Below are 56,312 nucleotides of genomic sequence, written 5' to 3' on the forward strand. Positions count from 1 at the left end.
TGACGAATTCGAGGCGAAGTTGCATGGTGTTTTGCGGGTTCCAAGGCATGGTCAGTCCAGGCATTTCGATGCCCAAAGTGTCAACCATGTCCCCGCCAAATCTGTCAACTATGTCCCCGGTCTATACACAGCAGCAAAGAAAGTGACTGCCGCCCCGCATAGGGGCGAAGCTAATAAACCAATACGAAATCGGGATCCGGCGAAAAACCTCAAACCGCCACATTAAGCAACCGATCCCTCATGACCAAAGCATCGCCCTTATTAAAAACCTCAACAACATAATTCGCATCCCGCACATAAGCAGGAAACCGTCGATCCAAAACGCCCTTCGCTGCGAGCGACTCAACCGACGCATCCCCATCGACCTCACAAGACTTAACGATCATCAACCGCTCAGCATTGAGCGAAGACGAAAGCCACGCGGCAAGCGAATCCGAAGTGGTATCCCAGTTGGTCATCGAATCCGGCGTCGCACGCATCAAATCCGTCGGCACCCAAACCGCAACCCGCCCATCCCGCAACGCACGCCGAATGCGATTCTCATTCGACGCCAGCACGAGTTCCGGCACCACGCCCTGCATCAGAATCGCGTACTGCGCCATCGCGAGCAGACACATGTTGTGCGCGGCAAGATCGTCGAATTGCCATTCGCGCTGATACTGCCGCACCGCGTCCGCAAAATCGCCGCCGCCCGGCACGATCACGACGCGCCCTCCGCCCACTTCCCAAAGCCGCGTCAACCACTCGCGCAGCGCCGGGTCGTGACCGAGGCTACCCCCGATCTTCACCACCCACATGGTTCTTTTCCTCGTTCGATCATGCCGCCGGGCCACGCACCCGGTTCCATACCGCTCGCCGTACCTCACCCACCGTCACGCGGCACGCGGCGATGCTTCGTTGCCCGCCGCGCGATTCGTACCCACCATCGCCGCCAGCAACGCCACCGCCACGCTCGGCGCGCACGTCGATACCCATTCGGCACGCGCCGCATCATCGTCCGGCACGCCTGCGATCCGCGCAAAGTCGATATAGCCGCGCGCCTCCTGCCGCGCGAGCGCCGCCGCCAGAAAACGCCCGCATCCCGCGCCGACGATCGGTGCCGCCGCAAGCGCCGCGTCCTGCGCGGTCACGCGCGCCAGATTCGTCTCGAGCGTGCGCAACTGCTCGTGCCGCCAGGTCTGCGCGAAACGCCGCCATTCACCATCGCTCGCATCGGCGGCGTCGCGGCCGATCATCCGCGCAATCCGTGCGCGACTCGCGGCCTCGGTCTTCGGCCCGTTGTCGGCGCTCGGATGCTGGTCGTGTTCAGGCCACAATTCGCCCGTCAGACGATAGACGTCCGCGGTCGTCGCGAACCATTCGTTCATCACGCCGGCCGTCTCGCCGCGAAACGCGATGCGATGCGCCACCCCGCACAACGGCGTGCGCACGACGCCCTGATAGACCAGCTCGCCGGTGATGAGCCGCCCGGCATCGTTCGCACCGCGCGCAACGACGCGTCCGCCGACGATCGGAATGATGTCGGTCGTCGTGCTGCCGATATCGACGAGCACCGCATCGGGCACGCAGGTCGCGACCCATTGCGCCGTCGCGAGCCAGTTCGCCGATGCCACCTTGCGCCAGCCGTCCGCGCACGCCGAGCGCGCGAGCCAGCCGCCTTGTTCGTTCCCGCCCGCGAAGAACATCGTGCGCGGCCCGAGCCGTTGCGCGAGCACGCGCGTGAGCGTGCGGACGCCCTCTGCGCGATCGGCGAACAGATCGACCATCTCGCCGGTCATCGTGACGGCATGACGCGCGGTTGCATCGGCGGCGCCGGGCCAGCGTTCGAACACGGCGTCGATCACGCGCTCCAGATGCGCGATGCCCTGCCACAACGGACACGCCCATTGCGCGACGTCCGCGAGCGCACCCGCGCGCGTGGTCACCGATACCTTGACGTGCGCGCCGCCCACGTCCCAGCCGAACACCGGCGCATCATTCGAAGCCGACGATGACGTCATGACGACGCTCCGCCAACCGCGCGCAGCAATCCGGCATCGCCGTCGAAGCCGGGCACGCGATGCGCGGCGAGCAGCTCCGCCGCGAGATTTTTCCCGCCGCGCCGGCTGAGTTCCGCATACGCGACCGTCAGGCGCGGATTCACCTCGATCACGACCGGCCCGCGCTCGTGATGCCACACGACATCGATGCCGACGAAACCGCGCAAGCCCGGAAACGCCTCCGCGACGCGCAGCGCGAGCCGCTCGAGCGCGCGTCCTTGCGGGCCATGCCGGTCGATACGATCGACGTCGACGCCGTCGAACTGCACGATGCGCTCGCGCCGTCCGGAGCCCGCCGCATCCGACATGCCGATGCGCTGCCGGTTGATGCTGACGAGCCGCGCGAGCCGCTCGCGGCAGATGAGCGACAGACTCAGCGGCTCGCCATCGATCCATTCCTGCAGCACGGGATTGCGGCCCGCCGCCGCGCGCGTCTGGTACTCCGCGCGCGCGGCGGCGAGATCGTCGTAGACGTAGGTGTCGAGGCCACCGGCGCCGTCGTCGGGCTTGACGACCCAGCGGCGTCCGAGGCCGGCCGTCGCGTGATCCGGTTCGAGCGCGGGCGTCGCGGCAATGCTGCGCGCGGCGAGGCACGCGGCCGTCGCGCTCTTGCTCGATGCCGCGCGGATCGCTTCCTTCGCGCAGCCGAGCCAGCGCGCCTGGCCGACGGCATCGTGGAGCTTGAGCAGCAGGCCGTCGCATTCGGGCGCGACGATCCAGGCATAGTCATGTTCGCGCGCGATGCGGGCGACGAAGGCCGTGACCGGCTCGCCCGGCTGCGCACGCACGAAGCCGGCATCGTCGCCGGTCTGTTCGAAGCGCGAACTCGCGACGGTCACGCCGATGCCCGGCAGTGCGCGCAGATCGGCGGCGATGGCGTCGCGCATCACGCGGCCTTCGACGATCAGCGCGGAGAGGTCGGCGAGGCTGCCTTCGCCTGCCGCGTCCGGATCGATGCCGCCGCCGGTGAGATACTCGAATACGAAGATCTTGGTCAAAGGAAAGCCATCCATGCAGGTGATACCCGTTCTCGATCTGCTCGACGGTCACGCGGTGCGCGCGGTGCGCGGCGAGCGTTCGCGTTATCGGCCGATCCGGTCTTCGTTGTGCGCGACGAGCGATCCGGTTGCGATCGCCCGCGCGCTCGTCGATGCTACTGGCGCGCGCACGTTGTACGTCGCCGATCTCGGCGCGATCCTTTCGCGCGGCGCGCACGACCATGCGCTCGCCGCCCTCTGCGATGCCCTCGGCGACGGCTTTTGCATCTGGCTCGACGCGGGCTTCACCGCGTTTTCACCGATGCGCGCCTTGGTCGAACGCATCGTGCGCCTGACGCGATCGGCCACGCCTGCCGTGATCGTGCCCGTGTTCGGCACCGAGACGCTGCTCGACATGGGCGCGATCGCCGAGGCTGCGGCGAGCGGCTTCGAACCGATCCTGTCGCTCGACTATCGCGGCGGGCGCGCGCTCGGTTCCGCGCTTGACTCAGCGCATGTCGAGAGTGCGTGGTGGCCGTCGCGTGTGATCGTGATGACGCTCGATCACGTGGGCGCGAATGCCGGGCCCGATCTCTCTACCTTTGCTTCCGCCCAGGCGCTCGCCGGTGCTCGCTCGTTGATCGGCGCAGGAGGCGTCCGCTATGACGCCGATCTCGTTCGTTGCGCTCATGCCGGCGCGGCTGCGTGGCTCGTTGCTTCCGCTATTCACGATGGGACTTTGTTTCGTCACGATGTGTCGGGCGGGGCCTCGTCGGAGGCTTGAACTCAATATTTGTGCCAATGGTGTTGGGGACTAGGTTGCCGTGGGCTCGCTTGGGACGGACCTGTTGCATCCGGTGGTGCATGGGTGACAGTGTGTTGCAATGCGGAGCAGTTTTCTTCTTTGCCGGATCCCGTGTTCGTGTCGGTTTATTAGCTTCGCCCCTATGCGGGGCGGCAGTCACTTTCTTTGCTGCTGCAAAGAAAGTAACCAAAGAAAGCAGCTATCCCCAGCCTAAGCACTTCACGCCGGCCGCGGCACAGGCGATCGAACTAATGGCCCCCAGAGTAGCGAGTGTTCTCGAAGGTCTGTTGCGGCGTGGACCGCGCACGGTCTGACAAACCGTGACTTTGAGCGCGCTGGTTCAGCACGAAATAGCTTCGGCACAGCGCTGCGCGCTGCCGACGGGTCTGCAAGGGAAACCAACTGTGGGCGTAGCAAATGCGCGGGCTCACGCAAACCCGATTGACCGGTCAGCCGCGAAGCGGGCTGGAGCTAAATGGTGCTGAACCAGAAAGTCGTGCGGTGCGACGAGTCAGACCGTGCGCGATCCAAGCCCGGTGAGACCTCTGAGGGCACTCGCTACTCTGGGTTCCATTCAGCCAATCGCCTGTGCCGCGGCCGGTATGAAGTGCTTAGGCTGGGGATAGCTGTTTCTTTGGTTACTTTCTTTGCAGCAGCAAAGAAAGTGACTGCCGCCCCGCATAGGGGCAACGCTAATAAACCAACCTGAATTCGGGATCCGGCAAGAGAGCAAAAAAATCGGCATAAACCTTGCTCGCAGCCATAGCCATGCACGATTCCCTCACTAAAAAGAACCCACAGCCGTCAGCAGAACCACTTCCCTGGACCTGTCCGTTCTGCCCCTTGCTATGCGACGACATCACGCTCGCGCGTACCGACGACCAGCGCCTCGCAGCGCCCCACACCGCCTGCCCGCGCCTGACAGAATCACTTGCCCGCTTCGATCCGAAGCAAGCAAACACACCACCCGCAATCGACGGTCACGCCACCGATCTCGCGTCGGCGCTCTCGCAAGCCGGATCGATCCTGTCAGCCGCACGGCGGCCGCTTTTCGGCGGACTCGCGACCGACGTAGCCGGCGCACGCGCACTCTATGAACTGGCCGCGCATTGCGGCGCAATCCTCGATCATCTGCACGGCGACACGCTCGCCGACACCAACCGCGCCCTGCAAGACCGCGGCGTGTTCTTCACCACGCTCTCCGAAATCCGCTCGCGGGCCGATCTCATCGTCGTGTTCGCATGCGCGCCATCGCGGCGCTATCCACGCTTCTACGAGCGCGTCATCGCCCAAGAGCGCGATGTAAGCATCGTATTCGTCGGATGTGATGTCGATCCAGACAGCCCGCAAGCCGAATCGATCCTGCCCGGCACCGATCCCTTCGATACGCTCGCGCTCTGGTCCGCGCACATCAAAGGCGGACGCCCAATCGCTTCGACGGAACTCACCACACTCACCGAACGCATCAATAAAGCGCATTACACCGCCTTCATCTACGAGCCCTCGGCGCTGCCGACGCAACACGCCGCGCTCGCCATCGAAGCGCTGCAACGCATCGTCAAGGCGATCAACCGCACCGCGCGCGCAGGCGCACTCGCGCTGACCGGCGACGACGGCGCGCTGTCCGTCAATCAGGCGATCACATGGCTGTCCGGCTTCCCGCTGCGCACGCGCGTCGCGTATGGATTGCCACTCGATCACGATGCGCATCGCTATCGCACGGAAACCCTTTTGAAGCGCAATGAAATCGATGCGCTCGTCTGGATCTCGAGCTTCGCGCCCGAGCCACTGCCCGCATCGCTCAGTGACACCGTGCCCGCCATCATCCTCGGCCATCCGTCGACGACACTGCCCGCACGTCAGGCTCCGACCGTGTTCATTCCCGTGGCGACGCCGGGCATCGACAGCGGCGGACACCTCTTTCGTGTCGATACATCCGTGGTCGCGCCGCTCGCCGCCGCACGCGAAAGCGTGTTGCCGACGGTCGCATCGATCGCAACGCAGCTCGCGCAGGCAAGGAGGCCGCAATGAGCGTCACGCGCTTGCGAGGCGGCACGCTCTACGATCCGGCGAACGGCATCGACGGCGTGAAGCGCGACGTTTATATCCGCGATGGCCGCATCGTCGATGACGCTTCGAACGAAAGCATCGAACACGATTTCGACGCGAGCGGCATGATCGTCATGGCAGGCGGCATCGATCTGCATTCGCATATCGGCGGCGGCAAGACGAATCTGTCGCGCCTGCTCTTGCCCGAAGATCATCGCGACGATCCACGCGCCGTGCCCGATCGCCCCAACGAAGGCCGCTACATGCGCCTGCCTTCGTGCGGCGTCTGCGCGCCGGGCACGCTCGCGGCCGGTTATCGCTATGCGGAAATGGGCTATACGGCCGCGTTCGAGCCCGCGATGATCGCATCGAACGCGCGCCACGCGCATCTGGAAATGGGCGATACGCCGATCATCGATCACGGCGCCTACGTGATGATGGGTAACGACGAGCTCTTCCTGCAAATGCTCGCCGCGAAGGAAGACTTCGGGCGCCTGCGCGATTACGTCGGCTGGACGATCGATTCGAGCAAGGCGCTCGGCGTGAAAGTCGTGAATCCAGGCGGCATCTCGGCGTTCAAGTTCAATCAGCGTTCGCTCGATGTCGATGAACAACACACGCATTACGGCATCACGCCGCGCGACGTATTGAAGACGCTCACGCGCGCGCTCACCGATCTGCGCGTGCCGCATCCGCTGCATGTGCACGCGAGCAATCTGGGCGTGCCGGGCAATATCGATTCGACGATACGGACGATGGACACCGCAGAAGGCCTGCCCATTCATCTGACGCATATCCAGTTCCACAGCTACGGCACCGAAGGCCCGCGCAAATTCTCGTCGGGCGCGCGCGCGATCGCCGAAGCGGTGAACGCGCGGCCCAACGTGACCATCGATGTCGGTCAGATCATTTTCGGTCAGACCGTCACCGCGTCCGGCGACACGATGATGCAGTTCAAGAACGCGCCAATGGCCCGGCCGCGCAAATGGATTCTCGGCGATATCGAATGCGATGCAGGCTGCGGCATCGTGCCGTTCAAGTATCGCGAGCAAAGTTATGTGAATGCGCTGCAATGGATCATCGGGCTGGAGATCTTTCTGCTCGTTGACGATCCGTGGCGCGTGTCGATGACGACCGATCATCCGAACGGCGCGCCATTCACGAGCTATCCGCATCTGATCCGTCTGTTGATGGATAAATCGTTTCGCGATGAACAGCTCGACAAGCTTCACGCCGATGCCAAAACCGCGAGCGCCTTGAGCGAAATCACGCGCGAGTTCTCGCTGTACGACATCGCGATCATCACGCGCGCCGGTCCCGCGAAACTGCTGGGTTTGAAGGATCGCGGTCATCTCGGCGCGGGCGCGGCGGCGGATATCGCCGTGTATCGCGACGACGCCGATCGCGAGCGCATGTTCACGTCGCCCGCATTCGTGTTCAAAGATGGTGAACTGATCGCGCGCGACGGCACGCTGCTCGCGACGCCCACCGGCGGCATCCATTTCGTGCGGCCCGACTACGACCGCGCGATCGAAAAGCGCGTGCGCGACTATGCGCAGGCGAATCTCGCGACGCGCTTCGAGAACATCGCGATCGGCGACGACGAAATCTGCACATGCTGCAACGGCGGGCGGCTCTTGCCCGTCGCGTGCTTCGCGGCGAGCGGGAGTTGAGGCATGGTCATCAACGACACGCAGATCGACGACACCTTCGCCGAAGCCTTCCCGATGAAGGCGACGCGCCTCGTCATCACCGCGCATTCGCCGACATGGGCGCGGCACGCGGCCAATTCGCTGACGGGTTTCGCCACATCCGTCATCGATTGCGGCTGCGAGGCGGGCGTCGAACGCGATCTGTCCGGCGATGAAACGCCCGACGGAAGACCGGGCGTATCCGTGCTGATCTTCGCGATATCGTCGAAGGAACTCGCCAAGCAGATCGCGCGGCGCGTCGGGCAATGCGTGCTGACGTGCCCGACCACGGCCGTTTATGGCGGGATCGATCCGGCGAACACGCGCGCGCCGCTCTCCGACAACGCACCGCTCGGCGCGGGCCTGCGTTTTTTCGGCGACGGCTATCAAATATCGAAAGTACTGGACGGCACGCGTTACTGGCGCGTGCCCGTGATGGACGGCGAGTTCGTCTGCGAGGAATTCACCGCGACGGTGAAAGCGGTCGGCGGCGGCAATCTGCTCTTTCTCGCGCGCGATATCGACAGTGCGTTGCACGCCGCCGAATCCGCCGTCGCCGCGATGCATCGTCTGCCTAATGTCATCACGCCGTTTCCGGGCGGCGTCGTGCGCTCGGGCTCGAAGATCGGCTCGAAGTACGCGGGCGCGACGGCCTCCACGAACGATGCGTTCTGCCCGACGCTCGTCGGTTTGTCGAAGAAAAGCGAACTGACGCCGGATATCGCGTGCGTGCTCGAAATCGTGATCGACGGCCTCACCGATGCCGATGTCGGCGCTGCAATGACGGCGGGCATCGCGGCCGCGACGAAGATCGGCCGCGCGGGCGGCGTGCTGCGCATTTCCGCAGGCAATTACGGCGGCAAGCTCGGGCCCTATCACTTCAAGCTGCACGAGTTGTCGAAGGATATCGAGGGGAGCCGCGCATGAACGCCTTCGAATTGCGCGTAAAAAATGCGCCGGGCTTTCGCGTCGATGCGTCGAATTTACTGCCTGGGGTGCTTGCGTCGACTGCACCGCACGACGTACCGCGCATCGTGCTGCAAGGCGCGGGCGAAACGTGCGCGCTGGGCGATTGCTTCGATATCGCGTGGACGCAAAGCGATGCGCCATCGCTCACGATCGAAGGCGATGTGCGATGGCTCGATCGCATCGGCGCGAACATGACCGAAGGCACGCTGACGGTGCACGGCCACGCGGGCGATCATGCGGGCATGAAGATGTTCGGCGGCGAGTTGCACATTCATGGCGATGCCGGTGCATTCGCCGCGTGCGAGATGCAGGGCGGGCGGCTCGCGATTCACGGCAATGCGGGCGATTTCGCGGCAGGCGCACTGCCCGGCGACATGGAAGGCATGACGGGCGGCACGCTCACGATCCACGGCAACGCAGGCGCGCGGCTCGCGGACCGGATGCGGCGCGGCACAGTGCTCGTCGCGGGCGATGCGGGCGATTTCGCCGCGTCGCGGCTGGTCGCGGGCTCGGTCTGCATCGGCGGCAAAGTGGGCGCACACTTGGGATACGGTATGCGTCGCGGCACGGTGTTTCTGACGAACCCGCCATCTCGCCTTCCGCCGACCTTCACCGAAGGCGGCCACGGCTTCGACACGTTCTGGCTGCTCTTCACGCGCATGCTTGCAAAGGAGATCGCACCGTTTTCACAACTCGCGGGCAAGCTGTTGCCGCGACGCTACGCCGGCGATCTCGCCGTGGACGGACGCGGGGAATTGCTGATCGCCAATTCATAGCCCGGAGAGGAACAATGGACTGTTTGCTTCATACAGGAAAGATGCGATGAGCACTGCGCGGACACCCGCGACGTCGCGCGACGGCAGACCGAACGCCGCCAGCGCGCGTTATTCAGGCCCGATGATCGCGCTGCACTGGCTGATCGCCATCGCGATCATCGCGATGCTGTGCATCGGCTTCTATATGGTCGGTCTGCCGCGCGGGCTGCCGTTCAAGTCGGACCTCATCAACTTCCATAAATCGCTTGGAATCACGGTTTTCCTGCTTGTGCTGACGCGCATCCTGGTACGCCTGGCTCATGGCCGTCCGCCTCTGCCGCCGATGCCGACGTGGCAACGCGCCGCCGCGAGCATTACGCAGGCTCTTTTATACGTAGGGATGGTGGCGATGCCGCTCACCGGTTATCTCGGCTCGTCGTTCAACAAGTTCGGCACGAAGTTCTGGGGCCTCGCGCTGCCGCAATGGGGCTCGGACGACAAGCACATGCGAGAGATTTTCTTCGGCATCCACGGCTATCTCGCGTGGATCATGGCCGCGCTGGTCATCATTCATTTTCTCGGCGCGATGAAGCATCAACTGATCGATCGCGACGGTCTCCTGCGGAGGATGTGGCCTTGAAAATTCGCGTGCTCGGTTCATCGGCTGGCGGCGGCTTTCCGCAATGGAACTGCAACTGCCGCAACTGCGACGGCGTGCGGCGCGGCACCATTGCGGCGCGCGCGCGCACGCAATCGTCCATTGCTGTTACCGATAACGGCGAGGACTGGCTGCTCGTCAACGCATCGCCGGACATTCTCGCGCAGATCGCCGCGAACCCGGAATTGCAGCCCGCGCGCAAGGTGCGCGACACGGGCATCGCTGCTGTCGTCACGATGGATGCGCAGATCGATCACGTCACCGGTCTCATGATGCTGCGCGAGCGCGGCACGCCCTTGCCGCTCTATACGACCGACGCCGTGTGGCAGGACCTATCGACGGGATTTCCGATCACGTCGATTCTGTCGCATTACTGCGGCGTGGAGCACAGGCGCATCGCGCTCGATGGCGCCGCGTTCTCCGTGCCCGAGCTGCCGCGCGTGAACATCGATGCATTGCCGCTGTCGAGCAAGGCGCCGCCTTATTCGCCGCATCGCGACGCGCCGGAAACGGGCGACAACATCGGTCTCATTTTCACGAATACCGCTACGGCCAAGCGTGCGTTCTATGCACCGGGGCTGGGCGCGCTGGAGCCGCACGTGCTCGATGCGATGCGTGATGCGGACCTGTTGCTCGTCGACGGCACCGTGTGGACCGACGATGAAATGATCCGCCTCGGGCTCACGAAAAAGACGGGAAAAGACATGGGCCATCTCGCGCAGAGCGGCGCGGGCGGCATGATCGAAGTACTGGATTCGATCGATCGCAAAGGCTTGCGCAAGGTGCTGATCCATATCAACAACACGAATCCGGTCCTTATCGAAGATGGACCGGAAAGGCGCGTGTTGTCGGAGCACGGCATAGAAGTCGCGCACGACGGCATGACCTTCGAGTTATGACCTAACCATTGGAGATGCATTCGATGTTCGCACCGATGCTGAATCCCACCACAGGCCCGATCTTCACGAACGTGAGCGACGACGGCCCCGCGTGGACGCGCGATGAATTCGAGGCGCAATTGCGCGCGAAAGGCACGGCGTATCACATTCATCATCCGTTCAACGTGAAGATGAATAGCGGCGGCTGCACGAAAGAACAGATACGCGGCTGGGTCGCGAACCGCTTCTACTATCAGATCAATATTCCGCTGAAGGATGCGGCGGTGATGTCGAATTGCCCCGATCGCGAAACGCGCCGCCGCTGGGTGCTGCGCATTCTCGATCACGATGGTTATGACGATCAGCCCGGCGGCATCGAAGCATGGGCGCGGCTCGGCGATGCCGTCGGCCTCCCGCGCGACGATCTATGGTCGCTGAAACTCGTGACGCCGGGCGTGCGCTTTGCCGTCGACGCTTACGTGAACTTCGCTCGACGTGCGCCGTGGCAGGAATCCGTGTGCTCGTCGCTGACGGAAATGTTCGCGCCGCAGATTCACAAGGATCGTCTCGCGACGTGGCCTGAGCATTACAAGTGGATCGAGCCTGACGGACTCAATTATTTCCGCTCGCGCGTGTCGCTTGCACAGCGCGATGTCGAGCACGGCCTCGAAGTGACGCTCGCGCATTTCACGACGCGTCAGGAACAGCAGCGCGCGCTCGACATTCTGCAATTCAAGCTCGATATCCTCTGGACCATGCTCGATTCGATCGAAAAGGCCTTCCCGCAATGAGCGATAACCCTCCGACTCAACGAAAGCAGGAACCAGTCGAAGCGCCCGACGATTCGTTGCATCCGAAACTCAAACGCCTCTTTCGCCTGCAATGGGAACCGGCACAGGAAGCACATGTGCTGCTGTATCCCGAAGGCATGGTGAAGCTCAATCAAAGCGCCGCGCAGATTCTTCTGCGATGCGACGGCACGCGCGATATCCCCGCGCTCGTCGCGGACCTGGAAGCGGCGTTCAATGCAAGCGGCCTCGGCGACGACGTGCGGGCGTTCATCGCCGGTGCGCGTGCGCGGGGCTGGCTGGAGTAGTGTCATGACCGACTTGTCCGAACCCATCGCGAAGCCCGAACAGGAAGACGCGCCGATTGCGCCGCCCCTGTGGCTGCTCGCGGAACTGACGTATCGCTGTCCGCTGCATTGCGTGTTCTGCTACAACCCGGTGAACTACACCGATCACACGCGCGAACTCGATACCGCTCAATGGCTCGATGTCTTGCGTCAGGCGCGCGCGTTGGGTGCGGCGCAACTCGGCTTCTCCGGCGGCGAGCCGCTCTTGCGCGACGATCTCGAAACGCTCGTCGGCGAAGCGCGCAAGCTCGGCTTCTATACGAACCTCATCACGTCGGGCATCGGCCTGACGGAGAAGCGCATTGGCGCGTTGCACGATGCGGGCCTCGATCACATTCAGCTCTCGTTTCAGGACTCGTCGCAAGAACTCAACGATTTCTTGTCCAGCACGAAGACCTTCGACTACAAGAAACGCGTCGCGAATCTCATCAAGGCGCACGGCTTTCCGATGGTGCTCAACTGCGTGCTGCATCGCTATAACCTGCCGCATATCGGACGCATCATCGACATGGCGCTCGCGATGGGCGCCGAATATCTCGAGCTCGCGAACACGCAGTATTACGGCTGGGCGCATACGAATCGTGCGCAACTCATGCCGACCAAAGAACAACTCGACGAAGCGGAAGCGGTGGTCGAGCGTTATCGCAATGAAATCGGCGACAGGTGCAAGATTTTCTTCGTCGTGCCCGATTACTACGAGCGCAGGCCGAAGCGCTGCATGAACGGCTGGGGCTCGGTGTTTCTCGGCATCGCGCCCGATGGCGCCGCGCTGCCCTGTCATACCGCGCGCTCGCTGCCGGGCCTCACGTTTCCGAACGTCACCGAGATGCCGCTGAAGGACATCTGGTACGAGAGCGATGCGTTCAATCGCTTTCGCGGATTTGGCTGGATGAAGGAGCCGTGCCGCAGTTGCGATGAGAAAGCTATCGACATGGGCGGCTGCCGCTGTCAGGCGTATTTGCTCACGCAAGATCCCGCGAATGCGGACCCCGTGTGCGACAAGTCTCCGCATCACGAGCGCGTGATCGAAGTGGTGCGTGCGGCATCGATAAGACCGGAACCGCAGGAACAGCCCATCATCTTCCGCAACGATGCGAACTCGAAACGCATCGCGGCGCTCGATCGCGATAATGGTTCAGAAGAAGGAGAAGACACGCCATGATTGCCGACATCTCCGTGCTGCTCGTAGACGATCACGCCGTCGTGCGTGAGGGCTACAAGCGTCTGCTCGAACTGAGCCCCGACGTGAATGTTGCGGGCGAAGCGGCAAATGCGGCCGAGGCTTACCAGAAGTTTTGCGCGTTGCAGCCGGATGTCGTCGTGATGGATCTCGCCTTGCCCGGCGCGAGCGGCATCGAGGCGATGCGGCGCATGCTCGCGCGCGAGCCGCATGCGCATGTGCTGATCTTCAGCGTGCACGAGGAAGCGATCTTCGTGCGGCGGGCGCTCGATGCCGGTGCGCGCGGTTATGTCACGAAGGCGAGCGCGCCCGATGTGCTCGTCGAAGCGGTGCGCTCCGTCGCCCGGCGCGTGTCGTATCTGAGTCCGGATGTTTCGCAGGCGCTTGCGTTGCGCGCGAGCATTCAGGAAGGACGCCAGCTATCGGCGCGCGAGTTCGAAGTGCTGCGGCTGCTGGTGCAGGGTTATACGCTGCCGAGCATCGCGGAGAAACTCGGGTTGAGTCAGAAGACGGTGGCGAATCATCAATCCGTGATTCGTCAGAAGTTCGGTGCTGATAACGGCGTTCAACTCGCGCAGATCGCGAATCGCTTAGGGCTTCATTTCGCCGATTTCGCTTCGTCGGCGGCGGCTTCGTTCGGGCCTGAAGTCGGCAACGGCAGCCCCGCCTGAGCCGGCACGCGCGCGCAAAACAGAAAGCCCGAACCCGGCTCGCTTGCGATGTGAAACTCTCCGCCGAGCGCTTCGACCCGCTCGCGCATGCCGATCAATCCCAGTCCTTTGCGCGGCTTCGCGAGATCGACGCCGGGACCATCATCGGCCATTGTCACGACGATTTCTTCCGGCGCACGCGCCAGATAAATCTCGACGCGTGAAGTCCGCGCGAACTTCGACACGTTCGTCAGTCCTTCCTGCACGAGCCGGTACAACGTGATGTTGAGCGTATCGCTCAGATTGTCGAAATCGCCATCGACGGCCAGCGTGAACGTCGCATCCGGCAAGCGCTCGCGCCAGCCATCGACGCAATGTTCGAGCGCGGTCGGCAGGCCGAATTCATCGAGCCCGATGGGCCGCAGCTTGCGGATCATCCCGCCGATCTCGCGATACACATGCGTCGCGCTTTGCATCAGCGCAAGCGACAGCCGATGGATCTCCGCCTCGCGTTGCGCCGACAGATCGCGGATACGTCCCGCATCGAGCGACATCGCGTTGAGGTATTGGCCGAGCTCGTCGTGCAGTTCGCGCGCGAGATGGCGGCGCTCGGTTTCCTGCGCGGCGAGCGCCTGATTCGCGAGACGCCGGTTCTCGGCCAGCAGATGCTCGGCTTCTTCTTCGAGCGCACGGCGCCTCCGCACTTCCGATTGCGCCTCGCGATAACGCCGCCACGCGAACCACGCGAGGCCGAGCGCGAGCACGACGAGCGTCGGCGGCAATTCGTCGAGCTGAAAGCGCTCGGCGCTGCGCGTCCAGCGATACGCCAGCTCGCTGAAATCGAATCGTGCGAAGAGCGCGCCCGCCACGATCGTCGCGCCGAGCACGCATGAAAGATCACGCCACACAGGCGCGCGGCGCTCCGCGTCGTTCGCGTCTTTCGACTCTTTCGCGAGAGAGGGCAGGGATTCGGTCGGCATCACGGAATGCATTCTACGCACGGTGTCATCACGCGGAGCAGTAGCCGAAACGCGATTGGGAACGCTTCCCTGCGCGATCGGGAAAAGCTCCCGGTCCACGCGCCCGTTCTTATGCGACGCTTTCATTGAAAGAAACTTTCCTTTCGCGTGGATCAAAAATAGAAGAGGAGACGATGATGAAGAGCATGCCGCGCAAGCCCGCGCACGCGCATCCGTTCAAACCCCGAGCAGGGCTGCGGCTCGTGTTCGGCAGCGCGGTCGCGAGCATCACGGTGGCCGCGTGGGCGCAGACACCGCCGGCCGGCACCGCCGAAGCGCCCGCGCCGGCGTCGGCAACCGTCGCGCAGGCCGAGACGCCGCCGAATACGGAATTGCCTTCGATCATCGTCGTCGGGACCACGCCGCTCGTCGGCGTCGGCACGCCGCTCGAAAAAGTGCCCGCCAACGTGCAGACGATCAAGGGCGCGGATATCGAAGCGCAGCATACGCCGACCATTACGAACTATCTGGAGAAGAACGTCGTCAGCGTCGATACCAACGACGCGCAAGGCAACCCGTGGCAGACCGACATCAACTATCGCGGCTTCACGGCGTCGCCGCTGCTCGGCACGCCGCAAGGCTTGTCGGTGTTCATGGACGGCGTGCGCATCAACGAGCCCTTCGGCGATGTCGTCAACTGGGATCTGATTCCGCAGGCCGCGATCCAGACGATGCAGATCATTCCCGGCTCGAATCCGACCTTCGGCCTCAACACGCTCGGCGGCGCGGTCGCGGTGCAGACCAAGAACGGCCGCAGCAATCCCGGCGGCAACGTGGACCTGAGCTTCGGCTCGTGGGGACGCAAGTCCGCGCAGATCGAGCAAGGCGGCGTGATAGGCGATCACCTCGATTACTACTTCACCGCGAACATCCTGAATGACAACGGCTGGGCCGATCACAATTCGAGCAAGCTGCGGCAGGCATTCGGCAAGATTCGCTACACCGACGCCGATACGACCGTCTCCGTTTCGATGGGCGGCGCCGACAACACGCTGAACGGCTCGCAGACGATTCCGCGCTCGTTCATGGATAACTTCAGGCAGGCCTACACGTTCCCCGACACGAACGAAAACCAGGTCGGCTATATCACGATCAACGCCGAGCATTACATCACGCCGAATGTGCAGTTGAGCGGCAACGTGTACTACCGGCACTATCGCAACAAGAACGTGAGCTCGAACGTCAACGATGATTTCGACCCGGATGGCGACGATGCCGACGAACTCACGCAGGCCTTCAACGATCAGTCGGTGATCGTGACCGACAGCTACGGCGCGAGCCTGCAGCTCACGCTGCTCAACAAGCTGTTCGGCAAGGACAATCAGCTCATCATCGGGACGTCGGGCGACTTCGCGAATTCGCACTTCACGCAGGCATCGCAGCCGGCGGAGTTCACCGACTCTCGCGCGACCATCGGCACGGGTCCGTTCGCGCCGACGACGGACGCGAAGACGCGCAATCAGAACTGGGGCATCTACTTCGAGAACACGTTCTCCTTCAACGAGCAATGGTCGATGACGCTCGCCGGCCGCTACAACTGGGCGAAGGCCGTGATCGGCGATGAAAGCGGCGTGCAGCCGCAACTCGACGGCAATCACACGTTTTCGCGCTTCAATCCGGCGATCGGTTTCAACTGGAATCCGACGCCTTCCTTCACCGCTTATGCCACGTATAACGAAGGCATGCGCTCGCCGACGGCCATCGAACTCGCATGCGCGGACCCGGCCGCGCCCTGCTCGCTGCCAAACGATTTCATCGCCGATCCGGATCTGAAGCCGGTGATCTCGAAGACCTTCGAAATTGGCGCACGCGGGCGTATCGGCAGCCATACGACGTGGAGCGCGGCCGCCTACAGCACGACGCTCACCGACGACATCCAGTTCATCAGCGCCCAGGGCGCGGGAAGCAATCTCGGCTATTTTCAGAACGTCGGCAAGACGCGGCGGCAAGGCTTCGAGCTCGCGGGCCGTACGCAATGGGGACCCGTGGGCGTCGCTGCAAGCTACAGCTATGTGAACGCGACGTATCGCTCGACGTGGAGCGAAAGCAGCGCAAGCAATTCGAGCGCGGACGATGACGGCAACATCACCGTCCATTCCGGCGATCGCATTCCGGGGATTCCGGCCAACACCGTGAAAGTACGCCTCGACTACAACCCGATCTCGAGCTGGAATATCGGCACGAATCTCACGTATCGCAGCAATATCTTCGCGCGCGGCGACGAGAACAATCAGGACGTGAACGGGAGCGTGGCGGGTTATTTCATCATCGATCTCGACACGACCTACAACGTGACCAAGCAGTTGCAGGTCTACGCGACGGTGAAGAACCTGCTGAACAAGCGCTACGCGAACTTCGCGATTCTCGGCGAAAACTTCTTCGACGGGCCGAACCATACGTTCAACAACGGCGCGACGGTCAACGAGCAGTTTCTCGGCGTGGGCGCGCCGCGCGGCGTGTGGGTGGGGATGCGGTATGCGTGGAAGTGAGGCGGCTTAAAGGCACGCCGTTTATTCCTGATACGACTTCCACGGAATGCCGCGGGCGTTGATCCCTTCCCACATCGCGACGTTGCATTGGTGCTTGTCCTCGTCGCTGCGCGGATGTATTTGATCCAGTTGCCCCGACGCTTGATGAAGCAAGCCGAGAAGTCCGCCTTCGAGCTGCGCCGGATTCGCGCCCCAGCGCAAATCGATCTCCGATATGGCAACCCCGACGGAGCGATGCAGCGCCAGAGCGCCGTTCATGTCCAGGCCGGACTCGAGCGGATGCGCGTGAAGCATGCACAAGTTGGCGACATCATGCCCCGTCACCCGCGGGAAGAACGCTGGCAGGATGCGCGCATACAGGCGAATCTTGGCCTTGTACAACGCCAGCCGGTCCAGATTGAGCGACGTCATGCCGCGATGAATCCGATAGCGGGTGAGCGCTTCCGGCAGATTCGCGAAGCGTGCGCCGCACAGCATGCAATCGAACCAGAAGCCGAGATCGTCGACGATATCGAGATTCGGATCGTAGCGAATGCCGTGTCGCTGGACAAACTCGCGACGGAACATGGTGCTCGGATTGGCGATATAAGCGCAGGCAATCACGAAGCGCGCCTTGATGCTCGCGTCGTCGAGCGGGAACTCACTCAGGAAATCGTCCTCGTCGAAATGCCGGATCTGCGTGCCGATGACCGTGACATCCGGATGTGCATCGAGAAAACCTGCCTGCTTGCTCAGACGGCCCGGCTCTGCGATGTCGTCATGATCGATACGCGCGATGTATTCACCGCGGCACAAGTCGAAGGCCCGGTTCGCGTTGGCCGGACGCCCCTGATTCTGTTCGAGCGGAAAGATGCGGATGCGCGGATCGCTCAGGCTCCGCACGAGATCGAGAGTCGAGTCGGTGCTGGCGTCGTCGAGAACGAGAATCTCGAAGTCCGCGTCCTGACGCAGAAGCGACTGCAAGGTTTCGACTATGTGCTCCTGCGCATTGAATGTCGGGACGACTACAGATACTTTCGGCATGGTTCGGTCGGGCGTGAGCGGATCAGGTCACTGATTATGCGCGCGCCGTGGATGCGAGTTGTGAAATAAGGTTCACAGCACCGATACTATCAGCCGACGCAAAACGCGCTCCATCGCGCTTTGCGAAACAACGCGCGGCTTAAAAAGAAATGGCCGCGCGAGGCGGCCATCGTTGGAACCGAAAATCGCGCGCCTCAACGCCCCTCGATCGACCCCGCACTCGCCGGATATGTGACGATGCCCCACGCGAGCGGCAGGTCGCCGATCTGCTTGACCTCTTTATAGTTCGATCCGTCGAGCACATAGACCGCGTTCGAGCGCCCGCACGCGAGCAGCAGTTTCGAGCCGTCCGGCGTAAAGCTGAAGTGCCAGCAGCGCTGTCCGACGGGCACATCCTGCATGTGCTCATACGTGGCGCCGTCGAACACCTGCAGCGTCTTGTCGCGCGATGCGGCCACCAGAAGCCGCTTGCCCGAAGGATCGAACGAGACACCATAAGGGCCCGTCTTCGTATCGACGGTCTTCACAGTCTTCAGACTGCCGCCATCGAGCACGACGAACTTGTTCGCGTTCTCCAGCGTCACCACGTATTGCTTGCCGTTCGGCGATACCTTGATGCCGCGCGGACGCGAGCCCTTCGCGAGCTTCACCGTGCGCACCGGCTTGCCCGTGCCGACGCGATACACCGACACCGTGTCGTCGCCTTCGTTGGTCACGAGAATCAGCTTGCCATCGGGCGAAAATTCGACGCCCTCGGTCTCGTGCCCGCTCTTGACGGAATGCGTGACCTTCAGCGTTTTCAAGTCGACGATGGCGATCTCGGCGGGCGGCGAGTTCGCGTCGTCATCGTCCTTTTCGGGTTCGCCGGGCTTCGGCGGGCCGCCGCTTTCCCCCGGTTCGTAAGTCACGTAGGCATAGCCGCCGAACACGCGCACGAACTCCGGATTCTTGCCGATCTTCACGCGTCGCACCGCCTTGCCCGTCGACGTATCGATCTCCGACAGATCGCTCGTCCCCTTGTTCGCCACATAAAGCCGCGTGCCGTCCTTGTTCAGCGACAGGCCGCGCGGGCCGTCCTTGCCGAAGTCCCAGGTCTTCGAGAGCGAAAGGTTCTCCAGATCAATGACGCCGACGCCCGCGTTCTCGGTGGTCACGTAGGCGGTCGGCGCGGCGGCGTGCGCGACGCTCGCAGCGCTTGCGGCGGCCAGTGCGAGCGATGGCGCGATGAACGACGCGCAGGCAATGCGCGCCGCCTTGAATCTGACTTGCATGGTCGTCTCCAGCGGTTTCGTGTGGCTTGTTCGAGTTCGTGTGGACGCGCGCGCGCGGCGCATCGCACCGCGCGCGTGCCTGCAAGTCCAACTTAGCCCAATCGACCGCGCGCTGGCAACGGCATCGGCCGGGAGAAATTCCCGAATTCATGCGATGGATGTGCCACGCATTCAGCGCGTCGCGTTCGGATCGTTCGCGAGCAGGTCGACGAGCGCCTTCGCGCCGCGCCGCCACGAGAGGTCGGTGTTGCCGCGGATATCGACCGAGCGCTGAAAGAGCGTCGCGCCCGTGGCCGCATCTTCGACGCGCAGGTTCATGTTGAGAATGAGATTGCTGATCTTCTGCACCCAGCACACACCGACGCGCGACGCATCGAGCTGCTTCGCCACGCGCAGCTCGCAACCGTTGCACGTGCTCATGTCCTGCGTGCGTTGCAGCGACGCGATGAGGTCGCCCGCCTTCGCATTGTCAGCGACGCGAAAGAGCGCGCGCTCGCGCAGATCGTCGCGCAATGCGCCGCTCACCATCCTCAGGCGCTCGGACTGGATGCGATCGATTTCGGCGTCGTTGTAGGCGGCGTTGTCGTCGATGAGCGTGCAATCGAGCATTGCGATCGACTGCGATGCGCTCTGCGCCAGCGCGCCGCTCATGACGATGGCGAGCGTCATTGCGAGCATCGCGCGAAGTGTGTGGATCATGGTCATGGCCTCGATGGTGTGCGGCTGCGTGCGCCAACAGCAGACCGCATACCGTTCGCGCGCATCCAACATACCGGCGGCGAACGCTGCGATCAAGCGGCGCGTCGCATGAAGCGGCGATGCCGTGAGCCAAGACCCGCAAGCCTCGCGCGCGCCTATGCGCGGGCGCGCACATTCATCGCATGAAATGGCATGACGCTTGCAAAAAATTCCCGGGAGCATGTGCCGTGCTCGACACGCCTGAATTTACCCAAGCCAGGAGAACCATCATGAAACGCATGCTGATCATCGAAGACCTGAAGGCCGGTCCCGGGGACACCAACGACGCTTCGCTCACGCCAGCGCAGATGAAGCGCATCGTCGGCGGCCGCGCGGTGCTCGCCACCGTCGACGGTCGCGGCTACGCGACCATCGACGACTGGGACATCAACCTTGCGATCTTCGAAGGCAGCATCAAGGGCAGCGAACGCGATAACTGAAGCAGACACGCGCCGGGCACGCATCGTTCGCGCGATGCGTGCTCACGACGCCGCGCGCAATGCTTCGTCCGCGACGGCGAGCCGCGACGCCATCATCTTCACGACGAAGCGATGCCACTCCTGCGCGGTCAACGGATCCTCGAGCTCGAGCTTGCGCAAGGCCGCGAGCGTGAGGCGCCGCAAGCGCGCGGGCTCGTCGGCGACGACATCCGCGCTGCGCGGCGCGTGCGTATAGACCGCCATCTCGCCGATGATCGTGCCCGGCCCGAACGAGCGCAGCCGCACCGAGCGGCCGTCCGCGAGCGGCAGCGACACGGTCACGCGCCCTTCCTCGACGATATAGAGCGCATCGCCCGCATCGCCGCGCCGAAAGAGCGCCTCGCCCGCGCCGACATCGCAGACATCGAGCCAGTTGGCAAGGCCTTCGAGCGCGTGCGCGGTGAAATGCGGCGCGAGCATTGCGCGGAAATCGCCGGATGGCGCGCACGGCTCGGACGCGCGCGCCAACGCCGAGAGCTGCCGCGCCTCGATCCATTCGAGCCCGGCATCGAGCGTCTCGAACTCGTGAATGCCGAGTGCAAGCGCACCCGTGCGCATGAGCCGCACGCGCGAATTGCGCGGCAGCGCGGTCAGCACGAGTTCCGCGCCGATCGCCGCGCACGCCTGACGCAGCTTCACAAAGGCGAGCGATACGGACGCGTCCATACCGTTGGTCCATGCGAAATCGAGCACGACATAGCGCACCGGACGCGGGCCGTGCGAGCGAATGCGTTCGCGAATGCGCTGCAGCATCGAGTTTGCCGAGCCGAAAAAGAGAAACCCTTGCAGGCAGACGCCGCAGATCTCGTCACCGCGATCGATCAGAAAACGCGTCTCCTCGATGCTGCGCTCGACATTCGACGTGCGCGTGCGGCCGTCGAACTCCATGCGCACGCAACCTGCGCGGCCATACAGCAGGGCGAACGTGACGCACGCCGCGACCACGCCCGCGACGACGCCCGCGATCACGCCGTAGAACGCGATGACCGCGAGAATCAGCGGCACGAGCACATACTCGTGCCACGCGAGCTTGCGATACGCGCCGACGAGCCAGTCCATCATGAGGCGCAAGCCCATGTAGATCTGCATGCCGACGAGCACGGGCACGGGAAACAGCGACACGAGATCGGGCGAGGCGATCAGCACGAAGAGGCACGCGAGTGCGGCGAACACGCCCGCGGCGCGGCTCGTCGCACCGGCGCGCGCGTTGAGCATCGAGCGGTTGTACGACTGATAGCCGACCATGCCGCCGAAGAGCCCGCTCGCGATATTCGCGAGGCCCGCGGCGCGCATCTCGCGATTCAGGTCGATGTCCTGGCCGGTCGCCGCGCCCATCGCCGTCGAGTTCATGATGATCGTGATCGCCGACACCGACGTGACGATGAGCGTCTCGGGCATATGCGCGACGATCGCGCGCCAGTCGATCTCGCCATGCGCGAGCGATGACGGCAGATGCAGCTCCGGAATGTGCAGCGCGTGCACCGGCACATGCTGAAGCAGGAGGCCCAGGTCGCGCGCTTCGTCGGGCGAGATGCCGGCGACGCGCAACAGCGCATAGAAGAGCGCGATGCCGATGGCAAGCGTGATCGGCAACGCGGCCGAATGGCGCCACGTGCGCGCGAGGATCGTCGCGAGCGCGCCGACGAAGAGCGCGGGCGCCCACGCGAGCCAGTGCAGATGCACGAGCCGCGGCAGCGTATGCCAGTCGAGCGCGACGCCCGTCAGCACGCGAAACGCGCCCGCGATCAACAGATAGCCCGTGCCCGCGAGAAACCCGCCCATCACCGGATAGGGCAGGAATTGCAGCGAGCGGCTGCGTTTCGATGAACCGATCGCGAAGAGAATCAGCCCCGTCACGAGCGAGCACAAGGCGATGGCGACGAGCACCGTCAGCAGAATGACCGTGGGCGTGCCGCCGTTCGCGCGCACGCTGCTCGCGACGCCCGCCGCGACGCCGACGAGAAACGCCGTCGCGTTGCTGTCCGGCCCGCCGATGTTCATGCGCATCGAACTCGTCAGCGCGATGACGAACGCCGTGACGATGCAGCTCACGAGCGCGGTCGGCACGCCGAGCTCCGCATAGCGCGCGAGATCGGCACTGAAGATGAGTGTGCCGAGACTCATCGCGTAGCACAGCATGACGAGCGTGGACACGGTGCCTGCGGTGACGTCGCCGACGAGCGCGGTCGCGCGCGGCATGGCGCGCGCAATGACCGTGCGATGTGTCGTGGCTGGCTTCACGGCGCCTCCCGGAACGGGAAAACGGCTGACAGGTGCGCTCAAAAGATGCGCTCGAAGTGCGCGGGAAAGTATCCGCCGCGCGCGAGAACGCTGTCAATTTTCGCGCGACATCGGCCTACACTGGAAGCTGCCGCCACGTCTTTCGTCAGACATGAACGATCATGCGCCCTCTTCTCTTTGCGATGTTGCTGCTGTTGGTCGCGTCGTCGGCGTGCGCGCAGGATCATGAACGCAGCGGCGATGTCGTCATCGGCGAATTTCGTTTCGAGGATGGCAGCGTGCTGCCGCAACTGAAACTGCATTACGTGACGCTCGGAGAGCCCGCGCGCGATGCGAGCGGCGGCATCGTCAACGCCGTATTGCTGCTGCACGACACCATCGCGTCGAGCCGCGCATATCTCACCGCCGACATGCGCCGGCAACTCTTCGCGCCGGGCGCGCCGCTCGATGCCGCGCGCTATTACATCGTGATTCCGGATGCGATCGGCCACGGCGCGTCCGCCAAGCCGAGCGACGGCCTGCGCATGGACTTCCCGCATTACGGCTATCGCGACATGGTCGAGGCGCAATATCGGCTCGTCACCGAAGGGCTGCATATCGCACATCTGCGGCTCGTGCTCGGCACGGCGATGGGCGGCATGCACGCGTGGCTCTGGGGCGAACGCCATCCCGCGATGATGGACGCGCTCATGCCCGTTGCGAGCGTGCCCGTCGCGATCGCGGGACGCAATGCGTTCTGGCGCAGGATGATCGTCGCGGCGATCCAGCGCGATCCCGAATGGAACGATGGCCGCTACAGCGAGCCGCCCATCGCGTGGCTGCGCGCGATGCCAGTCTTCACGCTGATGACCGAGAACCCGGTGCGCATGAACGATGCAGCGCCGGACGGCGAGCGTGCGGTCTGGTACTACGATGCGTCGGTGTATCGCGCGCGCGGGCTGGATGCGAACGACACGCTCTATGCCTTCGATGCGTCGCGCGACTACGATCCCGAGCCGGACCTCGCGCGCATCGAGGCGCGCGTGCTGGCCGTGAACTTCGCCGACGATCTCACGACGCCCGCCGATACCAACGCGATGCAGCGCGTGCTGCCGGGCATCGCGCGTGCTCGTTATGTCGAAGTGCCGGAAAGCGATCAGACGTACGGCACGCAGAGCATCGCGCATCCGGCGCTGTGGCAGCGCTACATCGACGAGTTGTTTAAGAGCGCGCCGCCGCGCACGGCGGTGGATTCATCGCGCCAACAAGAGTAACGTTGATTCGCGAGCGAACACTACAAAGGAGGCGATCATGCCCGACGATCCCGCTCAATGGCATGTCTTCGATTACGAAGGATTCCAGATCCACGTGCTGCCGCAACTGAAGCCGACGCCCGAGCACGCGCCGCCGAGCAAGGCGGAGCGCTACGTGTATATCGGTCATGTGTGCAGGCCCGGCGCCGACGCGAACGCGCCCGGTGAAGCGGTGCATTTTCACGCCGATGGCGACGACGCCTACAAGACCGCGGAGGACGCCGTGGACGATGCGCGGCATATCGGCAGAAGCATCATCGATGGCACGCATCCGGATCTTTCGGTATTGCCGCTCGTATCGCATCAACATCATTCCGGATGAGCGGCGAGCATCGGCAAGACGGCGGCGACGCGCACGTCGAAGCCTTGAGCGCGATCACGCTCGCGACGCACGACATGCCGCGCGCGGTGCGCTTCTATGAAGCGCTCGGCTTTCGCATGCTTTATGGCGGCGCGAACGAGGCCTTCACTTCGTTCGCGCTCGGCACTTCGTATCTCAATCTCACCAGCGAGACGCACGGCCCGATCCAGTTCTGGGGCCGCGTCATCATCTACGTGTCCGACGTGGACGCGTTCTATCGGAAGGTAGTGGCGCACGGCATCCAGCCGCAATTCGCGCCGCGCGATGCGCCCTGGAACGAGCGCTACTTCCATCTCACCGATCCCGACGGTCACGAACTGAGCTTCGCACGCCCGCTTTAACGCGCACGGCGCAGGCACGAGATTCGCTTAAAAGCGAGTGACGGGTAGCGTACGCATTGGCCCTTTCATATGACCGATCGCGCACATACCGTCGCATCGCGTTGCACGAGGATAAGTCCATAGCGTTATGCGTCTTGCATGAAGGAAGCATGGCAGAAAGACGCGTAAAAGCTCGCTGTTGCTATTTCGCAAAAACGGGCACTGCGCATGGAATCCAGGCGTAGAGTTAAAGTGCTTTCTCAGGAACGTGATGCGTCGCGGCAGGGGTTTCATCGAACGGGGCTTTAAACATTGGCGCGTTGTGCCGATAACCCGATCATGAATGTCGCGTGCAGGAGACTGAAAATGAAATGCGCGAACGAGCGATCCCTTCGCTACCAGGTGGACAAATGGCTCGCACCGGGCAGTGTTCCGGTGCATGTGAGGCAGTTCAGCCGCACGCGTTCGGACGGACGCCGCTATGTCTGCGTCGAGGCGTTGCATGGGGCGGCAGCCAGAGCACTGTTCTTCTTCCGTCACGATGACGGACACTGGTGTGTCTATCCGCCCGCGCCGAAGCGACACAACATGCGCGGCGAACGACTCGCGGCCTGATTCAACGCATCTTCAGGACAGACACTTCGATCCGATTCCGTTTTTAGCCGCCCCGCTCAGAGACAGGGCGTTCCTCGCGAAGCAGTTGATAACTACAAACGCAGATTGTTGAGGAACTGAAACCACATTGCGCCGAGCGGATTCGCAACGCCGGCGGTGGCGGCTTCCTTCTTTTCCAGCTTCTCTTCCGGCTTCTCTTCTACTTGCTCGACGCCGGGTTCTTCCTCGCGCGACTCCCGCTCTTCCTTCGCCTGCCGCGATTCATGCAGCGCGATCGCGCTATCGGCGATCTGCCGTGCCGTGGATTCATCGCATTGCGCGCCGAGCAGCACGCCGAACACGACATCGCGGTTATGGCCTTGCGATGCGAAACGCATCGCGAGCGATATGCGCTTTGCATAGAGCGCCTCGCGTGCTTCGCGCTCTTTTGCTTCACGCGCTTCGCGTGCCTTGCGCGCCTTCGCTTCGCGAGCCTCGCGTTCCGCTTCTTCCTTGCGTGTGCGCTCTTCCCAACGACGCATCTCTTCCGCATAGATACGGTCGTACACCTCGCGCTGCGAGGGGTCGGACAGTATGGCGTAGGCTTCCTTGATTTCCTGGAACTTCGCGCGGGCCGCGACTTCATTGCCCGCGTTGCGGTCGGGATGGCAGCGCATCGCCGCTTTGCGATACGCGCGTTTGATTTCTTCTTCGGTGGCGTGCTCGTTCACGCCGAGCGTTTCGTATAGCGTTGCCATCTTGCGTTCGGTGGATACGGGTGCCGATCATCGTAACACGCAAAAAACGGGGTCTCTTCGCGAGATGCGGCATCGCAACACAAACGTTCATCCACCGATGATCGTGCGCGCAGCCGTGCTTCCGAGCGCATCGTGTATGGCGCGCGCGGGCTTCAGATATCGCCCGATATGCAGCCGTATATTGACGACCGCCAGCACGAAAATGACGAGCGTGATCAGAAAATAGTCGCGCCGCTCGGGCGCGACGTGATAGCGCGTATGCAGCAGCACGAAGATGATCCACGCGAACGCCGGCGCATGCAGGCTCCAGTGCCGTTGCGCGAAATGCCACGCGATGCGGCGCACGTCGCGGCGCGATGCGCGATCGAGTCCGGCGAGCGCCGCGTGGCGGCTGAAGAAGAAAGGCATCGTGTCATCCGGCGCAATAGCCATCGTCGCGTCATAAAAGCCTGCGAGAATCGCGCGTTTCGTGCTTTGAGCATACCTGCTCGACGGTTTCCTTACGATGGCGCTTTCAATCGACGACATCCGGTATCTCTTCGACACGCACGGCTCGATCGCCTATAGCGGCGAGCCGGTCACCCAGTTGCAGCATGCGTTGCAGAGCGCGACACTCGCCGAAGCAGCAGGCGCGAGCCGCGAGCTCATCGTCGCCGCGCTGCTGCACGACCTCGGGCACTTGCTGAACCTGCAAGGCGAGACGCCGAGCGAACGCGGCATCGACGACCTGCACCAGTACTACGCGTTGCCGTTCCTGCGCCCGCTCTTTCCCGATGCCGTGCTCGAACCGATTCGCCTGCACGTCGATGCGAAGCGCTGCCTGTGCGCGATCGATCCGTCGTATCACGCGCGGTTGTCGGCGGATTCGGTGCGCAGTCTGCAGTTGCAAGGCGGCGTATTCGACGATGAAGCCACGCAAGCCTTCCTCGCGAAGCCCTACGCCAACGATGCGATCGCATTGCGCCGCTGGGACGACGAAGCGAAGGACGCGCATCGCGTCACGCCCGGGCTGCCACATTTCATGGAGATGGCGGCGAGCGTCGCGCTTTCGCGGAACTGATGACGGACCGAAGCGCGAAAACGCCCGTTCGGGTATCGCGCTAGACTGTGCGCCATGCACCGATCCCCATTTCGACACGACTGCGCCGCATCATGAAAGGCGGTAATTTCCGCGTCACCGCCGCCGTCGTCGCCAGCGCCTTGTTCATGCAGAACATGGACGGCACGATCGTCGCGACAGCCATCCCGACGATGGCCCGCGATCTCAACGTCGACCCCGTTCATCTCTCCAGCGCGATCACCGCGTACCTCGTCGCATTGACGGTGTTCATTCCCGCGAGCGGCTGGGTCGCGGACCGCTTCGGCGCGCGCCGCGTGTTCATGTGGGCGATCGCAACTTTTACGCTCGCGTCCGTCGCGTGCGCCGCGGCGATGACCCTGCCGCAACTGCTCGCCGCGCGCGTCGTGCAAGGTCTCGGCGGCGCAATGATGGTGCCCGTCGGCCGCTTGATCCTGTTTCGCGGCGTCAAGCGCGAAGAGCTTCTGATCGCGACGACCTGGCTCACGATGCCCGCGCTCGTCGGCCCTTTGCTCGGACCGCCGCTCGGCGGCTTTCTCACCGATGCCCTCTCGTGGCGCAGCATCTTCTGGGTCAACGTGCCGGTCGGCGCGGTCGGGCTGTTTCTGACGTGGAAGCTGCTGCCGCCATCGCCGCCCGAAAGCCGCACGCCGCCGGACCTGCGCGGCATGCTGTTGTCGGGCGTATCGCTGAGCCTGTTCATGATCGGCATCGAAAGCGCCGGTCGCGGCGTGCTGCCGGCGGGCGTGCCGTGGATCTGTGTCGCGGTCGGCCTGCTGCTGTTTCGCGCGACGGTGCTGCATTGCCGCCGCGCGCCGAATCCGGCCATCGACTTCTCTCTGCTTTCGATTCCCACGTTTCACGCCGCGACGGTGGCGGGCAGCCTGTTCCGCGCCGGCGCGGGCGCGCTGCCGTTTCTGGTGCCGCTGACGCTGCAAACGGGTTTCGGCTACAGCGCGACGGCGAGCGGCCTCGTCACGTTCGCGAGCGCGCTCGGCTCGTTCTGCATGCGCCCGATGACCGCGCTCGCGCTGCGGCGCTTCTCGGTGCGCACGGTTTTATGCACGGGCAGCGTGATTTTCGCGGCAGTGCTGCTCGTCTGCTCTACGATGTCGCAGGCGTGGCCCGCCGCCGCCATCTTCCTGCTCCTGCTCGTGGGCGGACTCGGCCGCTCGCTCAGTTTCGCGACGATGGGCGCGCTCGCCTTCGCCGATGTCCCCAAAGCTCGCCTCGCCGCCGCGACATCCTTTCAGGGCACCGCGCAGCAGTTGATGAAGGCGGTCGGCGTGACGGTTGCGGCCGGCACGATCCAGGCGACGATGCTCGTTTCGGGCAGCGTCCAGACCGAGCGCTGGCAACTGGCGTGCGGTTTCATCGTGACCGCGATCGTGGTTCTGGCCTCTCTGCCGATGTTCGCGCGGCTCTCCGAAGACGCCGGCGAAGGCATTTCGGCGCCCTCGGCGAAACGCGCCGAGCGCACGTAAAACATGCCGCGTAGCGAAACGAAACATCAGATTTAAGACAAGTCCATGATCCACAAGGCTTTTTTATATGGCTATAATCGCGATTCCGCTTTGATCTCTCTGTCCGATGCGCCGTTTCCTCGTTATCTTTGCCGCCCTTGCCGTCTCGCTGAGTTCAGCGCAAATCTCGCTCGCGCAGGAGGCGCAGACGAGCGCCGCCGCGAGCGACACCGTCGCGCAAGACCCGAAGGCGCAGGAAGCCGGTCACAAGATTTCGGAAATGCTCATCCGGAAATTCGGCGTGGCGCGTGAAAAGGCGCAGACCATCGCTTCGGCGGTCATGTCGTCGGCTTCGAAATATTCGCTTCCGCCAGCGCTTCTGCTTGCCATCATTTCGATCGAATCGCGCTTCAAGGAAACGGCCATCGGGCCGAACAACGCAACGGGGCTGATGCAGGTGGTGCCGTCTGCGCACAAAAAGCTCGTGCGCAATGTCGACCTGACGGACCCGGAAGACAACATCGAAACCGGCTCGGCAATCCTGCACAGCTATATGAAGTCCGCTCAGGGCGATCTCGACGCCGCGCTGAAGAGCTACGGCGGGTCACGCGCCTATGCCGAAAAGGTCAGCTTGCGCGCCAAGTATTTCGAACCGGCTGCATCGGTGGATGCGGTGTCGGCGAGCGGTCAGTAAGTCTCGCGCCGTTTCAGGCGCATCGAATCCGTTTCTCTTCTATTTGTAATTGCGCGCCGCCGCCAGGCGGATGCCGCTTTTCGCATCATCGCGATGCTGCGGCGATCGCACCCGCGTGCGCTGGCATCGCATCAATAAGCCTTGTGCGTGCCGGTTCCGTCCGACTTCATGCCACCCGAATTCATGTTGCCGTTGTTCGGCGCGCTGCGTTGCACGGTGCCCTGATCCTGGCTCATGCCGTTGGTGGCGTCGTTGCCCATGCCGCTCTTGGCGCCGGTGCCCGTCGTGCCGTCCGCCGAGCCGCCCATGCCGGTGCCGCTCATGCCGACGCCGCCGCCCTTGCCGCCCGCAGCCGACCCGGCCCCGGATGAACCGTTGCCGCCTGCGCCCATCGAGCCGCCCGCTTGCGCATAGGCGCCGCCCGACAAGCCCAGCACCAGCGCAGAAATCACCAGCTTCTTCGTAATCGCGTTCATTGCATGCCTCCCGAGTTTGCGTATCGGCCGTGGCAACGCATCGGATGTCACGACCGTGTCGGAGTCAGCGCAAAGGACGTGCCGCGCTTGAAGTCAAATCAATAGCCGCAAGGCACATAGGCACGACGATAGTTGTCGTAGCAATAGCCGGGCGGCTGCGCAGGCTGGGCATAAGCCGGCTGTCCATAGGCGGGCTCTTCGTAGACGGGCTGCGCGTACGCCGGTTGCGCATAGGCCGGCTGCGCATAGGCCGGCTGCGCGTAGACGGGTTGCGCATTCGCGACCGATGTCACCAGCGCACCCAGCACCGCGCCGCCGATCAGCGCGCCGACGATCGCACCGCCGTCGCCACCACCTCCGTGATGGCCGCCGCCGCCATGTCCGTGCGCCGATGCCTGGCCCGCCACCGTCAAACTACCGATCATCACCAAGACGATTGCTGCGCGTTTCATGAGCTTCTCCATTTCCCGACAGGCCGGGTTCATGGAAGTCATCTTAAGCAGTCGGCTAAGAAATAACTGCAGCAGTTGGTAACCGTGCATTTCAACGATTACAAATGCGGTGCCCGGAATAATTTGGATACCCAATTATTCTGTTCACAGTTACAAATCGATGCGAATTCGCCAAATCGTAACAAGTTTTCGCGCGCATCCGGTAACGCGCAACGCAGCGTGCAGCCGGCTCAGACGCTTTTACTGCATGCCGTTTCATTTGCTCGCCACTGGTTACGCTTTGTCACCAGAAGAACGTCAACTCTATCGCCCGGAACGGCGTTTTCATCGTCAGCGCGGCGCACTGTGCCACGCGTCCTCATTAAAAGAATCAAGGGAGTTCAATCCATGAAGAAGATCGTCGCTGCTCTCGCATCCGCCATGCTCGTCTCCACCGTATTCGCGCAAACTGCCACGACCGATGCCGGCAAAGCGCAACTGAAGGCCAACAACGAAAAGACCGAAGCCCAGGCGACCGCCAACAAGAAGAAGGCGGAAGCGCAGCACGATGCCGCGAAGGCGCAGGCATCGGCGAACGAGGACAAGGCATCGGCGCAAGCCGACGCCAACAAGGAAGCCGCGAAAGTAGCGCAGGCGACCACGCCGGAACAAGCTTCCGACGCCCGCGGTGATGCCGCCAAGGCACAGGCGAAAGCCGACAAGAAAAAGCACGCTGCGCAGTCAAAGGCAGACAAGAAAAAGCAGGATGCAGCGAAGGATGCCAACGTGGCGCAAGCGAAGGCCGACAAGGAAAAAGTCGAAGCACAAAGCGACGCTAACAAGTCGGCCGCCGATGCGAAAGTAGACGCGGCGAAGAAGTAAGGGAGGCCGGCGTCATCGCATCGCGCACTGGGCATTGCATATCAACAATCCAGTGCGTTTGATTCAGGCGAGTCTTCGGACTCGCCTTTTTGCTTTCCACTAAAGGAAATGCTCTAGTTGCTACTTTCGATGCGCGGCTTATGATGCGTGAAACATAAAACGATGGAGACGCCCGCCATGCGCTCGCTGACCGATCAGCTATCGCAATACGCCGCTTATCATCGCGACAGGCGTAATGTCGCCACGCACTTCATCGGCATTCCTCTGATCGTGCTTGCGATCGCCGCATTGCTGAGCAAACCCACATGGCCCGTGTTCTCAGGCGCGTTCATGCTCACGCCGGCCTGCGTGCTGTTCGCGCTCGCCACGCTCTATTATCTCTGGCTCGACGTGCCGCTCGGCATCGCGATGGGTTGCGTGTCCGCGTTGAGCGCGGCGTTCGGGCAATGGGCCGCATCGCACACCACGGCGATCTGGCTCGCCATCGGCATCGGTCTGTTCGTGACCGGCTGGGTGTTTCAATTCATCGGACACGTGCGCTACGAGCATCGCAAACCTGCGTTCGTCGATGACATCATCGGGCTGTTGATCGGACCGCTCTTCATTCTCGTCGAGCTGATGTTCGGGCGCGGTCTCATGCGCGATCTGCACGATGCCATCGAAGCGCGCACCGCACGCTGATCATTCGACGCGCTCGATTTCCTCTGCCACCGTTTCATGCTCGACGCTCGCGTGATGCTCGCTCATCGGCAAAGCCTGCTTGCGCGAACGCTCGCGCATTAGAAGCCGCGCGCTGTGCACGCCCGTCAGCACGACCGCGATCCAGATCGGTACATAAGTCCCGAGCTGCCGCGCTGAAAACGGCTCGCCGAGCAGCAGCACGGCCACGCCGACGAGCAGCACCGGTTCCACGTAGCCGAGAATGCCGAAGAGCGCGAGCGGCAAATGACGGCTCGCGCGCAGATACGACGCGAGCGCGATCGTGCTCAACGCGCCGAGCCCCGGCAACAGCAGCAGCCAGAGATGCGGCTCGCCCGCGACATCCGTGAACGAGCCGCGCACGAACAGCATGATTGCCGCGACGGGCGCCATCAACATGATTTCCACCGCGAACGACACGAGCGGATCGGCGTTGAGCCTGCGGCGCAACATGAAATACGGCGGATAACCGAGCATCACGACGAGCGTCGGCCACGCGAACGCATGCGTGACGATCAACTCATGCGCGACACCGACGGCCGCCGCGGCGACGCCCGCCCACTGGAAGCCATCGAGCCGCTCGCCGTAATGAAAGCGCCCGAGCAGCACCATCGCGAGGGGCAGGAGGAAATAACCGAGCGACACTTCGAGCGCGCGTCCGTGCAGCGGCGCCCAGAGAAAGATCCACAACTGCACGCCGAGCAGCGCCGCGGCGGCAGCGAAACCGAGCAACAGATGCGGCGTCTTGGCGAGCTTCGCGACGAGCGCGCATAATTGCGGCCAGCGCTTTCGCAGCGCGACGAGCGCAAGCGCGCCGGGCAGCGTCCACACGATGCGCCATGCAAAGATGTCGAGCCCATCGAGCGGCGCGAGCCACTTCGTATAGCCGGACATCAGCGCGAAGAGCGTGGAAGCGGCGACGGACAGCGCGATGCCGCGCCCCAGGTCATGCTGATTCATCGAAGAGAAGCGCTTTCGCGCGCGGAAGGTGAATGCAAGCCGATCGAAACGGCGAGAGCGCATTCTAAACGCAGCACGCGCGTCTTTTTCAAAACCCGCTTCACACACGATTCACCGGCGTGCGCGCTTCTTGCTTATCAGATGCTTCGCATTTCGGCATGAACTTCATCGCGTGGACGCCGTCTCACGCAACTGTCTTTAGCCGGTCACGATGATCGGCGACCCTTGTCGGTCCGGCGCACGGTTTGCCGGTCCGGTCCCGAAGTCCGAGCGGCACCTCGCGTGTTTTCTCCACCGCTCACGTCATTGCATCCGCAGCAACACGCGCCGTGCCATCGTTTCCGAGGTTGGCACGCGAAGAAAACGCCGCATCGATGGAGACGTCATGACTCAACCCGCCTTGTCGCCCCGCTTCGCCAACGCCTTCGCAGAGGCCGTGCACGTAGGACTCAGCAAGCGTCCGCAAAAAGAACTGCCCTCGATGTATCTGTATGACGAAGTCGGCTCCGCCCTCTTCGAAGTCATCACCGCGCTGCCGGAATATGGCGTGACGCGCGCCGAAGAGCGCGTGCTGAAGGATCATGCGACGGACATCGTCGCGGCCATGCCGGGCGATATCCAGGTCGCGGAACTGGGCAGCGGCAGCGGCCGCAAGACGCGCCGAATTCTTGAGGCGCTGTGTAAAAAGCAGCCCACCGCTTACCATCCGATTGAAATTTCTCGTACCGCCTTGCAGTTGTGCCGGCGCGAGTTGAGCGACATCGAGCGCGTGTCGATCGTCGGACACGAGCGCGATTATCTCGCGGGCTTATCGGAAGTCAGCGCCAGGCGCAAGGACGGCGAAAGGCTGCTCGTGCTGTTTCTCGGCAGCACCATCGGCAATTTCGCGCGGCTCGCGGCGACCAAGTTTCTGCGTTCGATCCGCGGCATGCTCAAACCCGGCGATGCGCTTCTGCTCGGCACCGATCTCATCAAACCGCTGCCGGTGCTGATCGCGGCGTACGATGATCCGATCGGCGTGACTGCCGCGTTCAACCTGAACATGCTGGCGCGCATCAATCGCGAACTGGGCAGCGATTTTCCGCTCGACGCCTTCGAGCACGTCGCGCGCTTCAATCCGGACGCACGCAGCATCGAAATGCACTTGCGTGCGAAGCGGGCGCTGTCGGTGCGCGTTCGCGAGGCGGATCTGCGTGTGGACTTCCGCGAAGGCGAGACGATCTGGACGGAGAGCAGCCACAAATATGCCGCCGATGAAGTCGCGCCGATCGCCGCCGATGCGGGCTTCGAATGCACGCATCAGTGGCGCGACGAGGAATGGCAGTTCGCGGAGAGTCTGCTGGTCGCGCGTTAGTGTTGTTCGAAGCGCTCGTAGCGTTTCTCGACGTGGCGCTCCTCGCTGTGAAACTCGGTGACGCGGGCATGCGGCGGCCCGCGGCGCAGCCATTCGAGCATCAGATCGACCTGATTGGCCGCGCCCTGCACGATGGCTTCGACGGAGCCGTCGTCGAGATTGGCAACCCAGCCGCGCACGCCCAGCGCATGCGCTTTCCTGACCGTGTGATGGCGAAAGCCGACGCCCTGCACGACGCCGCGCACATGCACGTAGTAGGTTTCGATTCTCGTATCCAGATCCGGACCGGGCATTGCGGACTCCATTCGTTCGTCGTTCATAGGCCGCATTGTAGACAATGCTTCAACCGAGCCTGAACGGCTTCGCGCCGTCCGCGCGATCCCCCGGCCCCGGATGAAACACGCGCGGCAGCCTCACTTCGAAAGTCGTGCCGCCTTCGGCCGTCGAGCGCACGCTGACGTCGCCGCCGTGCATCTGCGCGATCTCGCGCGTGATGTAAAGCCCGAGCCCAAGGCCGCTCGATTCGTGCTGACGCCGGCCCGAGCGATACGGCGCGAAGATCGTCGGCAGCACGTCGGCGGGAATTTCGCCCGCGTTCTGCACGGTGATGGTCACGTCGTCGGCGTCGCCGTCGAGCCGGACCTGAATCGCCGAGCCCTTGTGCCCATGTTGTAGCGCATTGCCGATGAGATTCGAAAACACTTGCGAAAGCAGGTCGCCATCGCCTTGCAGGAGCGTGTCGCCCTGACGCAGCACGAACACGCGCCCCTTGCCGACGCGCGCCTCGTATTCATCGACGATATTTCGCGCGAGCGTCATCAGTTCCACCGCGCGCGGCTGCAACGTGACGCGCCCGCCGCGCAGACGCGCGAGGTTCAGCAACTGATCGACCATGCGCACCATGCGCATGCCGCTCGACTTGATGCGCTCGCCAATGTTCGCGACGTTCTCGTCCTTCACGAAGCGCGACAGATATTCCGCCGACGCGATCACCGCCGAAAGCGGCGTGCGCAGATCGTGACCGAGCACGGCCATCAGCATTTCGTTCGCATCGAGCAGTTGCTGCACGGTCGCGAGCTGCGTCGCGAGTTGCTGCTTTTGCCGCTCCATCTGGATGAAGACATCGACCTTCGAGTTCAGGATGCGCGAGTCGAACGGCTTGTAGAGAAAGTCCACCGCGCCCGCTTCGTAGCCGCGGAACGTGCGGTTCGTGTCCTGCGCCGTCGCCGTCAGAAAGATGATCGGCACGTGCGCCGTGCGCGGGCTGCCGCGCATCAGCTCGGCAAGCTCGAAGCCGTCCATGCCGGGCATGTTGACATCGAGAATCGCGAGCGCGACTTCGTGCTTGAGCAGCAGCTCGAGCGCGGCCGGCCCCGATTCGGCTTTCAGCACCGACAGATCCGGCCGCGCGAGCGACGCTTCGAGCGCGGTGATGTTGTTGCGGATGTCGTCGACGATCAGCACGTGGATGGGTTGCGTCATCTGGTGACTCCTTGCCTTCTTTTCATGGCTGGCGGCGGATACATTGCGAAAGCCGCATCGTCATTTCGTCCAGCGTCAGTACTTCATGCACCGCGCCCTGCGCGATCGCCGCGAGCGGCATGGCGGGCGACGAGGCCGTCGACGGATCCTGCGCCCAGCACTCGCCGCCCGCGTCGCGGATCGCGCGGGCGCCGCGCGCGCCGTCGTCGTTGGCGCCCGAGAGCACGATGCCGAGCAGCCGCTCGCCGTAAGCATGCGCCGCCGATTCGAACAGCACGTCCACCGACGGCCGCGAAAAGCGTACCGGCGGATCGACCGAAAGTGCGATCGACGGCGCCGCGCCGCCTTCCGACTCCACGAGCATGTGATAGCCCGCCGGCGCGAAATACACCGTGCCGGGCGCGATCTGGTCCTTGTCGAACGGCTCTTCGACCGGCAGCACGCAGCGCATCGCGTAGAGGCTCGGCAAAAGACTCGGCGGCCCCTGCCGCACATGCACGACGATGAGCACCGGCGGCGCGAAGTCCTTCGGCAGCGCGGGCAACAAGTGATTCAGCGCCTCGACGCCGCCCGCCGATGCGCCGATCACGACTGCGCCGAAGTGCTGCGTGCCGAAAGCGTCGATCATCGTCACACCTTCTGATAAAGCCGCTCGTGCGGATTGAAATCCGCAAAGCGGTCCGCGTACTTCGAAAAGCGCAGGCTCTCCTTGCTGCCGAGACCGAGAAACCCGCGCCGCACGAGCGAATCGCTGAAAAGGCCGAGCGCGCGATCCTGCAGCGCGCGATCGAAATAGATCAGCACATTGCGGCACGACACCAGATGCGCTTCGAGAAACACGCTATCGGTGGCGAGACTGTGATCGGCGAACACGACGCGCGACTTGAGCGTCTGCGAAAACTTCGCCGCGCCGTAGGCCGCGTGATAGTAATCGGAGAGCGAGCGCTTGCCGCCCGCCGACAAATAGTTCTGACTGAAGCCCGCCATGCGCTCCAGCGGATAGATGCCGCTTTCGGCCTGTCGCAAGGCTTCCGCGTTGATATCGGTCGCGTAGAACACGGTCCGGTCCGCGATCTTCTCCTCCGCGAACAGCACTGCGAGCGACCACAATTCCTCGCCGCTGCTGCATCCCGCGACCCACACCTTGATCGACGGATAAGTCTGGAGAATCGGCACGACCTGCTCGCGAATCGCGCGGAAATACTGCGGGTCGCGGAACATCTCGCTCACCTGCACCGTGAGGTACTGGAAGAGCCGCGCGAAGAGCGCCGGATCGCGCAGGATGCGCTCCTGCAAATGCGACAGCGTCCGCGCGTTGAAATCGTGCACGGCCTGCGCGAGCCGCCTTCTCAGCGAACTCACGGAGTAGTGACGGAAGTCGTGCTGATAGCGCAGATAGATCGCTTCCAGAATCAGCTTCAGTTCGATGTCGAACGTGTCTTCTTCGTCGTGCCGGCTGTCGTTCATCTGAGAAGTCACTCGTTCATCGCTGGCGCAGCCATACGCGGCACAGCGACACGAGCTTATCCACGTCGATGGGCTTCGATATGTAGTCGTCCGCACCCGCCTCGAGACATTTCTCGCGATCGCTCGGCATGGCCTTCGCCGTCAGCGCGATGATCGGCAGGCGCGCATGCTGCGCTTGCTTGCGGATCTCGGTCATCGCGGTCAGGCCGTCCATCTCGGGCATCATCACGTCCATCAGCACGAGGTCGATGTCGCTGCGGCGTGCCAGCGCTTCGAGCGCCTCGCGGCCGTTGCGCGCGATTTCGAGCGTCGCACCCAGCGGCTCGATCACGCGCGACAGCGCGAAGATATTGCGCACATCGTCTTCGGCGAGAAGAATCGTGCGGCCCTCGAACACGTCGTCGCGCTGGCGCGCCGCGCGCAGCATGCGCTGCTGCTCGGGCGGCAGCGCGCTCTCGACGCTGTGCAGGAAGAGCGTCACTTCGTCGAGCAGGCGCTCAGGCGATTTCGCTCCCTTGATGATGATCGATTTCGAGTAGCGGCGCAGGCGCTGCTCTTCTTCCTGCGACAGCAAACGCCCCGTGTAGACGATGACCGGCGGCGACGCGTGCCCGCCGCTCGTCGACACCCGTTCGAGCAGTTCGTAGCCGGAGCCGTCGGGCAGCGCGAGATCCATCACGACGCAATCGAACACGCCGCGCTGCATTTCCTCGATGGCTTCCGCAATCGATCCCGCACCGGTGATCGCCACGGTCTCGCTCGCGAGCAGCGCGTGAATGCTCTGACGCAGCGCCGGATCGTCCTCGACGACGAGCACGCGGCGCATGCCCTGCGCCGAACGCGCTTCGAGCTTGCGGATCGCGAGGGCGAGCTCGTCGCGCGCGCTCGGTTTCAGCGTATAGCCGATCGCGCCGAGATGCAGCGCGACATCGGCGTGATCGGTCGCCGAAACGATGTGAATCGGCACGTGGCGCGTGAGCGGATCGTGCTTGAGCCATTCGAGCACCGTGAGGCCCGACTGGTCCGGCAGACCGATATCGAGCAGGATGCCGTTCGGCTGCAGCGAGCGCGCGAGCTCGACGCCCTGCGTCGCGGTGGCCGCGTGTACGCAGTCGAAGTCGAGCTCGTGCGCGAGATCGTAGAGGATGCGCGCGAACGGCTGATCGTCCTCGATGACGAGAATCACGCGATCGGGCCGCTTCCGGTTGGCGCGATCGTCGGCGATCGTCGGGACTTCGGGCACGGATACCGGCACGGCAACCGGCGCTGGAGGCTGCGGCTTTACGGCCACCGGCTCCGGCTCACTGAGATGGCCGATCGCATCCAGCTTCGCGGTGACGGTGCCTTCGCGCGCGGCGATCGGCAGCGTCACGGAGAATACGCTGCCGTGCCCCAGTTCGCTCGACACGGCAACCGAGCCGCCGAGCAGTCGCGAGAACTCGCGCGAGATCGACAGTCCGAGCCCGCTGCCGCCGTACTTGCGGCTCGTGGTGCCGTCGGCCTGCTGAAACGCCTGGAAAATCATGTCCTGCTTTTCGCGCGCGATGCCGATGCCCGTGTCGCGCACTTCGAAGCGCACCGCGTTGTCGCCCGCACGCTGCGCCGCGACGATCACGCGGCCGCGCTCGGTGAACTTGAACGCATTCGACAGCAGATTGCGCAGCACCTGCAAAAGCCGCTGACCGTCCGTGACGAAGTACTGCGGCACGCTCTCGCCATGCTCGGTGACGAATTCGAGTCCCTTGCTTTCCGCGACGGGCGCGAACGACTGCTTCAGCGCCTGCAGAATCGAATCGACGGACGTCGGCGCGAACTGCACGTCCATCTGCCCCGCCTCGACCTTCGACAAATCCAGAATGTCGTTGATGAGCGCGAGCAGGTCGCTGTTCGATGAATGGATCGTCGCGGCGTAGCGCACCTGCTCGTCGCTCAGATTGCCTTGCTTGTTGTCCTGCAGAAGCTTCGCGAGGATCAGCGAGCTGTTGAGCGGCGTGCGCAGTTCGTGCGACATGTTCGCGAGGAACTCCGACTTGTACTGGCTCGCGCGCTCCATTTCCAGCGCGTTCGCGGTCAGTTCCTGCTGCACCTGCAAGAGCTCGGCCTTTTGCCGTTCGAGATGCTGCGTATGCTCTTCGAGTTGCACGTTGGTCTGTTCGAGCTCGGCCTGCTGCTGTTCGAGACGCGCCTGCGAGTCCTGCAACGCGCGGCCGCGCTCCTCCAGTTCCTCGTTCGACACGCGCAGTTCTTCCTGCTGCACCTGCAATTCCTCGCTCTGGCGCTGCGTCTCTTCGAGCAGTTCGACGAGGCGCGCGCGATAACGCGCGGAGCGCATCGCCATGCCGACCGGCTCCGCGGCCATTTCGAGCAGCGCGCGGGCGTCGTCGAATTGTCCTTCGTCGCCGACGAAGCCGAGCTCGATCGCGCCCACGGCTTCGCCATCGGCATAAAGCGGTGCGATCACGACGCGCGACGCCGTCGCGGAGCCGAGTGCGGAACCGGTTCGCAGATAATGCGCGGAAGCATCGCGCAGTTCGAGCACGCGCTCATCGGCGAGCGCCTGGCCGACGAGCCCCTCGCCGCGCGCGATCGTGCGCGGCGCGCTGTCCTCGTCCGGCAGCGCCCACGCCGCGATGCGCACGAGCGCCTCGCCTTCGAGCGCGTAGACGACGCCCACTTTCGCCTGCACGTACGGCACGATCGAACGCAGGATGCTCACGCCGATCGAAGCCGGAGACTGCTCGCCGCGCAGCTTCACGCCCAGTTGCACGATGCCCTGCTGCAGCCAGGTCGTGCGTTGTACGGCGAGCCGCGATTTGATATACAGATGCGCCACCGCCGCGAGCGTGAGCAGCACGACGATGCCCATCGCGCGGTTGACCTGGAGCACGTCGCGGCTCGTGTCCGGATCGATGGGCGACAATGCGTAGCCTGCGATCATCAGCAGCGCCGAGGCGCCCGCGGTGACGATCGGCACGGCGGGACGATCGACCCACACGCACAGCACGACCGGCAGCAGATAGAAGATCCAGATCGCGACGCGCATCGGCGTGAGCACATCGACGGCGAACACGACGGCGAGCGCGAGCGCGATGGCGAGGTAGATCCAGGAGATGAGGTTTCGAGTGTCTTGAGGCATCGTCGACCGGTTGTGTTCATGTTTTGCGCGACCGGAATGTGGCGAGGCGGCGGCAGGCACGGACCTTAGCATGAGCCGCAAGCCCTTGTCACATCGGGCTTTGCAGCCGATCGGCGCATGCGTTTTCGCGCGGCAGTTGTTACGAAAGACGGCCGCACCAGCGTTTTCATCGAGGTAAGAATGACTGATTTTTCCGGCTCTCGCGTGCTCGTCACGGGCGCCTCGGGGTTCGTCGGGTCCGCGGTCGCGCGGCTCGCCATCGAACGTGGTTTCGACGTGCGCGTGCTCGTGCGCAAGACGAGTCCGCGCAAGAACGTCGAATCGCTGAACGCGGAGATCGTCGTCGGCGACATGCGCGACGAAGCGTCGATGCGCGCCGCGCTCAAGGGCGTGCGCTTCCTGTTCCACGTCGCCGCCGATTACCGCATCTGGGCGCCCGACCCGAGCGAAATCGAGCGCGCGAATCTCGAAGGCACGGAAGCGACGATGCGCGCGGCGCTGGCCGAAGGCGTCGAGCGCATCGTCTATACGAGCAGCGTCGCGACGCTCAAGGTGACGAGTTCCGGCGCGATCGTCGACGAGACGAAGCCGTCCGACCCGCAGAGCACGATCGGCGCGTACAAGCGCAGCAAGGTGCTGGCCGAACGCGCCGTCGAGCGGATGGTCGCGCAGAACGCGCTGCCGGCAGTGATCGTCAATCCGTCGACGCCGATCGGCCCGCGCGACGTGCGTCCGACGCCAACCGGGCGCATCATCGTCGAAGCGGCGACGGGCAAGATTCCCGCGTTCGTCGACACGGGCCTGAACCTCGTGCATGTCGATGATGTCGCGAACGGGCACTTTCTCGCGCTGGAACGCGGCAAAATCGGCGAGCGATATATCCTCGGCGGCGAGAACCTGCCCTTGCAGCAGATGTTGACGGACATCGCCGGATTCGTCGGGCGCAAGCCGCCGACCGTCAAATTGCCGCGCGGGCCGCTTTATCCCGTCGCGATCGGCGCGGAGCTGTTCGCGAAGTTCAGCGGCAAGGAACCGATGGTGACCGTCGATGCGCTGCGCATGTCGAAGAACAAGATGTGGTTCACGTCGGCGAAGGCAGAGCGGGAGCTCGGCTATGGCGCGCGGCCGTATCGGGAAGGGTTGAGGGATGCGCTCGACTGGTTCCGGGCGAACGGCTATCTCGCGTAGTGAAGCGCGAAATCGGTGCGTGAAATGTTCCGGCTGGCGCAACGACTGCGAAATATCGCAACTCTTGTATAAGACTTGAAAAAACTTAAGTCGTTGATATAACAAGGTAAACGCCCGTTTTCGCCGTCCGCGCGAGCCGAAATTCACACGCGCGCCACGCAAAATCAGGCAGAATAGCGGTTTGTTGCCGGAGGGGTGACGCAGCCGGCGGTTTTTTCCAACCTGTTTTCGGATGTCGAGACAAGCGATGAGCAATCAGCAACCCACCATCATCTACACCCTGACCGACGAAGCTCCGCTGCTCGCGACCAGCGCCTTTCTGCCGATCATCCGTACCTTCACCGCGCCGGCGGGTGTCAACGTCGCGACGAGCGACATCTCGGTGGCCGCGCGCATCCTGGGCGAATTCCCCGAATATCTGACCGACGCGCAAAAAGTCCCCGACAATCTCGCGAAGCTCGGCGAACTGACGCAGGACGCCGACACCAACATCATCAAGCTGCCGAACATCAGCGCGTCGCTGCATCAGCTGACCAGCGCGATCAAGGAACTGCAGAGCAAGGGCTACAAGCTGCCCGACTATCCCGAAGAGCCGAAGAACGACGAAGAGAAAGCCATCCGCGCACGCTATGGCAAGTGCCTCGGCTCGGCCGTGAATCCGGTTCTGCGCGAAGGCAATTCGGACCGCCGCGCGCCGCTGGCAGTGAAGAACTACGCGAAGAAGCATCCGCACAGCATGGGCGAGTGGAGCATGGCGTCGCGCACGCACGTCGCGCACATGAAGCACGGCGACTTCTATCACGGCGAAAAGTCCGTCACGAACGACAAAGCGCGTGAAGTGCGCATGGAACTCGTCACGAAGCGCGGCGAAACCATCGTGCTGAAGCCGAAGGTCAAGCTGCAGGAAGGCGAGATCGTCGACAGCATGTTCATGAGCAAGAAGGCGCTCGTCGAGTTTTACGAAGACCAGATGCAGGATGCGTTCGACACGGGCGTCATGCTGTCGCTGCACGTGAAGGCGACCATGATGAAGGTCTCGCACCCGATCGTCTTCGGCCACGCCGTGAAGGTCTTCTATAAAGACGCGTTCGCGAAGCACGCGAAGCTCTTCGAAGAGCTCGGCATCAACGTGAACAACGGCCTCGTCGATCTGTACACGAAGATCGAAGCGCTGCCGGAATCGCAGCGCGACGAAGTCATCCGCGACATGCACGCGTGCCACGAAAAGCGCCCGGCCATGGCGATGGTCGATTCGGCCAAGGGCATCTCGAACCTGCACGCACCGAACGACGTGATCGTCGACGCCTCCATGCCCGCGATGATCCGCGCCGGCGGCAAGATGTGGGGCGCCGACGGCCGTCCGCAAGACACCAAGTGCCTGATTCCGGAAAGCACGTTCGCGCGCATCTATCAGGAAATCATCAACTTCTGCAAGACCAACGGCGCGTTCGATCCGAAGACGATGGGCACGGTGCCGAACGTCGGCCTGATGGCGCAGAAGGCCGAAGAGTACGGTTCGCACGACAAGACCTTCGAGATCGCCGAAGACGGCACGGCGCGCATCGTCGACAACGCGACGAACGAAGCCATCGAAGGGCTCACGCAGCAAGTCGAGAAGGGCGACATCTGGCGCATGTGCCTCGTGAAGGACGCGCCGATCCGCGACTGGGTCAAGCTCGCCGTCACTCGTGTGAAGAACTCGGGCACGCCGGCCGTGTTCTGGCTCGACCCGTATCGTCCGCACGAAGCCGAACTCATCAAGAAGGTCGAAACGTATCTGAAGGATTACGACACCACCGGCCTGGATATTCAAATCATGTCGCAGGTGCGCGCGATGCGTTACACGCTCGAGCGCGTGATCCGCGGCATGGACACGATCTCGGCCACCGGCAACATCCTGCGCGATTACCTGACTGACCTGTTCCCGATCATGGAACTCGGCACCAGCGCGAAAATGCTGTCGATCGTTCCGCTGATGGCGGGCGGCGGTCTGTATGAAACCGGCGCGGGCGGCTCGGCGCCCAAGCACGTGCAGCAGCTCGTGCAGGAAAACCATCTGCGCTGGGACTCGCTCGGCGAATTCCTCGCGCTGGCGGTGTCGCTGGAAGAGCTCGGCATCAAGAACGACAACGCGCGTGCGAAGCTCGTCGCGAAGGCGCTGGATGCGGCCACCGGCAAGCTGCTCGACAACAACAAGAGCCCGTCGCCGAAAACCGGCCAGCTCGACAATCGCGGCAGCCAGTTCTATCTCGCGATGTACTGGGCGCAGGAGCTCGCGTCGCAGTCGGAAGACAAGGCGCTCGCCGAGCAGTTCGCGCCGCTCGCCAAGACGCTGGCCGCGAACGAGCAGAAGATCCTCGACGAGCTCGCCGCGGTGCAGGGCAATGCGGCGGATATCGGCGGCTACTACATGCCGGATGAAGCCAAGCTCGAAGCCGTGATGCGTCCGAGCAAGACGCTCAACGACGCGCTCGCGCAAGTGCAGGCGAAGTAAGCTTGGACGGGGCGCGCGCCATGCGCGTCCTGGCGAACCGGCATCTCATTCGAGATGCCGGTTTTGTTTTTAGCGGACGAAATTCTCTCGTTTAATCCGCGGCTTCGGTGCAATTGGTTACAACCTGTGCCGACCTCGCCAAAGGCGAGCGGGTAGAATCGTTGCCTCGCGGCACGCCTGCAAGACACGGAACAGACAGACTCGCATGAATCTACAAGACCAGCTCGGCGCGCTGGAGTCGAGCCTCGACACGCTCCTTCAGACCGCTGTTGAATCTGACCGGTCATCGGCTGAATCGATCGAATCTGTCGCTTCGTCGAATGACCTCTCGTCCGGCGAGCCGCCCGCGTTGGGCGACGCCCGCGGGCGCGGCGACTCCACGGCGCCCGCCGAACCGCCGGCGCTAAACGAGCCGCCGACGCTCGTCGTGTCGCGCCCGGAGCGCGATGCTGTCGAAATGACGATTGCGGGCAAGACGGTGAAGCTGAGCGCGGAAGGGGTGTCGGAGTTGATCGAGGAATTGTCGAACGTGCGCGCGTCGATGTCGGTGGAGCAGCCGACTGGCATCGCGCCCGGATGGCGCTTCGCGGCCACCAAGAACCCGGTCATGGCGACGCAGAAGTACCCGAACGGCGACCGCCTGCTGATCATGCGTCACGCCGGACACGGCTGGGTGCCGTTCACGTTCTCGCCGAACATGGTCATCGAGCTGTATGCCATGTTGACGAAAAAATAAGGCGGCTTCGTTTCCGAAACCGCCTGCGTATCACGAACCTTCCTGCGTCGGCGCCTGCACGCGCGCCTTCCATTGCCCGCCCTTCCCCGTCCAGTAACGCACGGCTGAACCGATCGTCGCGCTGACATAGAACAAGCCGACGAGCGGCAGCAGCGGCGCCCACAACAGCGATCTGCGGTAGTAGCGCAGCATCGGCCCATACGCGATGCACATGAACGCCCACGCCGCGCACGCCGGCCACGCGCGCGCACCGAACGCCAGCGCGAAGACCGGCGGCACGAGATAGATCAGCACCATGCCGAGCACCGTGCCGGCGAGCAGCAACGGTGAGTAGCGCAACTGCGTGAACGCGGTGCGCGCGATCATGTTCCAGATCTCGCGCCAGTTGTCGTACGGACGCAGCGATTCGCTGCGCTCGGCGAGATCGAGGCGGATCGGGCGCGCGTCGTTTCGGCCCGAGCGATGCTTGATGCGCGCGGCGAGACTGCAATCGTCGATCAATTCCTGACGGATCGATTCGATGCCGCCAGCTTCGACCAGCGCCGAGCGTCGCACGAGCATGCAACCGCCCGCCGCGCCCGCGGTCGGCTTCTTCACGTCGTTGACCCACGCGAACGGATACAGCTTCGCGAAGAAGAACACGAACGCGGGAATCAGCGCTTTTTCCCAAAGGGAATCGCAGCGCAGACGCACCATCAGCGAGACCAGATCGCGGTCTTCGAGAATCGTGCGCGCGACGAGTTGCGTGGCGGCATCGGCGGGATGGTGGATGTCGGCGTCGGTCAGCAACAGGAATTCGGCGGGCAGGCCGAGCGTATCGATCGCGCCGACGCCCTGCGACTGCGCCCACACCTTGCCCGACCAGCCCGGCGGCAACGGCTGGGCGGTCAGCACGGTCAGCCGGTCTTCGAGCCCGAGTTCGCGGGCGGCGGCGACGGCGACGCTGGCGGTGCCGTCGGTGCTGTGGTCATCGACGACGATCACATGGAACGCGCCCGCGTAGTCCTGCTTCAACAGCGAGCCGACCGCGCGCCCGATGACATCGGCTTCGTTGCGCGCGGGCACGACCGCGACGAGCGCGGGCCATGCGCCCCGCCGCGCGATCTCGGCGTTGCCGACGGCGTGGATCGTCGTATCGGACAATGCCGGCGCGGGCTGCGCGCGCCAGAAGCCGCCGCGTGCGAAAAGCAGCACGATCCAGATCAGAAAAGAGAGCCAGGCGATCAGTAGCATGAAAAAAACGATTAGCTTGTAAACAGTTGTGTGACCGGAAAGCGCGATCCGGCGACTCGGAATTTGGGATTCGGCGAAACGGGCATCGAGTGCTGTCGCCCGTAGCGTTGCGCGAAAAATACACCTGTACGGGCAGGCCGCGGGGCGGGCCCGCGTCACGCAAATGGCTCAGCACGCGGCCCGAAGCGTCCGACAGTTTACTGGGTTCCGCGAATCGCCGTATTCGGGCGCGTGACGCCGCGTTTCGAATTGAAGCGGGCATTGAGCACCCAAAAAGGGAACGCGCTAGAATACGCGGTCAACTTCGGCGCGCAGACCGACATTACCGTGTCGTTTTTTCCGGTCTGCTTTCCCCGGCCTTCCGAACGACTCCGAGTGTCGTTCAGGGCAGTTCATCGGGAAAGTGCGAGCTTCGCGCCGGCTAACCCGAGACCCGCGTCAGTCGGAGTTCGTTCTTATATGCGTATCATCCTTGCTCAACCCCGCGGCTTTTGTGCGGGTGTGGTCCGTGCGATAGAAATCGTCGATCGGGCCCTCGAACGGCATGGCGCACCCGTTTATGTGCGTCACGAGATCGTTCATAACCGTCATGTCGTCGACAATCTGCGCAGCAAGGGCGCACGGTTCGTCGAAGAGCTGGATGAAGTGCCGCACGGCGCGGTCGCGATCTTCAGCGCGCACGGCGTCGCGCAAAGCGTCGAGAAAGACGCGGAAGCGCGCGGTCTCGATGTGCTGGACGCCACCTGCCCGCTCGTCACGAAGGTTCACGTGCAGGGCCGTCAGTATGTTTCGCAGGGACGCACGCTGATTCTGATCGGCCATGCGGGCCATCCGGAAGTGGAAGGCACGATCGGGCAGATTCCCGGCGTCGTGGTGCTGGTGCAGAGCGAAGCCGAGGTCGCGAAGATGACGCTCGCGCCGGACACGCCTGTCGCCTACGTCACGCAGACCACGCTGTCGGTCGATGACACGCGCGGCATCATCGATGCGTTGCAGCGCCGCTTCACGAACATCGTCGGGCCGGACACGCGCGACATCTGCTACGCGACGCAAAACCGCCAGGCCGCGGTGCGCGAGCTTTCGAGCCAGGTGGACGTGCTGCTCGTGGTCGGCGCCACCAACAGTTCCAATTCGAACCGTCTGCGGGAGATCGGCGCCGAGAGCGGCGTGCCGAGCTACCTCGTCGCGGACGGCTCGGAAATCAAGCCGGAATGGTTTGCCGATGTGCAGACCGTCGGCATCACCGCAGGCGCCTCGGCGCCCGAGGAAATGGTCAAACATGTGATCGATGCCCTGCGCGCGTTCGGAAAAGTCGAAGTCACGACGATGAACGGCCGCGAGGAAAAGGTCGAATTCAAACTCCCCGCGAAGCTTACCCAGCCGGTCGCCGCCGTTGCGGCAACCGCGATTCGCGAAGAATAAGGAGAGGACGCAATTGTCTATCCCGATGCTCCAGAAGGCCCGCGTTGGCGCCTACATCTTCAAGCAGCACATCACGGGCACCAAGCGCTATCCGCTCGCGCTGATGCTGGAACCGCTGTTCCGCTGCAATCTCGCGTGTAACGGCTGCGGCAAGATCGATTATCCGGACCCGATCCTGAATCAGCGCCTGTCGCTGGAAGAGTGTCTCGGCGCCGTCGACGAGTGCGGTGCGCCGGTCGTTTCCATCGCGGGCGGCGAGCCGCTTCTGCACAAGGAAATGCCGCAGATCGTGAAGGGCATTATGGCGCGCAAGAAGTTCGTGTATCTCTGCACGAACGCGCTGCTGATGGAAAAGAAGATGGACGATTACGAGCCGAGCCCGTACTTCGTCTGGTCGGTGCACCTCGACGGCGACCGCGAGGCGCACGATCATTCGGTTTCGCAGCCGGGCACCTACGACAAGGCCGTCGCGGCCATCAAGGAAGCGAAGCGCCGTGGCTTTCGCGTGAACATCAACTGCACGCTGTTCAACGACGCCGAGCCGGAACGCGTGGCCAAGTTCTTCGACACGCTCGGCCCCATTGGCGTCGATGGCATCACCGTGTCGCCGGGCTATGCCTACGAGCGCGCGCCGGATCAGCAGCACTTCCTGAATCGCGACAAGACCAAGAATCTGTTCCGCGAGATTTTCAAGCGCGGCAACAACGGCAAGAACTGGTCGTTCAGCCAGTCGACGCTGTTCCTCGACTTCCTCGCGGGCAACCAGACATATCAGTGCACGCCGTGGGGCAACCCGGCGCGCACGGTGTTCGGCTGGCAAAAGCCGTGTTATCTGGTCGGCGAAGGTTACGTCAAGACCTTCAAGGAATTGATGGAAACGACCGATTGGGACAAGTACGGCACGGGCAAGTACGAGAAGTGCGCGGACTGCATGGTCCACTGCGGCTTCGAGGCGACCGCCGTGATGGACACGGTGGCGCATCCGCTGAAGGCCGCGAAGATCGCGCTGTCGGGCCCGCGCACGACGGGCGCATTCGCGAAGGAACTGCCGATCGACAAGCAGCGCCCGGCCGAGTTCGTGTTCTCGAAGCATGTCGAGATCAAGCTGGAAGAGATCGGACGCGCGCAGAAGGGTAAAGGCGCGAAGACGGCGGCAGCGGTGAGTTGAGCTTCGGTTGAGTGAGTTGGACAAAGGGCGGATGGCTTTGGGTCATTCGCCCTTTTTGTTTGTTGGCTACTTCAAGGCCTCCCAATCCTCAACGCCCACCGGCTCTAGTGGGTCCTGATAAAACAGAACACTTCCACGCAATTCTTCGAGCGGCGAGATCGGTTTTTCCGGAACTTGCTGCACTTCAGGCACTGTTTTTTTTAGGTTCGTCACGAAAAAGGTCCTCCAAGAACAATTGAGCGGAATTGCTTCGAGCGCTGGTTGGGCAAGTCGTTTCGTTCCGCTCGCGTATAGAAGGTCACAAATCGTATTCGCAAAAAAACGCGACGGCTCATCACCGTCGCGTTCTCATCTGCAAGTCAGCAGCGCTGCGTCAACAGCACTTCCCCGCCCCGCTTCCGTACCTCGCCTCCTGACGCTCGCGGAAAAACTCCGCGTAGCTCATCATCGGCTTGTCGGGGTGTGTCGACTGCATGTGCGTGACGTACGCATCATAGTCGGGCATCCCGACCATCAGCCGCATCGTCTGACCGAGATAGCGGCCCGCTTGTCGAAGATCGCTGAACATGGCTCAGTGCCCCGCACGAACCGCAGCCGAAGAAGCGCCGGAAGGCATCGCTTCGAACGGCGTCTCGCGTACCGTCGGCTTCGATTCGCGGCGCGCGCGCAGCACCGCCACCACGCCATAGACCGCGATGCTCAGCACCACGAAGATGAACAGCCCGGAAAGCGCCGCATCGACGTAATCGTTGAAGATGATGCGCTGCATCTCCGGCAGCGACTTCGCCGGCGCCATCACCTTGCCCGCGTCGAACGCTTCTTTCAGCTTGCCCGCGTGCGCGAGGAAACCGACCTTCGGATTGGCGTCGAAAATCTTCTGCCAGCCGGCCGTCAACGTGCAGATGAGCAGCCAGATGGTCGGCACGAGCGTCACCCACGCATAGCGCTCGCGCTTCATCTTGAACAGCACGACGGTGCCGAGCATCAGCGCGATGCCCGCGAGCATCTGGTTCGAGATGCCGAAGAGCGGCCACAGCGTGTTGATGCCGCCGAACGGATCGACGACGCCCTGATACAGGAAGTAGCCCCACGCGGCGACGCACAGCCCGGTCGCCGTCAGATTCGCCGGCAGCGATTCCGTGCGGCGCAGCGCCGGATGGAACGTGCCGAGCAAATCCTGCAGCATGAAGCGGCCGGCGCGCGTGCCCGCATCGACGGCGGTCAGGATGAAGAGCGCCTCGAAGAGAATCGCGAAGTGATACCAGAAGGCCATCATCGCGGGGCCGCCGATCACCTGATGCAGAATCTGCGCCATGCCGACCGCGAGCGTCGGCGCGCCGCCGGCACGCGCGACGATGGTCGTCTCGCCGACCGCCTTCGCCGTCGACGTCAGCATGTCCGGCGTCAGCGCGAAGCCCCAGCTCGACACGGTCTGCGCCACCGCTTCCGGCGTCGAGCCGAGCAGCGCGGCGGGGCTGTTCATCGCGAAGTACACGCCAGGCTCGATCACGCAGGCGGCGACCAGCGCCATGATCGCGACGAACGATTCCATCAGCATCGCGCCATAGCCGATGAAGCGCATGTTGACTTCGTTGTCGATCATCTTGGGCGTCGTGCCCGACGAGATCAGCGCATGGAAGCCCGACACCGCGCCGCACGCGATCGTGATGAAGAGGAACGGGAACAGGTTGCCCGCCCAGACCGGACCGGAGCCATCGACGAACTTCGTGAAGGCCGGCATCTTCAGCTCGGGCGCGACGATCAGAATGCCGATCGCGAGGCCGAGAATCGTGCCGATCTTGAGGAAGGTCGACAGATAATCGCGCGGCGCGAGCAGCAGCCACACCGGCAACACCGACGCGACGAAGCCGTAGCCGATCAGAATCCACACGAGCTGCACGCCGGTGAACGTGAAGTACGGCGCGAGCGTCGCGGATTCGGCGACCTGGCCGCCATAGATGATCGCGAGCATCAGGCCGATGAAGCCGATGATCGACACCTCGCCGATCTTCCCCGGACGAATGTAGCGCGTATAGATGCCCATGAAGAGCGCGATCGGAATCGTCGCGGCGACGGTGAACGTGCCCCACGGCGAATTCGTCAGCGCCTTCACGACGATCAGCGCGAGCACCGCGAGAATGATCACCATGATGAGGAACGCGCCGAAGAGCGCGATCACGCCCGGCACGGTGCCGAGTTCCATCTTGATGAGATCGCCGAGCGAGCGGCCGTCGCGGCGCGTCGAAATGAACAGCACGACGAAGTCCTGCACCGCGCCCGCGAACACGACGCCCGCAAGAATCCACAGCATGCCGGGCGTATAGCCCATTTGCGCCGCCAGCACCGGGCCGACGAGCGGGCCCGCGCCCGCGATCGCCGCGAAGTGATGGCCGAAGAGCACGTACTTGTTGGTCGGCACGTAGTCGAGGCCGTCGTTGTGACGCACGGCAGGCGTCATGCGCAGGCCGTCGAGTTGCAGCACCTTGCCCGCGACGAAGCGCGAATAGAACCGGTAAGCGATGAGATACACGCAGACCGCCGCAATGACGATCCATAGTGCGCTGATACGCTCGCCGTGCGCGAGCGCGATAGTGCCGAATGCGAACGCGCCCAATAGCGCGAGCGCGATCCAGACCAGGAATCCGGAAGCCCGATTCATGGCGTCTCCTTAGTTATTGACCGTTCAGATCGATGGATGCGCCGCGATAGCGCATTGGGCGGTAGTATTCGCTTTCGCCCGAACGCTTACAAGCGCATAACTACGTATGCGCGCTACGTGGCTTCACGTAGCGGAAAACCCTAGGCCCAGGGTCTGTTCGCATACGAAACGGCCATGCGAACGCCCGAAATGGGCCGCAGGGCAAGAAGTAAGGAGCGGCGTTTGGCGAGCCCAAACAAGCGACGCACGACGCCGCCATGCGGCCCAGTTCGGGCGTGCCCGAAGGGTTGCCCTGCAAGGGCAACGCATGGTCGTTTTGTATGCAAACAGACCCTCTATGAACCTCAAAGCCAAGATCTTTCTGCTGGCGATCGTGCCGTTCGCGCTGGCGATCGGCGGGATCACCTACGGCGTGCGCCAGCAGGCGGAATCGCTCGCAAAGGCGCAGCACGAGACCACGCAGGCCGCGTATATGTCGAGCAAGGAGATCGAGCTGCGGCATTACGTCGAAATCGCGATGAGCGCGATCGCGCCTTATTACGACGCAGCCGCGACCGATCCGCGCAGCGACGACGAGCGCCGCCGTCTCGCGCTCGACGCGCTGCAACGGCTCGACTTCGGCCAGGACGGCTACTTTTTCGTCTATACGATGCGCGGCACGTCGCTGATGCATCCGCGCCAGCCCGATCTCGTCGGACGCGATCTCTGGCTCATGCGCGATCCGAACGGCGCGCTGACCATCCAGCAGCTCATCCAGGAGGCGTCGAAGGGCGGCGGCTACGTGCGCTACGTATGGCGTCGGCCGTCGACCGGGCTGCTCGCGCCGAAGCTCGGTTATGTCGTGCCGCTGCCGCGCTGGGGCTGGATGATCGGCACGGGCATCTATCTGGAGGACGTCGAAACGACGCTCGCGCGTATCGATTCACAGGCGGCCGCGCACATCGAGCGCACCTTGATGTGGATCGGCGCGATCGCGCTGGCGGCGCTCGCGATCATCGCCGTGTGCGGCGCGGTGCTCAACATCAGCGAACATCGCAGCGCCGACGCGAAGCTGAAGCGCCTCGCGCGTCAGGTCGTTGACTCTCAGGAACAGGAACGCGCGAGACTCTCGCGCGAGCTGCACGACGGCATCAGTCAGATGCTCGTCTCCGTGAAGTTGCTGCTCGAATCGGCGCTCGCGCGTTTCGAGCGCGGTCCGGCGCGCGAGCCGACCGCCGAAGCCGCGCTCGCGACGAGCCTCGGCCGTCTCTCCGGCACGCTGCGCGAAGTGCGCCGCATCTCGCACGCGCTGCGTCCCGCGATGCTCGACGATCTTGGCCTCGCCGCCGCGCTCGAACAACTCGCGCGCGAGCTCGACGGTCAGGACGGCATCGAAGTGCGCTTCGAAGCGACGGGGAACAGCGCGTCTGCCGCGACGCAACAGGCGACGTTGCCCGATCCCGTCAACACCGTGCTTTTTCGCATCGCGCAGGAAGCGCTGACCAACATCGCGCGGCATGCGCAGGCATCGCGCGCGGCGATCACGCTCGACCTCGCGACGCACGCCGTCACACTCGACATCACCGACAATGGCCGCGGCTTCGACGCCGATGACGCGCTCTCCGGCCCGGCGAGCGGCGTCGGTCTGCGCAACATGCGCGAACGGCTCGACACGCTCGGCGGCGCGCTCGCGATCAGTTCGCAGCTCGGCCGCACGTCGATCACCGCGACGGTGCCACTGCCGCTCGCTGCACCGAATTTTCAGGGACATGCCGATGAACGCTGAATCCGCCCGCATCATTCTCGTGGACGACCATCCGCTCGTGCGCGATGGCTTGCGCGCGCGGCTCGACTCCGTGCCGCACCTGCGCGTGATCGGCGAGGCGGGCAACGCGAAAGAAGCGCTCGCGCTCGCCGCCGACGAGTCGAATCCACCCGATCTCGCGCTGATGGACGTCGGCATGGCGGGCATGACCGGCATCGAACTGGCGGCGCTTTTTCACGAACGCTTTCCCGGCATCCGCGTGCTGATGTTGTCGATGCACGACAACGTCGAATATGTGAAGCAGGCGGTGCGTGCCGGCGCGAGCGGTTATGTGCTGAAGGATTCGCCGTCCGCGGAGATCATCCAGGCAATCGACGCCGTGCTAGCCGGCAAGACCTTCTTCAGCGCGGGGCTCGCCGCGCGCATGATCCAGGCACAGTCGATGCAGACGCCGCACGAACGCCTGACGCCGCGCGAGCTCGACATTCTCGACGCACTGGCCGAAGGCTTATCCAGCAAGCAAATTGCGCAACAGCATGGGCTTTCGGTGCGCACGGTGGAGACGCATCGGCTGAATTTGAAGCGCAAACTGGATATCGACGGGCAGGCCGAGCTGATCAAGTACGCGGTGGAGCACCGCCGAACCTGACGCCCGGCCTTATCGGCGGTACGGAGGAAGGAAAAATTCAACCCGCCGAACGGGCGTTGTGCTCGGAGAGAAACTTGATGAGGCCGTCCACGCCGCCCTTTTGCAACTGACCGGCGAATTGCTGCTGATAGACCTGGATGAGCCAAGCGCCCATCATGTCGATGTCGTAGATTTTCCAGCCCTGCGGCGTCTTTTCCAGACGGTAGCGCACGGGATTGTCGCCGCCCGTGGAGATGACGTGGGATTCGACGACCGTGTCCTTCGCGTTGGCGTCGATGTTGGGCGCATCGAACTTGAACTTCACGTCCTGATCGCGCAACTGCGCAAGCGACGCCGCGTAGGTGCGAACCAGCAGCGTCTGGAACTGGTCGTAAAGCTGCTTTTGCTGCTCGGGTGTGGCGCTCGCCCAAGCCTTGCCGACCGCGATGCGCGTCGTGCGCTGGAAGTCGGTGGCGGGCAGGAAGCGCGTTTCGACGAGCTGCGTGATCTTCGCCATGTCGCCGCCGCGCGCCTGCGGGTCGGCCTTCATCGCGTTGACGGTGCCCTCGACGGCGTTCTTCACGACGGCATCGGGACTCGTTTGGGCAAGCGCCTCGCCTGTGAAAGACATCGAAGCAAGGAGAAAAACGAAGCAAACAGACAGATAGTGTTTCATGGCACCCGTTCTCTGATCAGGTTTGGTGGCGCGGGTCGCGTGGCCTTCGGACGTCGCAGGAGCGGCCGGATGGCTGCGGGGTCAGTATATCGACACCGCAGCGCCGCAACAGTTCAAGCACGGAGTGTTCCGACGCGCCCGCTATACTTGCGCGGCACACCGCGTGTCTTGCGGACACGGTTCGGAATCCGGCGGTCGGCATCATGCAATCCGCGCGTTCGCACGCGCAAAGATAACAGGACACACAGGTAGCGTCTTCATGCTGACGTCCAACATTACCCGCTTCGTCACACTCGCCATCCGCCGCCCGGCGTGGATTATCGCCGTTTCGCTTCTGCTCGGCGTGTTGTCCACGATTTATGTCGTCCATCACTTTCGCATCAGCACCGACGTCAGTCAGTTGATCGAGACCGAGCCCGAATGGGCCGCGCGCAGCAAAGCCATCGACGATGCGTTTCCGCAGCGCGGCGCAACGCTGCTGATCGTCGTGGAGGCGCCCGGCCAGGAATTCGCCGATGCCGCCGCGAACGAACTCGCCGCCGCGCTCGCAAAGGAGCCGGAGCGCTTCAAGTCGGTTTCGCAGCCGCAGGGCGGCGCATTCTTCGAGCACGACGGCCTGCTCTATCTGCCGACCGAAAAGGTCGAAGCGACCACGAAGCAACTCGTGCAGGCGCGCCCGCTCATCAACACGCTCGCGCACGACCCGACGCTCACCGGGCTCGCGCAGACGCTCAACACCACGCTCAATCTGCCGTTGACGCTCGGGCAGGTCAATCTCGGCCAGATGGCCAACCTGCTCGACAGAAGCGCGACCGTGCTCGACCGTGTGCTCGCCAATCAGCCCGCCGCGTTCTCGTGGCGCGATCTGGCGGATTCATCGAAAAGCGATGCCACCGGGCGCGCCTTCGTCACCGTGCTGCCCGAGCTCGACTTCAATGCGCTGAAGGCGGCGGCGGGCACGTCGGATGAGATTCGCGCGAAGGCCTCGGAACTCGGCATCGACAAGAAGTACGGCGCGACGCTGCATCTGACCGGCGCTCAGCCGCTCGCCGACGAGGAATTCGCGTCCGTACAGGACGGCGCCGTGCTCAACGGCGTGCTGACTTTCCTCGTCGTGCTCACCATTCTGTGGGTCGCGCTGCGCTCGAAGCGCATGATTCTCGCGGTGTTCATCACGCTCTTCGTCGGACTCGCGATCACCGCCGCGCTCGGCCTCATGATGGTCCATGCGCTCAACATGATCTCGGTCGCGTTCATGGTGCTGTTCGTGGGCTTGGGCGTGGACTTCGGCATTCAGTTCGGCGTGAAGTATCGCGAAGAGCGTTACCGGCACAAGCGGCTCGATGTGTCGCTCGCGGAAACCGCGCGCCATGTCGCCGTGCCGCTCACGCTCGCCGCCGCCGCGACCGCCGCGAGCTTCTTCTCGTTTCTGCCGACTGCGTATCGCGGCGTGTCGGAGCTGGGGCTGATCGCGGGCGTCGGCATGTTCGTGGCCTACGCGACCAACATGACGCTGCTGCCCGCACTCATCAAGGTATTCGCGCCGCCGGGCGAAGCGCATTCGCCGGGCTTTCCGGTGCTCGCGCCCGTCGACGAATTTCTCGACAAATATCGCAAGCCCGTGCTGATCGGCACGCTCGTCGTCGTGATCGGCGCGTTGCCGCTGCTCTTCGATCTGCGCTTCGACTTCAATCCGCTGCATCTGAAGGACCCGCACACCGAATCGATGGCGACGCTCACCTCGCTCAAGGATTCGCCTCAAGGTGCGGTGAACGATGTCGCGGTCCTGGCGCCGTCGCTTGCCGACGCCGACCGCATCGCCGCGAAGCTGGAAAAGCTTCCGCAAGTCGAGCGCGCGACGACGCTCTCGT

General features: G+C 63.6%; 55 protein-coding genes (1 of these 55 running past the window's edge). 32 read left to right on the top strand and 23 right to left on the bottom strand.

The window, feature by feature from the left end:
* The coding region (locus AWB74_RS47255) for a hypothetical protein (RefSeq protein ID WP_235024584.1) at positions 1-226 on the top strand (226 nt) is incomplete at its 5' end.
* Here AWB74_RS47255 and AWB74_RS15005 read toward each other — a convergent pair.
* From AWB74_RS15005 to AWB74_RS15015, 3 genes are all read right to left on the bottom strand, one after another.
* Complete coding sequence (locus AWB74_RS15005; protein ID WP_061147550.1) at positions 210-797, bottom strand: amino acid kinase family protein; 588 nt, start codon at positions 795-797, stop codon at positions 210-212. The two genes, AWB74_RS47255 and AWB74_RS15005, sit on opposite strands and share 17 nt — an antisense overlap.
* Positions 798-872: 75 nt before the next feature.
* Positions 873-2,000 (bottom strand): hydantoinase/oxoprolinase family protein, encoded by a 1,128-nt coding sequence (locus AWB74_RS15010; protein WP_061147551.1) that lies wholly within the window; start codon positions 1,998-2,000, stop codon positions 873-875.
* On the bottom strand, positions 1,997-3,037 hold the full coding sequence (locus AWB74_RS15015; RefSeq protein WP_061147705.1) for an ATP-grasp domain-containing protein: 1,041 nt from the start codon (positions 3,035-3,037) through the stop codon (positions 1,997-1,999). Before AWB74_RS15015 ends, AWB74_RS15010 begins: the two co-directional genes overlap by 4 nt.
* Before the next feature lie 13 nt (positions 3,038-3,050).
* Here AWB74_RS15015 and AWB74_RS15020 point away from each other — a divergent pair, with 13 nt between their 5' ends.
* From AWB74_RS15020 to AWB74_RS15075, 11 genes are all read left to right on the top strand, one after another.
* Positions 3,051-3,800, top strand: a complete 750-nt coding sequence (locus AWB74_RS15020; RefSeq protein ID WP_061147552.1) for a HisA/HisF-related TIM barrel protein — start codon at positions 3,051-3,053, stop codon at positions 3,798-3,800.
* Between the two features lie 789 nt (positions 3,801-4,589).
* Positions 4,590-5,852: a molybdopterin-binding domain-containing protein gene (locus AWB74_RS15030; protein ID WP_061147553.1), complete on the top strand. Its 1,263-nt coding sequence runs from the start codon at positions 4,590-4,592 to the stop codon at positions 5,850-5,852.
* The gene (locus tag AWB74_RS15035) at positions 5,849-7,543 is read left to right on the top strand and encodes a formylmethanofuran dehydrogenase subunit A (protein ID WP_061147554.1); all 1,695 of its coding nucleotides are present in this window, start codon (positions 5,849-5,851) and stop codon (positions 7,541-7,543) included. The genes AWB74_RS15030 and AWB74_RS15035 overlap by 4 nt, the downstream gene beginning before the upstream one ends.
* A gap of 3 nt (positions 7,544-7,546) precedes the next feature.
* Entirely contained in the window at positions 7,547-8,488 is a 942-nt protein-coding gene (fhcD, locus tag AWB74_RS15040; protein WP_061147555.1) for a formylmethanofuran--tetrahydromethanopterin N-formyltransferase, read from the top strand.
* Positions 8,485-9,306, top strand: coding sequence for a formylmethanofuran dehydrogenase subunit C (locus AWB74_RS15045; RefSeq protein ID WP_061147556.1), 822 nt, complete (start codon positions 8,485-8,487; stop codon positions 9,304-9,306). Before fhcD ends, AWB74_RS15045 begins: the two co-directional genes overlap by 4 nt.
* 46 nt (positions 9,307-9,352) lie before the next feature.
* Complete coding sequence (locus AWB74_RS15050; protein ID WP_061147557.1) at positions 9,353-9,925, top strand: cytochrome b; 573 nt, start codon at positions 9,353-9,355, stop codon at positions 9,923-9,925.
* On the top strand, positions 9,922-10,842 hold the full coding sequence (pqqB, locus tag AWB74_RS15055) for a pyrroloquinoline quinone biosynthesis protein PqqB (RefSeq protein ID WP_061147706.1): 921 nt from the start codon (positions 9,922-9,924) through the stop codon (positions 10,840-10,842). The genes AWB74_RS15050 and pqqB overlap by 4 nt, the downstream gene beginning before the upstream one ends.
* A 23-nt stretch (positions 10,843-10,865) precedes the next feature.
* A complete protein-coding gene (gene pqqC, locus AWB74_RS15060) occupies positions 10,866-11,612 on the top strand; it encodes a pyrroloquinoline-quinone synthase PqqC (RefSeq protein WP_061147707.1) in 747 nt (248 codons plus the stop codon).
* Positions 11,609-11,917 carry a pyrroloquinoline quinone biosynthesis peptide chaperone PqqD gene (gene pqqD, locus AWB74_RS15065; RefSeq protein WP_061147558.1) on the top strand — a complete coding sequence of 103 codons (309 nt, stop codon included), beginning with the start codon at positions 11,609-11,611 and terminating at the stop codon, positions 11,915-11,917. Before pqqC ends, pqqD begins: the two co-directional genes overlap by 4 nt.
* A 4-nt stretch (positions 11,918-11,921) precedes the next feature.
* The gene (pqqE, locus tag AWB74_RS15070) at positions 11,922-13,118 is read left to right on the top strand and encodes a pyrroloquinoline quinone biosynthesis protein PqqE (protein WP_061147559.1); all 1,197 of its coding nucleotides are present in this window, start codon (positions 11,922-11,924) and stop codon (positions 13,116-13,118) included.
* Positions 13,115-13,807 (top strand): response regulator, encoded by a 693-nt coding sequence (locus AWB74_RS15075; RefSeq protein WP_061147560.1) that lies wholly within the window; start codon positions 13,115-13,117, stop codon positions 13,805-13,807. The genes pqqE and AWB74_RS15075 overlap by 4 nt, the downstream gene beginning before the upstream one ends.
* On the opposite strand, the gene AWB74_RS15080 is transcribed toward AWB74_RS15075, so the two are convergent.
* On the bottom strand, positions 13,735-14,766 hold the full coding sequence (locus AWB74_RS15080; RefSeq protein ID WP_061147708.1) for an ATP-binding protein: 1,032 nt from the start codon (positions 14,764-14,766) through the stop codon (positions 13,735-13,737). The genes AWB74_RS15075 and AWB74_RS15080 overlap by 73 nt on opposite strands.
* Positions 14,767-14,942: 176 nt before the next feature.
* Here AWB74_RS15080 and AWB74_RS15085 point away from each other — a divergent pair, with 176 nt between their 5' ends.
* Positions 14,943-17,294 carry a TonB-dependent receptor gene (locus AWB74_RS15085; protein WP_061147709.1) on the top strand — a complete coding sequence of 784 codons (2,352 nt, stop codon included), beginning with the start codon at positions 14,943-14,945 and terminating at the stop codon, positions 17,292-17,294.
* Between the two features lie 21 nt (positions 17,295-17,315).
* Here AWB74_RS15085 and AWB74_RS15090 read toward each other — a convergent pair whose 3' ends face one another.
* From AWB74_RS15090 to AWB74_RS15100, 3 genes are all read right to left on the bottom strand, one after another.
* Entirely contained in the window at positions 17,316-18,317 is a 1,002-nt protein-coding gene (locus tag AWB74_RS15090; RefSeq protein ID WP_061147561.1) for a glycosyltransferase family 2 protein, read from the bottom strand.
* Between the two features lie 194 nt (positions 18,318-18,511).
* Entirely contained in the window at positions 18,512-19,588 is a 1,077-nt protein-coding gene (locus AWB74_RS15095) for a beta-propeller fold lactonase family protein (protein ID WP_061147562.1), read from the bottom strand.
* 171 nt (positions 19,589-19,759) lie between these two features.
* Entirely contained in the window at positions 19,760-20,287 is a 528-nt protein-coding gene (locus AWB74_RS15100) for a DUF3280 domain-containing protein (RefSeq protein WP_235024585.1), read from the bottom strand.
* 269 nt (positions 20,288-20,556) lie between these two features.
* Between AWB74_RS15100 and AWB74_RS15105 the strand changes: the two genes are divergently transcribed.
* Positions 20,557-20,766 (top strand): hypothetical protein, encoded by a 210-nt coding sequence (locus AWB74_RS15105; protein WP_061147563.1) that lies wholly within the window; start codon positions 20,557-20,559, stop codon positions 20,764-20,766.
* 42 nt (positions 20,767-20,808) lie between these two features.
* On the opposite strand, the gene AWB74_RS15110 is transcribed toward AWB74_RS15105, so the two are convergent.
* A complete protein-coding gene (locus AWB74_RS15110) occupies positions 20,809-23,004 on the bottom strand; it encodes a SulP family inorganic anion transporter (RefSeq protein WP_061147564.1) in 2,196 nt (731 codons plus the stop codon).
* A 203-nt stretch (positions 23,005-23,207) separates the two neighbouring features.
* On the opposite strand from AWB74_RS15110, the gene AWB74_RS15115 reads away from it, so the two are divergent.
* The 4 genes from AWB74_RS15115 to AWB74_RS15130 all read left to right on the top strand — a co-directional run bounded on the left by AWB74_RS15115 (position 23,208) and on the right by AWB74_RS15130 (position 25,634).
* Positions 23,208-24,299: an alpha/beta fold hydrolase gene (locus AWB74_RS15115; protein WP_061147565.1), complete on the top strand. Its 1,092-nt coding sequence runs from the start codon at positions 23,208-23,210 to the stop codon at positions 24,297-24,299.
* Between the two features lie 37 nt (positions 24,300-24,336).
* Entirely contained in the window at positions 24,337-24,660 is a 324-nt protein-coding gene (locus AWB74_RS15120; protein WP_061147566.1) for a hypothetical protein, read from the top strand.
* On the top strand, positions 24,657-25,040 hold the full coding sequence (locus AWB74_RS15125; RefSeq protein WP_061147567.1) for a VOC family protein: 384 nt from the start codon (positions 24,657-24,659) through the stop codon (positions 25,038-25,040). Before AWB74_RS15120 ends, AWB74_RS15125 begins: the two co-directional genes overlap by 4 nt.
* Before the next feature lie 345 nt (positions 25,041-25,385).
* Positions 25,386-25,634: a hypothetical protein gene (locus AWB74_RS15130; protein WP_061147568.1), complete on the top strand. Its 249-nt coding sequence runs from the start codon at positions 25,386-25,388 to the stop codon at positions 25,632-25,634.
* A gap of 92 nt (positions 25,635-25,726) precedes the next feature.
* On the opposite strand, the gene AWB74_RS15135 is transcribed toward AWB74_RS15130, so the two are convergent.
* Positions 25,727-26,371, bottom strand: a complete 645-nt coding sequence (locus tag AWB74_RS15135; protein ID WP_061147569.1) for a J domain-containing protein — start codon at positions 26,369-26,371, stop codon at positions 25,727-25,729.
* Positions 26,372-26,458: 87 nt separating this feature from the next.
* Positions 26,459-26,779 carry a hypothetical protein gene (locus tag AWB74_RS15140; RefSeq protein ID WP_235024586.1) on the bottom strand — a complete coding sequence of 107 codons (321 nt, stop codon included), beginning with the start codon at positions 26,777-26,779 and terminating at the stop codon, positions 26,459-26,461.
* Between the two features lie 97 nt (positions 26,780-26,876).
* Between AWB74_RS15140 and AWB74_RS15145 the strand changes: the two genes are divergently transcribed.
* From AWB74_RS15145 to AWB74_RS15155, 3 genes are all read left to right on the top strand, one after another.
* The gene (locus AWB74_RS15145) at positions 26,877-27,431 is read left to right on the top strand and encodes a phosphonate degradation HD-domain oxygenase (protein ID WP_061147570.1); all 555 of its coding nucleotides are present in this window, start codon (positions 26,877-26,879) and stop codon (positions 27,429-27,431) included.
* Between the two features lie 92 nt (positions 27,432-27,523).
* A complete protein-coding gene (locus AWB74_RS15150) occupies positions 27,524-28,933 on the top strand; it encodes a DHA2 family efflux MFS transporter permease subunit (protein ID WP_061147571.1) in 1,410 nt (469 codons plus the stop codon).
* A gap of 106 nt (positions 28,934-29,039) precedes the next feature.
* Entirely contained in the window at positions 29,040-29,606 is a 567-nt protein-coding gene (locus tag AWB74_RS15155; protein ID WP_061147572.1) for a transglycosylase SLT domain-containing protein, read from the top strand.
* A gap of 131 nt (positions 29,607-29,737) precedes the next feature.
* Here the strand turns inward: AWB74_RS15155 and AWB74_RS15160 are convergent, their stop codons facing one another.
* Both AWB74_RS15160 and AWB74_RS15165 read right to left on the bottom strand, forming a co-directional pair.
* Positions 29,738-30,082 carry a hypothetical protein gene (locus AWB74_RS15160; protein WP_061147573.1) on the bottom strand — a complete coding sequence of 115 codons (345 nt, stop codon included), beginning with the start codon at positions 30,080-30,082 and terminating at the stop codon, positions 29,738-29,740.
* Between the two features lie 98 nt (positions 30,083-30,180).
* Positions 30,181-30,534 carry a hypothetical protein gene (locus AWB74_RS15165; RefSeq protein WP_061147712.1) on the bottom strand — a complete coding sequence of 118 codons (354 nt, stop codon included), beginning with the start codon at positions 30,532-30,534 and terminating at the stop codon, positions 30,181-30,183.
* Positions 30,535-30,618: 84 nt separating this feature from the next.
* On the opposite strand from AWB74_RS15165, the gene AWB74_RS48580 reads away from it, so the two are divergent.
* Positions 30,619-31,395, top strand: coding sequence for a hypothetical protein (locus tag AWB74_RS48580; protein WP_235024587.1), 777 nt, complete (start codon positions 30,619-30,621; stop codon positions 31,393-31,395).
* 177 nt (positions 31,396-31,572) lie between these two features.
* A complete protein-coding gene (locus AWB74_RS15175) occupies positions 31,573-32,076 on the top strand; it encodes an Mpo1 family 2-hydroxy fatty acid dioxygenase (RefSeq protein WP_061147713.1) in 504 nt (167 codons plus the stop codon).
* Here the strand turns inward: AWB74_RS15175 and rarD are convergent, their stop codons facing one another.
* Positions 32,077-33,054: an EamA family transporter RarD gene (rarD, locus tag AWB74_RS15180; protein WP_061147714.1), complete on the bottom strand. Its 978-nt coding sequence runs from the start codon at positions 33,052-33,054 to the stop codon at positions 32,077-32,079.
* Positions 33,055-33,439: 385 nt separating this feature from the next.
* On the opposite strand from rarD, the gene egtD reads away from it, so the two are divergent.
* Positions 33,440-34,408, top strand: a complete 969-nt coding sequence (gene egtD / locus AWB74_RS15185; RefSeq protein WP_061147575.1) for an L-histidine N(alpha)-methyltransferase — start codon at positions 33,440-33,442, stop codon at positions 34,406-34,408.
* Here egtD and AWB74_RS15190 read toward each other — a convergent pair.
* From AWB74_RS15190 to AWB74_RS15210, 5 genes are read right to left on the bottom strand one after another with little or no spacing between them, the layout of a single operon-like run.
* A complete protein-coding gene (locus tag AWB74_RS15190) occupies positions 34,405-34,701 on the bottom strand; it encodes an acylphosphatase (protein ID WP_061147715.1) in 297 nt (98 codons plus the stop codon). The genes egtD and AWB74_RS15190 overlap by 4 nt on opposite strands.
* A gap of 49 nt (positions 34,702-34,750) precedes the next feature.
* Complete coding sequence (locus AWB74_RS15195; RefSeq protein WP_061147576.1) at positions 34,751-35,890, bottom strand: hybrid sensor histidine kinase/response regulator; 1,140 nt, start codon at positions 35,888-35,890, stop codon at positions 34,751-34,753.
* A 22-nt stretch (positions 35,891-35,912) separates the two neighbouring features.
* Positions 35,913-36,518, bottom strand: coding sequence for a chemotaxis protein CheB (locus tag AWB74_RS15200; protein ID WP_061147577.1), 606 nt, complete (start codon positions 36,516-36,518; stop codon positions 35,913-35,915).
* 2 nt (positions 36,519-36,520) lie between these two features.
* A complete protein-coding gene (locus AWB74_RS15205; protein WP_061147578.1) occupies positions 36,521-37,357 on the bottom strand; it encodes a CheR family methyltransferase in 837 nt (278 codons plus the stop codon).
* 16 nt (positions 37,358-37,373) lie between these two features.
* On the bottom strand, positions 37,374-40,493 hold the full coding sequence (locus tag AWB74_RS15210) for a hybrid sensor histidine kinase/response regulator (RefSeq protein WP_061147579.1): 3,120 nt from the start codon (positions 40,491-40,493) through the stop codon (positions 37,374-37,376).
* A 180-nt stretch (positions 40,494-40,673) separates the two neighbouring features.
* Between AWB74_RS15210 and hpnA the strand changes: the two genes are divergently transcribed.
* The 3 genes from hpnA to AWB74_RS15225 all read left to right on the top strand — a co-directional run bounded on the left by hpnA (position 40,674) and on the right by AWB74_RS15225 (position 44,911).
* Positions 40,674-41,681 carry a hopanoid-associated sugar epimerase gene (gene hpnA, locus AWB74_RS15215; protein WP_061147580.1) on the top strand — a complete coding sequence of 336 codons (1,008 nt, stop codon included), beginning with the start codon at positions 40,674-40,676 and terminating at the stop codon, positions 41,679-41,681.
* A 247-nt stretch (positions 41,682-41,928) separates the two neighbouring features.
* The gene (locus tag AWB74_RS15220) at positions 41,929-44,175 is read left to right on the top strand and encodes an NADP-dependent isocitrate dehydrogenase (RefSeq protein WP_061147581.1); all 2,247 of its coding nucleotides are present in this window, start codon (positions 41,929-41,931) and stop codon (positions 44,173-44,175) included.
* A gap of 205 nt (positions 44,176-44,380) precedes the next feature.
* Positions 44,381-44,911: a hypothetical protein gene (locus AWB74_RS15225; RefSeq protein ID WP_061147582.1), complete on the top strand. Its 531-nt coding sequence runs from the start codon at positions 44,381-44,383 to the stop codon at positions 44,909-44,911.
* A 30-nt stretch (positions 44,912-44,941) separates the two neighbouring features.
* Here the strand turns inward: AWB74_RS15225 and AWB74_RS15230 are convergent, their stop codons facing one another.
* Complete coding sequence (locus AWB74_RS15230) at positions 44,942-46,144, bottom strand: glycosyltransferase (RefSeq protein ID WP_061147583.1); 1,203 nt, start codon at positions 46,142-46,144, stop codon at positions 44,942-44,944.
* Between the two features lie 459 nt (positions 46,145-46,603).
* Between AWB74_RS15230 and ispH the strand changes: the two genes are divergently transcribed.
* Together ispH and hpnH are read left to right on the top strand one after the other, a co-directional pair.
* The gene (ispH, locus tag AWB74_RS15235) at positions 46,604-47,566 is read left to right on the top strand and encodes a 4-hydroxy-3-methylbut-2-enyl diphosphate reductase (protein ID WP_061147584.1); all 963 of its coding nucleotides are present in this window, start codon (positions 46,604-46,606) and stop codon (positions 47,564-47,566) included.
* A 13-nt stretch (positions 47,567-47,579) separates the two neighbouring features.
* Positions 47,580-48,734 (top strand): adenosyl-hopene transferase HpnH, encoded by a 1,155-nt coding sequence (gene hpnH / locus AWB74_RS15240; RefSeq protein ID WP_061147585.1) that lies wholly within the window; start codon positions 47,580-47,582, stop codon positions 48,732-48,734.
* A 66-nt stretch (positions 48,735-48,800) separates the two neighbouring features.
* Here hpnH and AWB74_RS46930 read toward each other — a convergent pair whose 3' ends face one another.
* The 3 genes from AWB74_RS46930 to AWB74_RS15250 form a co-directional block, all read right to left on the bottom strand.
* Positions 48,801-48,947 (bottom strand): hypothetical protein, encoded by a 147-nt coding sequence (locus AWB74_RS46930; RefSeq protein WP_200821973.1) that lies wholly within the window; start codon positions 48,945-48,947, stop codon positions 48,801-48,803.
* A 160-nt stretch (positions 48,948-49,107) separates the two neighbouring features.
* Positions 49,108-49,302: a YbdD/YjiX family protein gene (locus tag AWB74_RS15245; RefSeq protein WP_061125865.1), complete on the bottom strand. Its 195-nt coding sequence runs from the start codon at positions 49,300-49,302 to the stop codon at positions 49,108-49,110.
* Between the two features lie 3 nt (positions 49,303-49,305).
* Positions 49,306-51,393, bottom strand: coding sequence for a carbon starvation CstA family protein (locus AWB74_RS15250; protein ID WP_061147586.1), 2,088 nt, complete (start codon positions 51,391-51,393; stop codon positions 49,306-49,308).
* A gap of 337 nt (positions 51,394-51,730) precedes the next feature.
* On the opposite strand from AWB74_RS15250, the gene AWB74_RS15255 reads away from it, so the two are divergent.
* Positions 51,731-53,158 carry a cache domain-containing protein gene (locus AWB74_RS15255; RefSeq protein WP_061147587.1) on the top strand — a complete coding sequence of 476 codons (1,428 nt, stop codon included), beginning with the start codon at positions 51,731-51,733 and terminating at the stop codon, positions 53,156-53,158.
* Positions 53,148-53,786 (top strand): response regulator, encoded by a 639-nt coding sequence (locus AWB74_RS15260; protein ID WP_200821974.1) that lies wholly within the window; start codon positions 53,148-53,150, stop codon positions 53,784-53,786. The genes AWB74_RS15255 and AWB74_RS15260 overlap by 11 nt, the downstream gene beginning before the upstream one ends.
* A 37-nt stretch (positions 53,787-53,823) precedes the next feature.
* Here AWB74_RS15260 and AWB74_RS15265 read toward each other — a convergent pair whose 3' ends face one another.
* Positions 53,824-54,441 carry an MlaC/ttg2D family ABC transporter substrate-binding protein gene (locus AWB74_RS15265; protein ID WP_061147589.1) on the bottom strand — a complete coding sequence of 206 codons (618 nt, stop codon included), beginning with the start codon at positions 54,439-54,441 and terminating at the stop codon, positions 53,824-53,826.
* 259 nt (positions 54,442-54,700) lie between these two features.
* Here AWB74_RS15265 and hpnN point away from each other — a divergent pair, with 259 nt between their 5' ends.
* A protein-coding gene (gene hpnN / locus AWB74_RS15270; RefSeq protein ID WP_061147590.1) for a hopanoid transporter HpnN crosses the window boundary here: on the top strand, positions 54,701-56,312 show its 5' portion. It continues 1,049 nt past the right edge of the window; 1,612 of the gene's 2,661 nt are visible here — the first part of the coding sequence; its start codon is at positions 54,701-54,703; its stop codon lies beyond the right edge, outside the window.

This window comes from Caballeronia arvi (genome assembly GCF_001544695.2).
GTDB lineage: Bacteria > Pseudomonadota > Gammaproteobacteria > Burkholderiales > Burkholderiaceae > Caballeronia > Caballeronia arvi.

What these genes read in the sequence shown, in the direction of transcription:
- AWB74_RS15005 (WP_061147550.1), bottom strand. Translation starts at nt 797, where the DNA reads ATGTGGGTGGTGAAGATCGGGGGTAGCCTCGGTCACGACCCGGCGCTG.
- AWB74_RS15010 (WP_061147551.1), bottom strand. Translation starts at nt 2,000, where the DNA reads ATGACGTCATCGTCGGCTTCGAATGATGCGCCGGTGTTCGGCTGGGAC.
- AWB74_RS15020 (WP_061147552.1), top strand. Translation starts at nt 3,051, where the DNA reads ATGCAGGTGATACCCGTTCTCGATCTGCTCGACGGTCACGCGGTGCGC.
- AWB74_RS15030 (WP_061147553.1), top strand. Translation starts at nt 4,590, where the DNA reads ATGCACGATTCCCTCACTAAAAAGAACCCACAGCCGTCAGCAGAACCA.
- AWB74_RS15035 (WP_061147554.1), top strand. Translation starts at nt 5,849, where the DNA reads ATGAGCGTCACGCGCTTGCGAGGCGGCACGCTCTACGATCCGGCGAAC.
- fhcD (WP_061147555.1), top strand. Translation starts at nt 7,547, where the DNA reads ATGGTCATCAACGACACGCAGATCGACGACACCTTCGCCGAAGCCTTC.
- AWB74_RS15045 (WP_061147556.1), top strand. Translation starts at nt 8,485, where the DNA reads ATGAACGCCTTCGAATTGCGCGTAAAAAATGCGCCGGGCTTTCGCGTC.
- AWB74_RS15050 (WP_061147557.1), top strand. Translation starts at nt 9,353, where the DNA reads ATGAGCACTGCGCGGACACCCGCGACGTCGCGCGACGGCAGACCGAAC.
- pqqC (WP_061147707.1), top strand. Translation starts at nt 10,866, where the DNA reads ATGTTCGCACCGATGCTGAATCCCACCACAGGCCCGATCTTCACGAAC.
- pqqD (WP_061147558.1), top strand. Translation starts at nt 11,609, where the DNA reads ATGAGCGATAACCCTCCGACTCAACGAAAGCAGGAACCAGTCGAAGCG.
- pqqE (WP_061147559.1), top strand. Translation starts at nt 11,922, where the DNA reads ATGACCGACTTGTCCGAACCCATCGCGAAGCCCGAACAGGAAGACGCG.
- AWB74_RS15075 (WP_061147560.1), top strand. Translation starts at nt 13,115, where the DNA reads ATGATTGCCGACATCTCCGTGCTGCTCGTAGACGATCACGCCGTCGTG.
- AWB74_RS15080 (WP_061147708.1), bottom strand. Translation starts at nt 14,766, where the DNA reads ATGCCGACCGAATCCCTGCCCTCTCTCGCGAAAGAGTCGAAAGACGCG.
- AWB74_RS15085 (WP_061147709.1), top strand. Translation starts at nt 14,943, where the DNA reads ATGAAGAGCATGCCGCGCAAGCCCGCGCACGCGCATCCGTTCAAACCC.
- AWB74_RS15090 (WP_061147561.1), bottom strand. Translation starts at nt 18,317, where the DNA reads ATGCCGAAAGTATCTGTAGTCGTCCCGACATTCAATGCGCAGGAGCAC.
- AWB74_RS15095 (WP_061147562.1), bottom strand. Translation starts at nt 19,588, where the DNA reads ATGCAAGTCAGATTCAAGGCGGCGCGCATTGCCTGCGCGTCGTTCATC.
- AWB74_RS15100 (WP_235024585.1), bottom strand. Translation starts at nt 20,287, where the DNA reads ATGATCCACACACTTCGCGCGATGCTCGCAATGACGCTCGCCATCGTC.
- AWB74_RS15105 (WP_061147563.1), top strand. Translation starts at nt 20,557, where the DNA reads ATGAAACGCATGCTGATCATCGAAGACCTGAAGGCCGGTCCCGGGGAC.
- AWB74_RS15110 (WP_061147564.1), bottom strand. Translation starts at nt 23,004, where the DNA reads ATGCCGCGCGCGACCGCGCTCGTCGGCGACGTCACCGCAGGCACCGTG.
- AWB74_RS15115 (WP_061147565.1), top strand. Translation starts at nt 23,208, where the DNA reads ATGCGCCCTCTTCTCTTTGCGATGTTGCTGCTGTTGGTCGCGTCGTCG.
- AWB74_RS15120 (WP_061147566.1), top strand. Translation starts at nt 24,337, where the DNA reads ATGCCCGACGATCCCGCTCAATGGCATGTCTTCGATTACGAAGGATTC.
- AWB74_RS15125 (WP_061147567.1), top strand. Translation starts at nt 24,657, where the DNA reads ATGAGCGGCGAGCATCGGCAAGACGGCGGCGACGCGCACGTCGAAGCC.
- AWB74_RS15130 (WP_061147568.1), top strand. Translation starts at nt 25,386, where the DNA reads ATGAAATGCGCGAACGAGCGATCCCTTCGCTACCAGGTGGACAAATGG.
- AWB74_RS15135 (WP_061147569.1), bottom strand. Translation starts at nt 26,371, where the DNA reads ATGGCAACGCTATACGAAACGCTCGGCGTGAACGAGCACGCCACCGAA.
- AWB74_RS15140 (WP_235024586.1), bottom strand. Translation starts at nt 26,779, where the DNA reads ATGCCTTTCTTCTTCAGCCGCCACGCGGCGCTCGCCGGACTCGATCGC.
- AWB74_RS15145 (WP_061147570.1), top strand. Translation starts at nt 26,877, where the DNA reads ATGGCGCTTTCAATCGACGACATCCGGTATCTCTTCGACACGCACGGC.
- AWB74_RS15150 (WP_061147571.1), top strand. Translation starts at nt 27,524, where the DNA reads ATGAAAGGCGGTAATTTCCGCGTCACCGCCGCCGTCGTCGCCAGCGCC.
- AWB74_RS15155 (WP_061147572.1), top strand. Translation starts at nt 29,040, where the DNA reads ATGCGCCGTTTCCTCGTTATCTTTGCCGCCCTTGCCGTCTCGCTGAGT.
- AWB74_RS15160 (WP_061147573.1), bottom strand. Translation starts at nt 30,082, where the DNA reads ATGAACGCGATTACGAAGAAGCTGGTGATTTCTGCGCTGGTGCTGGGC.
- AWB74_RS15165 (WP_061147712.1), bottom strand. Translation starts at nt 30,534, where the DNA reads ATGAAACGCGCAGCAATCGTCTTGGTGATGATCGGTAGTTTGACGGTG.
- AWB74_RS15175 (WP_061147713.1), top strand. Translation starts at nt 31,573, where the DNA reads ATGCGCTCGCTGACCGATCAGCTATCGCAATACGCCGCTTATCATCGC.
- rarD (WP_061147714.1), bottom strand. Translation starts at nt 33,054, where the DNA reads ATGAATCAGCATGACCTGGGGCGCGGCATCGCGCTGTCCGTCGCCGCT.
- egtD (WP_061147575.1), top strand. Translation starts at nt 33,440, where the DNA reads ATGACTCAACCCGCCTTGTCGCCCCGCTTCGCCAACGCCTTCGCAGAG.
- AWB74_RS15190 (WP_061147715.1), bottom strand. Translation starts at nt 34,701, where the DNA reads ATGCCCGGTCCGGATCTGGATACGAGAATCGAAACCTACTACGTGCAT.
- AWB74_RS15195 (WP_061147576.1), bottom strand. Translation starts at nt 35,890, where the DNA reads ATGACGCAACCCATCCACGTGCTGATCGTCGACGACATCCGCAACAAC.
- AWB74_RS15200 (WP_061147577.1), bottom strand. Translation starts at nt 36,518, where the DNA reads ATGATCGACGCTTTCGGCACGCAGCACTTCGGCGCAGTCGTGATCGGC.
- AWB74_RS15205 (WP_061147578.1), bottom strand. Translation starts at nt 37,357, where the DNA reads ATGAACGACAGCCGGCACGACGAAGAAGACACGTTCGACATCGAACTG.
- AWB74_RS15210 (WP_061147579.1), bottom strand. Translation starts at nt 40,493, where the DNA reads ATGCCTCAAGACACTCGAAACCTCATCTCCTGGATCTACCTCGCCATC.
- hpnA (WP_061147580.1), top strand. Translation starts at nt 40,674, where the DNA reads ATGACTGATTTTTCCGGCTCTCGCGTGCTCGTCACGGGCGCCTCGGGG.
- AWB74_RS15220 (WP_061147581.1), top strand. Translation starts at nt 41,929, where the DNA reads ATGAGCAATCAGCAACCCACCATCATCTACACCCTGACCGACGAAGCT.
- AWB74_RS15225 (WP_061147582.1), top strand. Translation starts at nt 44,381, where the DNA reads ATGAATCTACAAGACCAGCTCGGCGCGCTGGAGTCGAGCCTCGACACG.
- AWB74_RS15230 (WP_061147583.1), bottom strand. Translation starts at nt 46,144, where the DNA reads ATGCTACTGATCGCCTGGCTCTCTTTTCTGATCTGGATCGTGCTGCTT.
- ispH (WP_061147584.1), top strand. Translation starts at nt 46,604, where the DNA reads ATGCGTATCATCCTTGCTCAACCCCGCGGCTTTTGTGCGGGTGTGGTC.
- AWB74_RS15245 (WP_061125865.1), bottom strand. Translation starts at nt 49,302, where the DNA reads ATGTTCAGCGATCTTCGACAAGCGGGCCGCTATCTCGGTCAGACGATG.
- AWB74_RS15250 (WP_061147586.1), bottom strand. Translation starts at nt 51,393, where the DNA reads ATGAATCGGGCTTCCGGATTCCTGGTCTGGATCGCGCTCGCGCTATTG.
- AWB74_RS15255 (WP_061147587.1), top strand. Translation starts at nt 51,731, where the DNA reads ATGAACCTCAAAGCCAAGATCTTTCTGCTGGCGATCGTGCCGTTCGCG.
- AWB74_RS15260 (WP_200821974.1), top strand. Translation starts at nt 53,148, where the DNA reads ATGAACGCTGAATCCGCCCGCATCATTCTCGTGGACGACCATCCGCTC.
- AWB74_RS15265 (WP_061147589.1), bottom strand. Translation starts at nt 54,441, where the DNA reads ATGAAACACTATCTGTCTGTTTGCTTCGTTTTTCTCCTTGCTTCGATG.